The sequence below is a fragment of the Pseudomonas sp. MS01C9 genome (genome assembly GCF_058202755.1).
The window spans coordinates 1,577,125-1,632,517 of the sequence record NZ_CM177073.1 but is presented as its reverse complement, the minus strand read 5'-3'; the positions used below and the strand labels follow the sequence as shown (position 1 = coordinate 1,632,517).

General features: G+C 63.2%; 53 protein-coding genes (2 of these 53 running past the window's edge). 27 read left to right on the top strand and 26 right to left on the bottom strand.

The genetic code is table 11. The features are described from left to right. The 5 genes from lnt to miaB form a co-directional block, all read right to left on the bottom strand. A protein-coding gene (lnt, locus tag AC1M7R_RS07545; RefSeq protein ID WP_072395866.1) for an apolipoprotein N-acyltransferase crosses the window boundary here: on the bottom strand, positions 1 to 961 show its 5' portion. It extends 563 nt beyond the left edge of the window; only the first 961 of its 1,524 coding nucleotides appear in the window; its start codon is at positions 959 to 961; the stop codon falls past the left edge of the window. A 27-nt stretch (positions 962 to 988) separates the two neighbouring features. Further along, entirely contained in the window at positions 989 to 1,828 is an 840-nt protein-coding gene (locus AC1M7R_RS07540; RefSeq protein ID WP_072395868.1) for a CorC family transporter, read from the bottom strand. Positions 1,829 to 1,868: 40 nt separating this feature from the next. Beyond that, positions 1,869 to 2,327 (bottom strand): rRNA maturation RNase YbeY, encoded by a 459-nt coding sequence (gene ybeY / locus AC1M7R_RS07535; RefSeq protein ID WP_072395870.1) that lies wholly within the window; start codon positions 2,325 to 2,327, stop codon positions 1,869 to 1,871. After that, complete coding sequence (locus AC1M7R_RS07530; protein WP_072395872.1) at positions 2,320 to 3,330, bottom strand: PhoH family protein; 1,011 nt, start codon at positions 3,328 to 3,330, stop codon at positions 2,320 to 2,322. The genes ybeY and AC1M7R_RS07530 overlap by 8 nt, the downstream gene beginning before the upstream one ends. 204 nt (positions 3,331 to 3,534) lie before the next feature. After that, positions 3,535 to 4,863, bottom strand: a complete 1,329-nt coding sequence (gene miaB / locus AC1M7R_RS07525; protein WP_165887259.1) for a tRNA (N6-isopentenyl adenosine(37)-C2)-methylthiotransferase MiaB — start codon at positions 4,861 to 4,863, stop codon at positions 3,535 to 3,537. A gap of 133 nt (positions 4,864 to 4,996) precedes the next feature. On the opposite strand from miaB, the gene AC1M7R_RS07520 reads away from it, so the two are divergent. After that, the gene (locus AC1M7R_RS07520; protein WP_024780849.1) at positions 4,997 to 5,326 is read left to right on the top strand and encodes a DUF1820 family protein; all 330 of its coding nucleotides are present in this window, start codon (positions 4,997 to 4,999) and stop codon (positions 5,324 to 5,326) included. 136 nt (positions 5,327 to 5,462) lie between these two features. Here AC1M7R_RS07520 and AC1M7R_RS07515 read toward each other — a convergent pair whose 3' ends face one another. From AC1M7R_RS07515 to AC1M7R_RS07500, 4 genes are all read right to left on the bottom strand, one after another. Continuing rightward, positions 5,463 to 6,017: a tetratricopeptide repeat protein gene (locus tag AC1M7R_RS07515; protein WP_072395876.1), complete on the bottom strand. Its 555-nt coding sequence runs from the start codon at positions 6,015 to 6,017 to the stop codon at positions 5,463 to 5,465. A gap of 218 nt (positions 6,018 to 6,235) precedes the next feature. After that, positions 6,236 to 7,519, bottom strand: a complete 1,284-nt coding sequence (hemL, locus tag AC1M7R_RS07510) for a glutamate-1-semialdehyde 2,1-aminomutase (RefSeq protein ID WP_072395888.1) — start codon at positions 7,517 to 7,519, stop codon at positions 6,236 to 6,238. Positions 7,520 to 7,541: 22 nt separating this feature from the next. Continuing rightward, positions 7,542 to 8,168, bottom strand: a complete 627-nt coding sequence (gene thiE / locus AC1M7R_RS07505; protein ID WP_072395890.1) for a thiamine phosphate synthase — start codon at positions 8,166 to 8,168, stop codon at positions 7,542 to 7,544. A gap of 17 nt (positions 8,169 to 8,185) precedes the next feature. Continuing rightward, positions 8,186 to 8,983, bottom strand: a complete 798-nt coding sequence (locus tag AC1M7R_RS07500) for a bifunctional hydroxymethylpyrimidine kinase/phosphomethylpyrimidine kinase (protein ID WP_072395892.1) — start codon at positions 8,981 to 8,983, stop codon at positions 8,186 to 8,188. 456 nt (positions 8,984 to 9,439) lie between these two features. On the opposite strand from AC1M7R_RS07500, the gene AC1M7R_RS07495 reads away from it, so the two are divergent. The 4 genes from AC1M7R_RS07495 (at position 9,440) to AC1M7R_RS07480 (ending at position 15,876) form a co-directional block, all read left to right on the top strand. Further along, positions 9,440 to 11,824 carry a hybrid sensor histidine kinase/response regulator gene (locus AC1M7R_RS07495; RefSeq protein WP_072395902.1) on the top strand — a complete coding sequence of 795 codons (2,385 nt, stop codon included), beginning with the start codon at positions 9,440 to 9,442 and terminating at the stop codon, positions 11,822 to 11,824. A 74-nt stretch (positions 11,825 to 11,898) separates the two neighbouring features. Beyond that, entirely contained in the window at positions 11,899 to 13,548 is a 1,650-nt protein-coding gene (locus AC1M7R_RS07490) for an acyl-CoA dehydrogenase family protein (RefSeq protein WP_092181317.1), read from the top strand. Between the two features lie 123 nt (positions 13,549 to 13,671). Then, positions 13,672 to 15,171, top strand: coding sequence for an AMP nucleosidase (gene amn / locus AC1M7R_RS07485; RefSeq protein WP_165887859.1), 1,500 nt, complete (start codon positions 13,672 to 13,674; stop codon positions 15,169 to 15,171). A gap of 138 nt (positions 15,172 to 15,309) precedes the next feature. After that, on the top strand, positions 15,310 to 15,876 hold the full coding sequence (locus AC1M7R_RS07480) for a pseudouridine synthase (RefSeq protein WP_165887860.1): 567 nt from the start codon (positions 15,310 to 15,312) through the stop codon (positions 15,874 to 15,876). On the opposite strand, the gene AC1M7R_RS07475 is transcribed toward AC1M7R_RS07480, so the two are convergent. Then, positions 15,871 to 16,080, bottom strand: coding sequence for a DUF2788 domain-containing protein (locus AC1M7R_RS07475; protein ID WP_039594082.1), 210 nt, complete (start codon positions 16,078 to 16,080; stop codon positions 15,871 to 15,873). The genes AC1M7R_RS07480 and AC1M7R_RS07475 overlap by 6 nt on opposite strands. A gap of 277 nt (positions 16,081 to 16,357) precedes the next feature. Then, positions 16,358 to 16,837, bottom strand: coding sequence for an Lrp/AsnC family transcriptional regulator (locus AC1M7R_RS07470; protein WP_072395908.1), 480 nt, complete (start codon positions 16,835 to 16,837; stop codon positions 16,358 to 16,360). A gap of 412 nt (positions 16,838 to 17,249) precedes the next feature. On the opposite strand from AC1M7R_RS07470, the gene AC1M7R_RS07465 reads away from it, so the two are divergent. Next, the gene (locus tag AC1M7R_RS07465; protein ID WP_076406212.1) at positions 17,250 to 18,218 is read left to right on the top strand and encodes a DUF6515 family protein; all 969 of its coding nucleotides are present in this window, start codon (positions 17,250 to 17,252) and stop codon (positions 18,216 to 18,218) included. 45 nt (positions 18,219 to 18,263) lie between these two features. Here the strand turns inward: AC1M7R_RS07465 and AC1M7R_RS07460 are convergent, their stop codons facing one another. Beyond that, positions 18,264 to 19,157: a cation diffusion facilitator family transporter gene (locus AC1M7R_RS07460; protein WP_072395912.1), complete on the bottom strand. Its 894-nt coding sequence runs from the start codon at positions 19,155 to 19,157 to the stop codon at positions 18,264 to 18,266. Positions 19,158 to 19,185: 28 nt separating this feature from the next. Then, positions 19,186 to 19,605 carry a hypothetical protein gene (locus AC1M7R_RS07455; RefSeq protein ID WP_053151726.1) on the bottom strand — a complete coding sequence of 140 codons (420 nt, stop codon included), beginning with the start codon at positions 19,603 to 19,605 and terminating at the stop codon, positions 19,186 to 19,188. A gap of 254 nt (positions 19,606 to 19,859) precedes the next feature. Here AC1M7R_RS07455 and hrpB point away from each other — a divergent pair, with 254 nt between their 5' ends. Next, positions 19,860 to 22,376, top strand: a complete 2,517-nt coding sequence (gene hrpB / locus AC1M7R_RS07450) for an ATP-dependent helicase HrpB (RefSeq protein ID WP_490610324.1) — start codon at positions 19,860 to 19,862, stop codon at positions 22,374 to 22,376. Between the two features lie 45 nt (positions 22,377 to 22,421). Here hrpB and AC1M7R_RS07445 read toward each other — a convergent pair whose 3' ends face one another. Both AC1M7R_RS07445 and AC1M7R_RS07440 read right to left on the bottom strand, forming a co-directional pair. Beyond that, on the bottom strand, positions 22,422 to 23,501 hold the full coding sequence (locus tag AC1M7R_RS07445; protein WP_072395916.1) for an endonuclease/exonuclease/phosphatase family protein: 1,080 nt from the start codon (positions 23,499 to 23,501) through the stop codon (positions 22,422 to 22,424). Positions 23,502 to 23,589: 88 nt separating this feature from the next. Then, positions 23,590 to 24,252: a YciC family protein gene (locus tag AC1M7R_RS07440; protein WP_072431390.1), complete on the bottom strand. Its 663-nt coding sequence runs from the start codon at positions 24,250 to 24,252 to the stop codon at positions 23,590 to 23,592. Positions 24,253 to 24,430: 178 nt separating this feature from the next. Here AC1M7R_RS07440 and AC1M7R_RS07435 point away from each other — a divergent pair, with 178 nt between their 5' ends. From AC1M7R_RS07435 to AC1M7R_RS07425, 3 genes are all read left to right on the top strand, one after another. Next, entirely contained in the window at positions 24,431 to 25,198 is a 768-nt protein-coding gene (locus AC1M7R_RS07435) for a DUF2076 domain-containing protein (protein WP_072395920.1), read from the top strand. Positions 25,199 to 25,337: 139 nt separating this feature from the next. Continuing rightward, a complete protein-coding gene (locus AC1M7R_RS07430) occupies positions 25,338 to 25,817 on the top strand; it encodes a LabA-like NYN domain-containing protein (protein WP_072395923.1) in 480 nt (159 codons plus the stop codon). Positions 25,818 to 25,839: 22 nt separating this feature from the next. Continuing rightward, the gene (locus AC1M7R_RS07425; RefSeq protein ID WP_072395925.1) at positions 25,840 to 26,451 is read left to right on the top strand and encodes a 3'-5' exonuclease; all 612 of its coding nucleotides are present in this window, start codon (positions 25,840 to 25,842) and stop codon (positions 26,449 to 26,451) included. Positions 26,452 to 26,567: 116 nt separating this feature from the next. On the opposite strand, the gene AC1M7R_RS07420 is transcribed toward AC1M7R_RS07425, so the two are convergent. Then, complete coding sequence (locus AC1M7R_RS07420; protein ID WP_072431388.1) at positions 26,568 to 27,020, bottom strand: Lrp/AsnC family transcriptional regulator; 453 nt, start codon at positions 27,018 to 27,020, stop codon at positions 26,568 to 26,570. Between the two features lie 161 nt (positions 27,021 to 27,181). Here AC1M7R_RS07420 and yedA point away from each other — a divergent pair, with 161 nt between their 5' ends. After that, positions 27,182 to 28,075: a drug/metabolite exporter YedA gene (gene yedA / locus AC1M7R_RS07415; protein WP_072395936.1), complete on the top strand. Its 894-nt coding sequence runs from the start codon at positions 27,182 to 27,184 to the stop codon at positions 28,073 to 28,075. Positions 28,076 to 28,133: 58 nt separating this feature from the next. After that, complete coding sequence (gene rhlE1 / locus AC1M7R_RS07410) at positions 28,134 to 29,471, top strand: RNA helicase RhlE1 (protein WP_072395938.1); 1,338 nt, start codon at positions 28,134 to 28,136, stop codon at positions 29,469 to 29,471. A gap of 108 nt (positions 29,472 to 29,579) precedes the next feature. On the opposite strand, the gene AC1M7R_RS07405 is transcribed toward rhlE1, so the two are convergent. Together AC1M7R_RS07405 and AC1M7R_RS07400 are read right to left on the bottom strand one after the other, a co-directional pair. Next, positions 29,580 to 30,821: a TIGR03862 family flavoprotein gene (locus tag AC1M7R_RS07405; RefSeq protein WP_490610323.1), complete on the bottom strand. Its 1,242-nt coding sequence runs from the start codon at positions 30,819 to 30,821 to the stop codon at positions 29,580 to 29,582. Positions 30,822 to 31,024: 203 nt separating this feature from the next. Then, entirely contained in the window at positions 31,025 to 31,945 is a 921-nt protein-coding gene (locus tag AC1M7R_RS07400) for a histone deacetylase family protein (RefSeq protein WP_072395942.1), read from the bottom strand. 73 nt (positions 31,946 to 32,018) lie between these two features. Here AC1M7R_RS07400 and AC1M7R_RS07395 point away from each other — a divergent pair, with 73 nt between their 5' ends. The 3 genes from AC1M7R_RS07395 (at position 32,019) to AC1M7R_RS07385 (ending at position 34,151) form a co-directional block, all read left to right on the top strand. Next, positions 32,019 to 32,588, top strand: a complete 570-nt coding sequence (locus AC1M7R_RS07395) for a GNAT family N-acetyltransferase (RefSeq protein WP_072395944.1) — start codon at positions 32,019 to 32,021, stop codon at positions 32,586 to 32,588. Positions 32,589 to 32,691: 103 nt separating this feature from the next. Further along, positions 32,692 to 33,561 (top strand): acyl-CoA thioesterase II, encoded by an 870-nt coding sequence (tesB, locus tag AC1M7R_RS07390; RefSeq protein ID WP_072395946.1) that lies wholly within the window; start codon positions 32,692 to 32,694, stop codon positions 33,559 to 33,561. Continuing rightward, positions 33,558 to 34,151 (top strand): HAD family hydrolase, encoded by a 594-nt coding sequence (locus AC1M7R_RS07385; RefSeq protein ID WP_072395948.1) that lies wholly within the window; start codon positions 33,558 to 33,560, stop codon positions 34,149 to 34,151. The genes tesB and AC1M7R_RS07385 overlap by 4 nt, the downstream gene beginning before the upstream one ends. A gap of 21 nt (positions 34,152 to 34,172) precedes the next feature. On the opposite strand, the gene AC1M7R_RS07380 is transcribed toward AC1M7R_RS07385, so the two are convergent. Together AC1M7R_RS07380 and ypfJ are read right to left on the bottom strand one after the other, a co-directional pair. Then, positions 34,173 to 35,120, bottom strand: a complete 948-nt coding sequence (locus tag AC1M7R_RS07380; protein ID WP_072431384.1) for an alpha/beta fold hydrolase — start codon at positions 35,118 to 35,120, stop codon at positions 34,173 to 34,175. Then, a complete protein-coding gene (ypfJ, locus tag AC1M7R_RS07375; RefSeq protein WP_072395952.1) occupies positions 35,121 to 36,005 on the bottom strand; it encodes a KPN_02809 family neutral zinc metallopeptidase in 885 nt (294 codons plus the stop codon). It lies immediately after the preceding gene. Positions 36,006 to 36,191: 186 nt separating this feature from the next. Here ypfJ and AC1M7R_RS07370 point away from each other — a divergent pair, with 186 nt between their 5' ends. Both AC1M7R_RS07370 and AC1M7R_RS07365 read left to right on the top strand, forming a co-directional pair. Then, the gene (locus AC1M7R_RS07370) at positions 36,192 to 36,968 is read left to right on the top strand and encodes an IclR family transcriptional regulator (protein ID WP_072431383.1); all 777 of its coding nucleotides are present in this window, start codon (positions 36,192 to 36,194) and stop codon (positions 36,966 to 36,968) included. Between the two features lie 79 nt (positions 36,969 to 37,047). After that, positions 37,048 to 37,926, top strand: a complete 879-nt coding sequence (locus tag AC1M7R_RS07365; RefSeq protein WP_072395974.1) for a DMT family transporter — start codon at positions 37,048 to 37,050, stop codon at positions 37,924 to 37,926. A gap of 90 nt (positions 37,927 to 38,016) precedes the next feature. Here AC1M7R_RS07365 and AC1M7R_RS07360 read toward each other — a convergent pair whose 3' ends face one another. Continuing rightward, the gene (locus AC1M7R_RS07360) at positions 38,017 to 39,354 is read right to left on the bottom strand and encodes an MFS transporter (protein WP_072395995.1); all 1,338 of its coding nucleotides are present in this window, start codon (positions 39,352 to 39,354) and stop codon (positions 38,017 to 38,019) included. A gap of 3 nt (positions 39,355 to 39,357) precedes the next feature. Here AC1M7R_RS07360 and AC1M7R_RS07355 point away from each other — a divergent pair, with 3 nt between their 5' ends. The 3 genes from AC1M7R_RS07355 to AC1M7R_RS07345 all read left to right on the top strand — a co-directional run bounded on the left by AC1M7R_RS07355 (position 39,358) and on the right by AC1M7R_RS07345 (position 42,318). After that, positions 39,358 to 39,504, top strand: coding sequence for a hypothetical protein (locus AC1M7R_RS07355; protein WP_156682195.1), 147 nt, complete (start codon positions 39,358 to 39,360; stop codon positions 39,502 to 39,504). A 132-nt stretch (positions 39,505 to 39,636) separates the two neighbouring features. Then, positions 39,637 to 41,538 (top strand): 3-dehydroshikimate dehydratase QuiC, encoded by a 1,902-nt coding sequence (gene quiC, locus AC1M7R_RS07350; RefSeq protein ID WP_072395997.1) that lies wholly within the window; start codon positions 39,637 to 39,639, stop codon positions 41,536 to 41,538. 102 nt (positions 41,539 to 41,640) lie between these two features. Then, positions 41,641 to 42,318 (top strand): TetR/AcrR family transcriptional regulator, encoded by a 678-nt coding sequence (locus AC1M7R_RS07345; RefSeq protein WP_072395999.1) that lies wholly within the window; start codon positions 41,641 to 41,643, stop codon positions 42,316 to 42,318. A gap of 138 nt (positions 42,319 to 42,456) precedes the next feature. Here the strand turns inward: AC1M7R_RS07345 and AC1M7R_RS07340 are convergent, their stop codons facing one another. The 4 genes from AC1M7R_RS07340 to AC1M7R_RS07325 form a co-directional block, all read right to left on the bottom strand. Then, a complete protein-coding gene (locus AC1M7R_RS07340; protein WP_490610322.1) occupies positions 42,457 to 43,308 on the bottom strand; it encodes a shikimate dehydrogenase in 852 nt (283 codons plus the stop codon). Positions 43,309 to 43,310: 2 nt separating this feature from the next. Next, positions 43,311 to 43,754: a type II 3-dehydroquinate dehydratase gene (gene aroQ / locus AC1M7R_RS07335; protein WP_072396011.1), complete on the bottom strand. Its 444-nt coding sequence runs from the start codon at positions 43,752 to 43,754 to the stop codon at positions 43,311 to 43,313. Between the two features lie 299 nt (positions 43,755 to 44,053). Beyond that, positions 44,054 to 45,133 (bottom strand): tRNA (uridine(54)-C5)-methyltransferase TrmA, encoded by a 1,080-nt coding sequence (gene trmA / locus AC1M7R_RS07330; RefSeq protein WP_490610321.1) that lies wholly within the window; start codon positions 45,131 to 45,133, stop codon positions 44,054 to 44,056. Beyond that, the gene (locus AC1M7R_RS07325) at positions 45,130 to 46,425 is read right to left on the bottom strand and encodes an NCS2 family permease (protein ID WP_072396015.1); all 1,296 of its coding nucleotides are present in this window, start codon (positions 46,423 to 46,425) and stop codon (positions 45,130 to 45,132) included. The genes trmA and AC1M7R_RS07325 overlap by 4 nt, the downstream gene beginning before the upstream one ends. Before the next feature lie 213 nt (positions 46,426 to 46,638). Between AC1M7R_RS07325 and AC1M7R_RS07320 the strand changes: the two genes are divergently transcribed. The 5 genes from AC1M7R_RS07320 (at position 46,639) to AC1M7R_RS07300 (ending at position 51,782) form a co-directional block, all read left to right on the top strand. Further along, positions 46,639 to 47,085 (top strand): DUF4879 domain-containing protein, encoded by a 447-nt coding sequence (locus AC1M7R_RS07320; RefSeq protein WP_072396100.1) that lies wholly within the window; start codon positions 46,639 to 46,641, stop codon positions 47,083 to 47,085. Positions 47,086 to 47,211: 126 nt separating this feature from the next. Then, positions 47,212 to 47,778, top strand: coding sequence for a DJ-1 family glyoxalase III (locus AC1M7R_RS07315; RefSeq protein WP_072396017.1), 567 nt, complete (start codon positions 47,212 to 47,214; stop codon positions 47,776 to 47,778). 286 nt (positions 47,779 to 48,064) lie between these two features. Then, a complete protein-coding gene (locus AC1M7R_RS07310) occupies positions 48,065 to 48,598 on the top strand; it encodes a (2Fe-2S)-binding protein (protein ID WP_072396019.1) in 534 nt (177 codons plus the stop codon). Next, positions 48,595 to 49,584 (top strand): FAD binding domain-containing protein, encoded by a 990-nt coding sequence (locus AC1M7R_RS07305; protein WP_490610320.1) that lies wholly within the window; start codon positions 48,595 to 48,597, stop codon positions 49,582 to 49,584. The genes AC1M7R_RS07310 and AC1M7R_RS07305 overlap by 4 nt, the downstream gene beginning before the upstream one ends. Next, on the top strand, positions 49,581 to 51,782 hold the full coding sequence (locus tag AC1M7R_RS07300; RefSeq protein ID WP_490610319.1) for a xanthine dehydrogenase family protein molybdopterin-binding subunit: 2,202 nt from the start codon (positions 49,581 to 49,583) through the stop codon (positions 51,780 to 51,782). The genes AC1M7R_RS07305 and AC1M7R_RS07300 overlap by 4 nt, the downstream gene beginning before the upstream one ends. A gap of 86 nt (positions 51,783 to 51,868) precedes the next feature. On the opposite strand, the gene AC1M7R_RS07295 is transcribed toward AC1M7R_RS07300, so the two are convergent. Then, the gene (locus tag AC1M7R_RS07295) at positions 51,869 to 53,095 is read right to left on the bottom strand and encodes an MFS transporter (RefSeq protein ID WP_072396025.1); all 1,227 of its coding nucleotides are present in this window, start codon (positions 53,093 to 53,095) and stop codon (positions 51,869 to 51,871) included. Between the two features lie 516 nt (positions 53,096 to 53,611). On the opposite strand from AC1M7R_RS07295, the gene AC1M7R_RS07290 reads away from it, so the two are divergent. Both AC1M7R_RS07290 and cydB read left to right on the top strand, forming a co-directional pair. Next, on the top strand, positions 53,612 to 55,051 hold the full coding sequence (locus AC1M7R_RS07290; protein ID WP_072396036.1) for a cytochrome ubiquinol oxidase subunit I: 1,440 nt from the start codon (positions 53,612 to 53,614) through the stop codon (positions 55,049 to 55,051). Between the two features lie 3 nt (positions 55,052 to 55,054). Beyond that, a protein-coding gene (gene cydB, locus AC1M7R_RS07285; protein ID WP_053151661.1) for a cytochrome d ubiquinol oxidase subunit II crosses the window boundary here: on the top strand, positions 55,055 to 55,393 show its 5' end (the start). Its footprint extends 669 nt past the window's final position; 339 of the gene's 1,008 nt are visible here — the first part of the coding sequence; it begins with the start codon at positions 55,055 to 55,057; its stop codon lies beyond the right edge, outside the window.

Genomic DNA, 55,393 nt, shown 5'->3' with positions numbered 1-55,393 from the left:
CGGTGATGCCATTGAAATAGCGCTTCTCGTGGCGCACCAGTTGGCGAATCGGCACGCCGGTAATCAGCGCCGATTGCCGCTCGGCGGCGAAGTTGCCCATCATGTCCAGATAGCCCTGGGCAGATTCCTTGAGCACCGGGACCGCCGTTTCCGGCCAGATCAGCAGGTCGACGCGTTTGGAGGCGAAGCTCATGTCGCGGTACAGGGCCAGTTGCGCGTTGAGCTGATCGGGGTCCCACTTCATGTTCTGTTCGATGTTGCCCTGGATCGCCGCGACACTCAGCGGGTCGCCCGAAGGGCTGGTCCAGGCATGCCCCTTGAGCGCCATGCCGACGATCCACGGGCCCGCCAGCAATGCCACGCCGGCCGCGATGAATCCCTTGCGCCTGGCGCGGATCAGCCGGGGCGCGTTGTACAGCAGCGCAGCGGTCAGGGCCAGGGTGAAGGAAATCAGCCACATTCCGCCCAGCGGCGCGAGGCCGGCCAGCGGACCGTCGAGCTGGCTGTAGCCGGAATACATCCAGGGAAATCCGGTGAGGAACCAGCCGCGAAAGGCCTCCTGGCCGAGCCAGAGCGCGGCGAAGGCCAGGGCGTCGGCCAATGGGGCTTCGTTGCGCCGCAGCCAGCGGGCCCAGAGCCAGGCGGGCAGGGCGAAGAACCAGGCGATGGCGGCAACGAACAGCAGCATCAGCAGCCCGGCAAGCAATACCGAGGCGCCGCCGAAGTTATGGATGCTGACGTAGATCCAGCTGGTGCCGGCGCCAAACAGGCCGAAGCCGAAGCACCAGCCGCGGCCCAGAGCCTGGCGAGGGGAAAGCTCGCGCAACCCTGCGTAGAACAACCCCACCGCCAGCAGTGCCAGGGGCCAGATGTCGAAAGGCGCCAGGGCCAGGGTGGTGATCGCGCCGGCCGCCACGGCCAGCAGGTTACCGGGCCAGCCGGGGCGGGTTATCCAGCGCATGTATGTCCTTAGCGGGTCTCGAGTGGTTTAACGGGCGATGGGTGACAGGCGCAGCAGGTGGATCCGGCGGCTGTCGGCGTTCAGGATGCGGAAGCGCCAGGAACCGATTTCCGTGGTTTCGTTGCGCTTGGGCAGGTGGCCGAAGGCGCTCATCACCAGGCCGCCGACGGTGTCGAACTCGTCGTCGGAGAACTGGCTGTCGAAGAACTCGTTGAAGTTCTCGATCGGCGTCAGGGCCTTGATCAGGAAGTCGCCGCTGGGCAACGGCTTGATGTAGCTGTCTTCTTCCACGTCATGCTCGTCCTCGATGTCGCCGACGATCTGCTCTAGCACGTCCTCGATGGTGACCAGCCCGGCCACGCCGCCGTACTCGTCGATGACGATGGCCATGTGGTTGTGGTTGGCGCGGAACTCGCGCAGCAGCACATTGAGGCGCTTGGATTCGGGCACGAAGGTGGCCGGACGCAGCAGGTCCTTGATGTTGAAGCTGTCGCCGTTCTCCTGGAGGATCAGCGGCAGCAGGTCCTTGGCCAGCAGCACGCCCATGACATCGTCGTGACTCTCGCCGACCACCGGATAGCGCGAGTGGGCCGAGTCCACCACGGCTGGCAGGAATTCGCGGGGTGTTTGGGTCGCCTTGATGCTGATCATCTGCGAGCGCGGGACCATGATGTCCCGTACCTGCAGGTCAGCGACCTGGATGGCGCCCTCGACGATGGCCAGCGCTTCGCTGTCCAGCAGTTTGTTCTGGTGTGCATCGCGCAGCAGCTCCAGCAGCTCCTGGCGGTTTTTCGGCTCATGGGCAAAAGCCTGGGTGAGCTTGCCCAGCCATGACTTCTGCCCGTTGGTCGATCGATCTTCGCTCATAGCGATTACTCTGAATCCTTTGTCGTTACAGGTTGATGTATCAGTGTTCGTCGTCGGCGTAGGGGTCGGGATGACCCAACTCAGCTAGCAACGTTCGTTCCAGCGCTTCCATTTCCTCGGCTTCTTCATCTTCAATATGGTCGTACCCCAGAAGATGCAAGCAGCCGTGAATCACCAGATGGGCCCAGTGGGCCTCGGGGCTCTTGCCCTGTTCGGCCGCTTCGCGCTCCACCACCGGCACGCAGATCACCAGGTCGCCCAGTAGCGGAATGTCCAGCAGATCGTCGGGCACGTCGGCGGGGAACGACAGCACGTTGGTGGCGTAGTCTTTCTGCCGCCAGGTGTGGTTCAGCTCGCGGCCTTCGGGTTCGTCCACGAGGCGGATCGTCAGCTCCGAGTCGGCGCTGCGCTGGCGCAACGCCAGCTCGCACCACTGGCGGAACTGGGCTTCCTGGGGCGCGGGGTGTTCACTGGCCAGTTGCAGGTCGAGTTCAAGCATCGGGACGATTGCCTTTGCCGTCATGCGTGTCCTCGGCCGCGCGCTGTTCGAAGCGCTCATAGGCCTCGACGATGCGCTGTACCAGTGGATGGCGCACGACGTCCTTGGGCATGAAATGGGTGAAGCTGATACCCGGCACGTCCTTGAGCACCTGGATCACATGGTGCAGCCCGGACTTGGTGCCACGAGGCAGGTCGACCTGGGTGATGTCCCCGGTGATGACGGCGGTTGAGCCGAAGCCGATCCGGGTCAGGAACATTTTCATCTGTTCGACGGTGGTGTTCTGGCTTTCGTCGAGGATGATGAAGCTGTTGTTCAATGTACGACCGCGCATGTAGGCCAGCGGCGCGACCTCGATGACCTGGCGCTCGATCAGCTTGGCGACATGTTCGAAGCCGAGCATTTCGTAGAGCGCGTCATACAGGGGCCGCAGGTACGGGTCGATCTTCTGGGTCAGGTCGCCCGGCAGGAAACCGAGCTTTTCACCCGCTTCGACTGCCGGCCGCACCAAGAGGATGCGCCGGACCTGTTCGCGCTCCAGCGCGTCCACCGCGCAAGCCACGGCCAGGTAGGTCTTGCCGGTACCGGCCGGGCCGATGCCGAAGTTGATGTCGTTGCCCAGGATTTCCTTCACGTAGCGCTGTTGATTCAAGCCGCGCGGGCGAATCATGCCTTTCTTCGTGCGCAGGGCCACGGCAGGTTCCGACGGGGCGTGGTTGTCGAGTTCTTCGACAGCCGATTCCTGCAGGAACAGGTGGACCGTGTCCGGCGACAGCTCGCTCCCTTTGGTTTCCCGATAGAGACGGCGCAGGAGGTTTTCCGCGGAGGTGGTGTGCTTGGGTTCGCCGATCAGCTCGAACTGGTTTCCGCGGTTACGGATCTCGATGGCCAGGCGCTGTTCGATCAAGCGCAGGTGCTCGTCGAATTGCCCGCACAGATTGGCGAAGCGGCGAGCCTCAAAGGGCTCGAGGATAAAGCGATGGGGTTCGATGGGTGCGTTCAAGGTCGTTTTTAGCCGCCCGGGGCAATTGAAGTGAAATCAAGGATAACGCCAGTAGGCTGGGTGTGAAAGGTCTTAAACGATCACAGGGCTCGACACTATCCCTGTGGGAGCGAGCCAGCTCGCGGTGGCTGAGTGTCTGTCGACATTGGCATCAACTGATCCACCGCTATCGCGAGCAGGCTCGCTCCCACAGGCAATGGGGGGTTACTGGACCAGCGAACCCCGCAGGGAGTGCGGTTGCGCGGAGTCGATGTGCACGTCGGCGAACTGGCCGATCAGGGCCGGGGTGTCGCAGCGGAAATTGACGATGCGGTTGTTTTCGGTCCGTCCTTGCAGTTCGCCAGGGTCTTTTTTCGAGTAATCGGTCACCAGGATCCGCTGGATGGTACCGACCATTTGTCGGCTGATCTCGAAACCCTGCTGGTTCAAACGGTGCTGCAAGGCGTTGAGCCGTTCCTTTTTCAATTCCTCGGGGGTGTCGTCCGCCAGGTCGGCCGCCGGAGTGCCGGGGCGCTGGCTATAGACAAAGGAATAGGAAAAGTCGAAACCCACGTCTTCGATCAGCTTCATGGTCTGCTGGAAGTCTTTCTCGGTTTCGCCGGGAAAACCGACGATAAAGTCCGAACTGATGCAGATCCCCGGAACCGCCGCCCGCAGTTTGCGCAGTTTGGACTTGTACTCCAGCGCCGTGTGGTTGCGTTTCATGGCCGCGAGGATCCGGTCGGAACCCGATTGCACCGGTAGATGCAGGTGCTTGACCAGTTCCGGCACCTCGGCATGGGCGCGAATGAGGCTGTCGGAGAACTCCAGGGGGTGCGAAGTGGTGTAGCGAATACGGTCGATGCCGTCCACCGCCGCGACCACGCGGATCAGTTCGGCGAGGTCCGCGAGCCGGCCGTCATGGGTCAGGCCACGATAACCGTTGACGTTCTGCCCCAGCAGCGTGACTTCTCGAACGCCGTTCTCCGCCAGATGGATGATCTCGGCGATCACGTCGTCGAATGGCCGGCTGACTTCTTCGCCCCGGGTGTAGGGCACTACGCAGAAAGTGCAGTACTTGCTGCAACCTTCCATGACCGAGACATAGGCGCTCGGGCCATCGATGCGGGGCTCGGGCAGGTGGTCGAATTTCTCGATCTCGGGGAATGTGACGTCGACCTGCGGCAGCTTGGTGATGCGCGCCGCGTCGATCATTTCCGGCAGGCGGTGCAGGGTCTGCGGGCCGAAAACCACGTCAACGTACGGCGCACGGTCACGAATCGCCGCGCCTTCCTGGCTGGCCACGCAGCCACCCACGGCGATGACCATCTCCGGGTTGGCCAGTTTGAGTTCGCGCCAGCGGCCGAGCTGGGAGTAGACCCGGTCCTGGGCGCGTTCGCGGATCGAGCAGGTATTGAGCAGGATCACGTCCGCGTCTTCAGCGCGCGCGGTGACTTCCAGGGCCTGGTGCTCACCCAGCAGATCCACCATGCGCGAGCTGTCGTACTCGTTCATCTGGCAACCGTGGGTTTCGATGTAAAGCTTCTTGGCCATGGACCTGGGTCTCACGTGATTCAAAGAACCGCGCATTATAGGGAACAAGTCCCCCGGTTCCTACCGCTGTGCGAGCAACGGCTATGCTATAGTTCGCGCCCTCATTTTTACCCGCCGATGTGTTTCGCCTGCCATGACCAAACGTGAAGCTCCAATCTACAAGGTGATTTTCCTCAACCAGGGCCAGGTGTTCGAGATGTACGCCAAGCAGATCTACCAGAGCGATCTGTGGGGCTTCCTGGAGGTAGAAGAGTTCGTCTTCGGCGAGCGCACGCAGGTGGTCGTCGATCCGAGTGAAGAAAAGCTCAAGGCACAGTTCGAAGGCGTGGTGCGCAGTTTTGTGCCGATGCACTCGATCGTGCGTATCGACGAGGTGGAGCGCCTGGGCACCCCGAAAATCAGCGAAGCCCGTGGCACGGTTGGCAACGTGATGCCATTTCCGATGCCGATGCCCGAGAAGTAAGTCAAGACCGAGGTGCTCCCAATCGCGAGCAAGCTCGCTCCCACACTGGATTGTCGATGCTCGCAAACTTGTGCGCACAGAGAGCCCATTTGGGAGCGAGCTTGCTCGCGATGAGGCCATCAAGGCCGAAGAATAGTCAGGGCAGTGGTGAAAAAGGCGTGCGCCCGTCGGCGTTCTGCAATTCCATCAGGTATTTGCGGAAGATCTGTCCCAGCACCTGGGTTGCCACTTCCAGCTCGTCGCGGGGCATCTGCTCGGCGACTTCGTCGGCGGTGTCCAGGGCTTCTTCGGCGCCATTGACCGCTGCCATCTTCAGGACAATGTAGGCCTGGACGTTATTGGCGGGTACGCCTTCGCCATGGAAGAACATGCCGCCCAGCTTGAACTGCGCCTGGGCATGGCCTTGCAGCGAGGCTTTTTCGAAATAGTCGAGGGCCAGCTTGAGGTCGCGTGGCGCGGCCTTGCCGTCGTAGTAGAACTCACCCAGCTCGTATTGCGCTTGAGCATCGCCTGCGTCCGCCGCTTTTCGACAGGCGTCGAGCGCCGGTGCGAGATCTTGTGGCTGGGTGTTGAGCGTGCAACGGCCCATCGCCGGGATCAACAACGAGTTGCCGCCTGCCTGTGCATTCGCCAGCAGGGGCTGAAGGAGCAACAGGCAGCCCAGGGCAAGGGTGCGGCCGGTGCGGTTCATGGGAATCGACTTACCTCTGAGGGGCGCGCGGACCCTCCGGGGGATCCAATAAGCGCGCATTATGAAATAAGCAGGGCCATCCTTACAAAGTCTTTACTCGTTTTTCTGCTGCTGATGGGCATCAATGGCGGCTTCAGGGGTAAAGGCGTAGGAAAAGAGGCCGGGGGCTATCGTCAATCACTGACGCTGGTGTCAGCCAGCGTCAGTTATCCACAGGCTTACTTCAGCGCAGCGAAGGCTCGTTCGGCCGCATCGAGGGTGATCTTCAGCTCGGCCTCGCCATGGGCGATGGAGGTAAAGCCGGCTTCGAATGCGCTCGGTGCCAGGTAGACGCCGCCTTCGAGCATCAGGTGGAAGAAGCGCTTGAAGCGATCTGCATCGCTGGCCATGACATCTTCGAAGGTCACGATGTCGTCTGCGCCGCTGAAGTACAGCCCGAACATGCCGCCGGCCTGGGTGGTCACGAACGGGATGCCTGCGGCGTCCGCACGAATCTGCAGGCCGTCGAGCAGGCGGGTGGTGTAGTCGGTCAGCTCGGCGTGGAAGCCGGGGCGGCTGATCAGGCGCAAGGTGGTCAGGCCGGCGGCCATGGCCAGCGGGTTGCCCGACAGAGTGCCGGCCTGGTAGACCGGGCCCAGCGGCGCGATGCATTCCATGATGGCGCGCTTGCCGCCGAAGCAGCCCACTGGCATGCCACCGCCGATGATCTTGCCGAAGGTGCTCAGGTCCGGAGTCACGCCGTAATGGGCCTGGGCTCCGCCGAGGGACACGCGAAAACCGGTCATCACTTCATCGAAGATCAGCACCACGCCATGTTGGTCACACAGGCTGCGCAAGCCTTCGAGGAAACCGGGGGCCGGCGGAACGCAGTTCATGTTGCCGGCCACCGGCTCGACGATGATGCACGCCACTTCCTGGCCGACTTCGCCGAGCATCTTCTCGACTTCTTCCAGATCGTTGAACGGCAGGGTCAGGGTGTGTTTGGCGAATGCCGCCGGCACGCCGGCCGAGCTGGGCACGCCTTGGGTCAACGCGCCGGAACCGGCCTTGACCAGCAGGCTGTCGGAATGGCCGTGGTAGCAGCCTTCGAACTTGATGATGCTGTCGCGACCGGTGTAGCCGCGGGCCAGGCGGATGGCGCTCATGGTCGCCTCGGTGCCGGAGCTGACCATGCGCACCATCTCCATGGACGGCACGATGGAGCAGACCAAGTCGGCCATCTCGGTTTCCATCGCGGTCGGGGCACCGTAGGACAGGCCGTGCTCCAGTTGCCGGCGTACGGCATCCAGCACGTCCGGATGGCTGTGCCCGAGGATCATCGGGCCCCACGAGCCCACGTAGTCCACGTAGCGCTTGTCGTCTTCGTCGGTGACATATGCGCCTTCGGCGTGCTTGAAGAACAGCGGGGTGCCGCCGACGCTCTTGAATGCACGGACGGGGGAGTTCACGCCGCCGGGGATATGTTTCTGGGCGTTGGCAAACAGGGTTTCGGAACGGGACATGGTCGGTCTCTCGAAATCGGAATCAGTTGATGTGCAACAGGCTGTTGAAGGCGCGGGCGCGGCGCGTCACCTCGGCGGTGCTGTCGGCGCCGAACAGGCCGTGGACCACGGCGAGCAGGTCGACACCGTGGGCCACCAGCGGGGCGGCATTGTCCAGGGTGATGCCGCCAATGGCGCATACCGGGATATGCAGTTTGACGCGGGCCTGTTCGAGCAGTTCAAGGTTTGCGCTGGGCGCGCCGGGCTTGGTGTTGGAGTTGAAGAAGCGTCCGAAGGCGACATAGCTGGCACCCTCGCTGGCCGCCTGTTCGGCCAGCTCCAGGCTGGAATGGCAGGTGGAGCCGATGATCGCCTTGCGCCCGAGCAGCGCCCGCACCGGTGCCAGCGGGCCATCGGTCTGTCCCAGGTGCACGCCGACGCCCAGGCGCGCAGCCAGCTCGGCATCGTCGTTGATGATCAGCTGGGTCTTGTAGCGTTCGCACAGGTTGCGCAGCGCTTCGGCTTCGCGCAGGCGCCGTGCTTCGTCGCTGCTCTTGTCGCGGTATTGCAGCAGGGTGACGCCACCTTCCAGTGCCGCTTCGACATAGGCGAGGAACTTGCCGGCCAGTAACTGGCTATCGGTGATGGCGTAAAGGCCACGTAGTTTCATGCAACAGGCCTCCGGTGCTAGGAGCAGAAATCCAGCGGCAGGCGACGCGGCACGAACTGGCCTTTGCCCAGCTGTTCGGCATCGCGCAAGGTGCGCCAGGTGTAGTCCAGGGCTGTCTTCACGGCGCTGGCAAGCTGTTCGCCCTGGGCCAGTCGGCCGGCCAGGGCGCTGGCCAGGGTGCAGCCGGAGCCATGGTAGCTGCCGGGCAGGCGCTGGCAGGTAAAGGTTTCGCGACGACCGTCCCGGCTATACAGGCGATTGTGAACTTCATGTTCGTCGCCATGACCGCCGGTGATCAACAGGTGCTTGACGAAGGGCAGCAGTTTTTCGGCGCATTCATCCGCGCTGCCCTCGGGCAGTTCGGCGAGGATGCGGGCTTCGGGCAGATTGGGGGTGGCAATGATCGACAAGGGCAACAGGCGTTCGCGCATGGCGTAGCCGACTTCATCCTTGCCCAGGCGACCACCGCCGCCGGCGCGCAGCACCGGGTCGCAGACCGTCGGCAAATGCGGATGCGCCTGGAGCAGCTCGACCACGGTGTCGACCATTTCCAGCGAGCCGAGCATGCCCAGCTTGACTGCCGCCACCGACGAATCGTTGAGCACGGCATTGGCTTGCGCCAGGACCCACTCCCGGTCGAGTACGCGGAAATCGCTCACGTTCACCGTGTCTTGCACGGTCAGCGCGGTAACCGCCGCAGCGGCGTGACAACCCTGGGCGAGCAAGGCTTCGATATCTGCCTGCAGGCCGGCGCCCCCACTGGGGTCGTGGCCGGAGAGACAGAGGACAACGGGGCGAGAGCTGTAGATATTCATGGTGCGCGAGCTTACCACCAAACCCATTCGATCGGCGCACGCCTGTAGCAGGGGAAACAGCTGCAGGCAGGATTTATGTGTGGCGAGGGATCCAAGGCCCTGTACCAAAAGCCTTGATGCCTGTTCATGCTGCGTTGAAAACTGCCCCGCACTGCCTGACCTTCGTCTCAAGACTTTTCGTACAGAGCCTGGCGAAACGCTAAATTCCCCTCGCCACCCTCGAGCCTGGCTGCAGGGGCGCATCGCAATCTGACCAAAGCAACAGCTCTAGCTCAATGCATTGCGCTGAAACGCCCGTTCTAGAGCGTTCTGGTGGAAAAATTTCAATGGTGCAGATTGGCCATCAGCGGCTATGCTAAAGATGGATCCAACACATAACAGGTAATGCCGGTTTTACGTCTACTCAGGGAATGGGGGGCTTCCTGACTCAACCGGACAGGCCACGCTGGGGCTTAAATGCGCTATTTGCTGATGTTGCTGCTGTGCTTGCCCCCCTTGGCGAGCGCCCTCGAATTCAATGAGTTCACCCAACGCCTGTCCCTGGGTCAGGCCATGCAGGTTTTCGAAGACGTCAACGGCACGGCCACCCTCGACGATGTCATGGCCCAGGCCGCAACCGGTGGCTTCAAGCCCCATGGCAAGGACACCCTCAACGCCGGTTATTCACGGTCGGCGTTCTGGCTGAAGATCGACCTGCACTACCGTCCCGAGAATCCCCAGGCCCAGCGCACCTGGCTGCTGGAGCTGGCGTATCCGCCGCTGGACCACCTCGACCTGTACCTGCCGGACGCCACGGGAGCGTATCGCCTGGTTCGCCGGACCGGCGATGCGCTGCCGTTCGCCGCCCGGGAAATTCGCCAGAACAACTATGTCTTCAGCCTGGACTTCAAGCCCGACCAGCGCCAGACCGTGTATCTGCGCCTGCAGAGCGAGGGGTCGATCCAGGCGCCGCTGACGCTGTGGTCCAGCACCGCTTACCTCGAACAGCAACCGGTGCGCCTGTATGTGTTGGGGATCATCTATGGCGTGTTGCTGGGGATGCTGGTCTACAACCTGTTCATCTACCTGAGCGTGCGGGACACCAGCTACCTCTATTACATCGTCTACATCGCTTCGTTCGGCCTCTATCAGTTGTCGGTCAACGGCGCGGCGGTGGAGTTCTTCTGGCCGGACAGCCCCTGGTGGGCCAACGCCGCGACGCCGTTCTTCATCGGTTGCGCAGGACTGTTCGGCAGCCAGTTCGCCCGCAGCTTCCTGCAGACCACCCAGTACTGCCGCTGGATGGACCGGCTGTTGCTGGCCTTGATCGCCTACAGCGCCGTGGTGATCGGCCTGTCTTTGATGACCAGCTACGCCCTGGCACTGCGTCTGGCGACACTACTGGCGCTGGTCTTCACCGTGGTGATCTTTGCCGCCGGGTTGTTCGCCTGGTGGCGCGGGTTGCGGGTGGCTCGTTACTTCATCATCGCCTGGTCGGCGTTCTTGGTGGGGGGCATCGTCAACACGATGATGGTGCTCGGCTACCTGCCGAACGTCTTCCTGACCATGTACGCCAGCCAGATCGGCTCGGCCATCGAGGTGGCGCTGTTGTCCCTGGCCCTGGCCGACCGCATCAACGCCATGCGTGAACAGCAGGCCCAGACGCTGTTCGACGCCGGGCAGAAACTGGAAATGCTCAACCAGCAGTTGGCCCAGGGCAACAAGCTCAAGGACGAATTCCTCGCCACCCTGACCCACGAGCTGCGTACCCCCATGAATGGTGTGATCGGTTCCCTGGAGCTGATGGAAACCGTCGAAATGGGGGAGGAGCTGATCCAGTACCAGCAGACCGCCGCCGGTTCGGCGCGGGACATGATGCGTATGGTCAACGGTATGCTCACCCTCACCGAGTTGCAGGCGGGCAAGCTCAAGGTTTCGCCGGCACCGTTCAGCCTTCGCGGGATGATCGATGCCCTGCAGGTGCAGTTCGGCAGCAATGCCGGGGCCAAGGGGCTGGATTTCAAGGTTGACGTGGCATCCGGCGTGGCGGATCGCCTGCTGGGGGACAGCGGCAAGCTGGCGCAATGCCTGGAGTGCCTGTTGGACAATGCCATCAAGTTCACCCGGGTGGGGGGGCTTGCGCTGCGAGTCAGTGGCAGGCCAACGGCGCTCGATCGATGGGCGCTGTCCTTCGCCGTGATCGATACCGGCATCGGCTTCACCGACCTGGGCGAGGCGACGTTGTACCAGCGGTTCTTCCAGCTCGACGGCTCGATGACCCGTGAGTTCGGTGGTCTCGGCGTCGGCCTGGCGATTTGCCGGCAACTGGTGGAGTTGCTCGGTGGCCGTTTGACCCATACCTCCGAGCCCGGCCGTGGCAGCCGTTTCCAGCTGGACGTCGAATTCGAGACGGCACTGCCCGTGTCCGTGCCCACGCCGTTTTCGTTCGGCGCTCGGCAGGGCGCTCGCCGGCCCCAGGACTGCACGGTGCTGTTGGCCGATGACAATAGCGTCGATCAGTTGGTCATGCGCGGCATGTTGCTCAAGCTTGGCTATCGGGTGCGTACGGTCGACAACGGGCATGCGGCACTGGAACTGTTGCAGCAAGACAGTTTCGATGCGGTGTTGCTCGACTGCCAGTCGACCCCGCTGGACGGGGCGGCGGTCTGCTGCCAGATCCGTACCCTGGCCGGGTGTGAAGATGTGCCGGTGCTGGTGGTCAGTCCCTCCCTGGAGCAGCCTTTCTGTCCCTCGGGTTCTTTGATCGATTACCTGAGCAAACCGGTGAAATTCGAGGTGTTGCAGACGATCCTGCAACGGCGGGTGCTTTGTCCGAAGCAGGGTGAAAGCGCCGATATTTAGGCAGGTATGACACTTTGTTCGGCCTGGAGGCGGTGCTTAACTGAAGGTCTGCTGGCCGACCGAGGAGCCCCGTCATGAACCTGCACCAGTTCGCCGAAACCCACGACGTCACCAATCAGCCCCCCTCCCTGGACGGTGCCAACCTGTATCGCATCGACCTGCCGCTGCAACAGTGGTCGCAGCGTTTTGGTGCTGGCTGGGCACAGGCGCGGATCGATGAGTACGGCGCGCTGGCCGGTGGGCCGTTGATGGAGGCGGGCTTCCTGGCCAACCAGAACAAGCCGGTGTTTTCCAGCCATGACCGTTATGGCCACCGCATCGACCTGGTGGAATTCCATCCCGCCTACCATCAGTTGATGCGCACCGCCATCGAGCATGGCCTGCCCAGTCTGCCTTGGGCCCATCCGCAACCCGGTGCCCACGTCGCCCGGGCTTCGATGACCTACCTGCATAGCCAGGCCGAAGCGGGCACCGGTTGCCCGTTGACCATGACCTTCGCCAGCGTGCCGGCGTTGCGCCTGCAACCGGACCTGGCCGAGCGCTGGCTGCCGAAAGTGCTCGCCACCGAATACGACCCGCGCAATGTCGGCATGGCGCACAAGGCCGGGGTCACCCTTGGCATGGCGATGACCGAGAAACAGGGCGGCACCGATGTGCGCGCCAACACCACCAAGGCCTATCCGGTGGGCGCCAGCGGTCCGGGGCAGGCCTATGAGCTGGTGGGTCACAAATGGTTCTGTTCGGCACCGATGTGCGATGCCTTCCTGACCCTGGCCCAGACCGACAAGGGGTTGAGCTGTTTCCTGCTGCCGCGCCACCGCCCGGACGACACCCGCAATCAGTTCTACATTCAGCGGTTGAAGAACAAGCTGGGCAATTGTTCCAATGCCTCCAGCGAAGTCGAGTTCCGTGGGGCCCTGGCCTGGATGATGGGCGAAGAGGGGCGGGGGGTACCGACCATCATCGAGATGGTTGCCATGACACGCTTCGATTGCATGGTCGGTTCCAGCGCCCTGATGCGCCAGGCCCTGACCCAGGCCAGCCATCATTGCGCGCACCGCCAGGTCGGCGGCCGGTTGCTGAGCGAGCAGCCGCTGATGCAGAACGTCCTGGCCGACCTCGCCCTGGAAAGCGAGGCCGCCCTGGCCCTGAGCCTGCGCATGGGCCGGGCGCTGGATCACTTGAGTGACGAGCACGAGGCCAGGTTCGCCCGGCTGGTGACGGCGGTGGGCAAATACTGGATCTGCAAGCGCGCCCCCGGAATGATCAACGAGGCCGCCGAATGCATGGGCGGTGCCGGTTACGTGGAAGACAGCATCCTGCCGCGCCTGTACCGGGAAGCGCCGGTCAACTCGACATGGGAAGGCTCCGGCAACGTGCAATGCCTGGATGTATTGCGGGCCCTGTCCAAGGAACCGGGGGTGCTGGAAGTGCTGTTCAGCGAACTGGGCGACGGCCACGGCGACAAACGCCTGGCCGCCCATATCGAGGGACTGCACACGGCGTTCAAGGACACCGACGACATCCAGTACCGCGCCCGGCAGTTTACCGAAGACATCGCCGTGGGCCTGCAAGCCAGGCTGTTGCTGGAGGCGGGGAACAGCGAGGTCAGCGATGCCTTCATCGCAAGTCGCCTGGGTTCGACCGGCCGGGCGTATGGAGCCCTGCCTCGGGGGTTGAATGTCGAGGCGATCGTGGCGCGCTCGACTCCGCATGGCTTTTAGAAACACCACCTCTCCCTGTGGGAGCGATCAAGCTGGCCTCCACAGGGGCTGAAGATCAATTGTGGGTGAATGATCGAGCGCGCCAATACGCCACTGTTCCCGTCGGGCGGCGATGCAGGCAAGATGAAGGCCTGCAAGTCAGAACACAGGAAGCTGATCGTGACCGAAGCGTTTATTGTCGTTCAAACCGCCGAGCAAGCCGTAGACCGGCTCGCGGCACTGCACGAGCGTGCGACCACCGCGCTGAACCAGGCGCTCATGCGTTACCTCAAGGATCGAATCGAACCGGATGCCGAGCAGCGGGCCTTGTTTCGCTATCCCGCCCTGCGCCTGACCTACCATTGCCACGGCGAAGTCCCACAAACCACCCGGGCCTACGCCAAGGTCCAGCTGCCGGGCACTTATTGCGTCACCGTTACCCACCCTGCCGCGTTCCGTAAATACCTGCTGGAACAGCTCGTCCCGCTGATGCATGACTTTACCGTCACCGTGGAAGTGGGTGTCAGCGAACAGAACATCCCGTACCCGTACGTGGTCGAGCAGGGTGACGAACTGGCCGGCTCCGGCGTGACGGCAGCGGTGCTGGCGCGGGTTTTCCCCAGCACAGACCTGTCGGCCGCCACCGACGGCATCGCCGACGGGCTCTATGACTGGGAAAATACCGACCCGTTGCCCCTGGCGCTGTTCGATGCCGCCCGCGTGGACTTCTCCCTGCGTCGACTGGTGCACTACACCGGTAGCGACTGGCGCCATGTGCAACCGTGGATCCTGCTGACCAACTATCACCGCTATGTCGACCAGTTCATCGTCCACGGCCTGGAGCAGTTGCGCAGCGATCCGCGTTTCGTGCGCATGGTCCTGCCGGGCAACGTGATCATCGACAAGAACATGGACCACGGCGAAGCCTCGGCCATCGCCGCCGGCGTGGTCTGGCACCGCTACCAGATGCCGGCCTATCACCTGCAGGCCAGCGACGGCCATGGCGTGACCCTGGTGAACATCGGGGTGGGTCCGTCCAACGCCAAGAACATTACCGACCACCTGGCGGTACTGCGACCGCATTGCTGGCTGATGATCGGTCACTGCGGCGGCCTGCGGCAGTCCCAGACCATCGGCGACTATGTCCTGGCCCACGCCTACATGCGCCGCGATGGCATCCTCGACCGGGTGGTACCGCCGAACATTCCGATTCCGGCCCTGGCGGAAGTGCAACTGGCGCTCCAGCAGGCCGCGGCGAATATCACCGGCGAGAAGGGCGACGAGCTTAAGAAGCGCCTGCGTACCGGCACGGTACTGACCTACGATGACCGCAACTGGGAACTGCGCTGGGCCCAGGAACGTCCGTTGATCAACCTGTCTCGTGCCGTGGCGGTGGATATGGAGAGCGGCACCATCGCGGCCCAGGGTTATCGCCTGCGGGTGCCGTATGGCACGTTGCTGTGCGTTTCGGACAAGCCGCTGCACAGCGAGATCAAGCTGCCCGGTTCGGCCAACGCGTTCTATGAACGGGCGGTCAACCAGCACCTGAAGATCGGCATCGCCGCGCTGGACCTGCTGCGCACCGAGCTGAACTCCTTGCACTCCCGCAAGCTGCGCAGCTTCGACGAGCCTCCGTTCCGCTGATGTGACGGTGGTTATTTAGCGGTCGGGCCACTAGCATTGGCGGCCCTGATCGCTAGATGCCGTGCCACTATGCCCCGTTCTCCTCGTCCCGCTTCCCGTCGTCCCGGCGCGAAGCCACAGGCAACCGCGCCGCGCCGCGTGGCCAAGGCCCCGCCGGCGGAGCCGAAGCTGATCCTGTTCAACAAACCCTTCGATGTGCTGACCCAGTTCAGCGATGGCCAGGGGCGGGCGACGCTCAAGGATTTCATCGACATACCGGGCATTTATCCGGCCGGGCGGCTGGATCGCGACAGTGAAGGGTTGCTGCTGCTCACCAACGATGGGCAATTGCAGGCGCGCATTGCCGACCCTAGGCATAAGCTGGCCAAGACCTATTGGGTGCAGGTGGAAGGCGAGCCGAGTGCCGGGCAGTTGCAGCGTCTGCGCGATGGCGTGGAGTTGAACGACGGCATGACCTTGCCGGCCGAGGCGCGGCAGTTGGATGAGCCGCAGCTGTGGCCACGCAACCCACCCGTGCGCTTTCGCAAGAGCGTGCCTACGAGCTGGCTGGAATTGGTGATTCGCGAGGGGCGCAACCGCCAGGTCCGGCGCATGACTGCTGCGGTGGGCTTGCCGACGTTGCGCCTGGTGCGGGTCAGGATCGGCGACTGGACGATCGAAGGGCTCGGCCAGGGGCAGTGGAGGGAAGTGCCGGCGCGCTTATAGCGTCCCGGATTCGATCAGGCCGATCACCACGCTCTTGATGATGAACGCTGCCACGCCAAGGCCCAGCACGAAGAACAGGATGAACGAGCCGAAGCGTCCGGCCTTGGATTTCTTGGCCAGGTCCCAGACGATGAAACCCATGAAAATGATCAGGATGCTGACCAGGCCAGTCATCATCCACTCTTCGAAAACGGCAGGATCCATCGAAACACTCCGGCGTGGGCGGGGTTGAAAAGGCGCGGCGAGTATACGGCATGGTGCAAGCGCGGGGGATTGGCCTGCGGCGGTGTGTCGCAGCTATTCATCGCCTGGGCTGACGCGATCACGAGCAAGCTCGCTCCCACGTTGGATTTATGACAAGCGCAATATCCATGCGCCCGGCCCCCCTGTGGGAGCGAGCTTGCTCGCGATGGCGGCATTACCGCTGTCAGTGATTTGGCCGGTCCACCGCCATCGCTTGCTCAGGATTTCATGGGGATATTCAGTTACGCAGGTGAGTCAACGGCAACTCGGTGCTGTTGAGCACCTGGTTCAGTACGAAGCTCGAACGCACGCTGGTTACGCCGTCGATCCGGGTCAGATGTCCCAGCAGCAGCTTTTGGTAATGGTCCATGTCCGGTACCACCACCTTGAGCTGGTAGTCCGCGTCCATGCCGGTCACCAGGCTGCATTCCAGGACCTGCGGCAGGTTGCGGATGGCCGCCTCGAAATTCTCGAAACGCTCGGGCGTGTGGCGATCCATGCCGATCAGCACATAGGCCGTCAGGCTCAGGCCGAGCATCTTGCGATCGAGCAGGGCGACCTGGCGTGAAATATAACCGTCGTCTTCCAGCTGCTTGACTCGTCGCGAGCAAGGGGAGGGCGACAGACCGATGCGCTCGGCCAGTTCCTGGTTGGAGATCCGCGCATCGCGCTGCAATTCCGCCAATATGCTCAGGTCGTAACGGTCGAGTTTGCTCATCGGTCGGGCCTTTATCTTGATAATTGCGGCAGATTATCTCTCTGGGGTTAAAAATTGCGCAAGTGATGTTTAAAGCAGCAATCTTCGCAATCATCTGTCGGCCCGTGAAGCCTATCCTTATCACCAAGATCACTGCTCGGACAAACAGTCCAGTGCAGCCCGCCGAATCAGGCCGGCTGCGGTCGCGGCACCCACCGGTGCCGGCAGGCCCCCGAGCTGCACACTGTCCAGAAGACGGCGTGAGGTGAGCCGACGTCAAAAGCGTCGAGCACGGACAAAATTCACAAGGGGAGGCCGACGGGCCTCCCTTTTTTATGCCTGCGAAATAAGCCCCGGGGCTGATAATCTGTGCAGAACCGGCCTGGGCTTTTCCAGTCTCATGTTCAGGCCCTGAACCCGTGTGAGGAATTTCATGAAGTCGCGCATCTGGCGTTTGGCAGGTGTTGGTCTGTTGTGGGCAAGTGTCAGTGCGCAGGGAATGGCCGACGATCAGCAGAATCGTGGCGGCCCGCAGGGTTACCCAGGCCAGCCCCGGCCCCAAGGCAACGAGATCATTCGTGGCGATAACAGTCGGCAGTTCGAGGTCCAGCCGCAGTACCCCAGTGGGCAGCAGGACGTTCGTCCACCTTACGATCCCAACGCCTACGGTCGCCCGCCGCAGCAGCAACCCGGCAACAACCTGCCGATCCAGGGCCGTCCCGACAGCGTGACCCAGACCCGGGAGCCGCAGCCGGGTTACTACCGCGATATTCCGCGCCGCAGCGAGGGTTACCCGGCCAATGGGTCGCGACCTGGCCATGACAGCCGTCCCGATCCGCACTGGGCCGGTAGACCGGACGGGCATGGCAACGGCTGGGGCCCAGGGCCGCAGTATCGTCCCGGGTATGTGATCGACCGTTTTCCGGACCGTCACTATCGCGTGCCCTATCGCGGCGAGGATTATTTCTATTCGGGTGGCTACTGGTATCGACCCCAGGGGCCGCGCTACGTCGTGGTGCAGCCGCCACGAGGCATTCGTACCCGTTATCTGCCCGATTACGCCCGGGAAGTGTGGATCGGCAGTTCGCTGTTTTTCCTCGCTGCCGGGGCCTATTACATCTATGAAGCCAACACCCGGGATTATGTGGTGGTCGACGCGCCGGTGGCCAACCCGCAGCCGCAGCCCCAAGGTAACGGTTTCGACGTGTTGGCTTATCCGGCCAACGGCCAGTCCCCCGAACAGGTCAACCAGGATGGCTACGAGTGCTATCGCTGGGCAGTGCAGCAGAGCGGCTTCGACCCGCGCAACTACACCTACCCGCCGGCACCGGAAGTGGTACAGACCTATCGCCAGGCCCAGGGTGGTTGCTTGAGCAGCCGTGGGTATCAGGTGACCTACTGATACCCACAACCGAATCAGCGTCGACACCTGCTTCTGTGTCCGGCATCAAGCGCTGGTGTGCTTCACCACTTCCGACGGATCGGCATGGACCAACACTTCTGCCTTCGGATAGGCCTGGTGGATGGCGTCGGCGGCCTGGTCGCTGAGGCCATGGGCCACGGACAGGGTCAGGTCCCCTGGTAACTCCAGGTGCAACTGCACGAACCAGTGGTTGCCGGAGATTCGCGTACGCAGGTCATGGGCACCGAGCACGCCCGGCACGGCGCAAGCCAGTTCCAGCATATGCTGGCTGACATCGGGCGGCAGTTCCTCGTCCATCAGCACCGCGAAGCTTTCCCGGGCGATCTGCACGGCGCTCCACAGAATGTACGCGGCGATGCCCAGGCCGAACCACGCATCGACCTGGAACCAGCCGAGCCCGGCCAGCACCAGTGCTACCAGGATGCTGCCATTGAGCAACAGGTCGGAGCGGTAATGCAGCGAGTCGGCACGCACCGCGTTGGAGCCAGTGGCACGGATGACTCGATGCTGCAACGCCAGCAGCGCCAGGGTCAGCACCAACGAAAACACGATCACACCGACACTCAGCCAGGGCGCATCCACCGGGACCGGCGCTTTCATGCGTTCGAACGCCTGCAGCGCGATGAGCACGGCACTGCCCCCGATGAACAGCGCCTGGGCCATGCCGGCCAGGGACTCGGCCTTGCCGTGCCCGTAGCGGTGGTCGTCGTCGGCGGGGCGCAGGGCGTAATGCACCGCCAACAGGTTGAGCAGTGAGGTGACACCGTCCAGCGCCGAGTCGGTCAGGCCGGCGAGCATGCTCACCGACCCGCTCAACCACCAGGCCAGGGCCTTGGCGACGATCAGGATCAACGCCACGGCCACCGAGGCGCGGGTGGCCAGGCGCAGCAAACGGGCATGCTCGGTGCTGGTAGTCATGACGCGCTCGTTCCTTCGGCGGCGCCCTTCATGCGGCAGGCTTGAGGCCGAAGGCAGCCAGTTGCTGGGCGCTGCCCTTGTGCTGGATCAGCCGTGGATCGTCCAGCGGGAAGCTGCGGCCCAGTTCGCTTTCCAGGATCGCTTGCAGCTTATGGTTGTCGACACTGCCGTCGGCGTTGATGGCCGGCTTGAGTTTCTCCGGGGCGATCTGGGCGCTCTTGCCCGGTTCGAAGTAGATGGCGCCGGTGGCAAAGTCCACGGCGAACGCGATCAGGCCGGGAATAATGTAGAACAGCAGGCCGACGGCATCGAGGGCGGCGATGGCCGGGTCGATCTTGCCATCGATCTGTCCACGGCGATCGGGATAGAAGATCGAGCCGCAGGCACTGAGCTGGGTCAGCAGGGTGGCGACCAGGACGCCGCCGATCACGCGAAATGGCATACGCATAACAATCTCCCGAGCAGGTAAAGGCGTTGCTGGTTGGAGTCCAGACCACGCGAAACAGTTCGCCGTTATACTCGGCCCTCCGTTCTGGAGCTAGTGGCCTGTGTGGCTAATTTGTGCACTCAACTTCGGCGCCAGAACTTGCCAGGCTGCGTTGCCAATCCTCGCCGTAGCGGGCTACGAGTCGTCATGCGCCTTGCCTGACAAGCCTTGGCACTCGAAGTTGAGCACTTGAATTAACCGTACAGGCCACCCGCATGATTTTTTTGCCGATTGATGAAGTTTTACCCGCCCTGCGCCAAGCCTTGGCATCGCGCCACGAAGCCGTGCTCGAAGCACCGCCCGGTGCCGGTAAAACCACCCGCGTTCCCCTGGCCTTGCTGAACGAGCCCTGGCTGGCCGGACAGACCATCCTGATGCTCGAACCCCGGCGCCTGGCGGCCCGGGCGGCGGCCGAGCGGCTGGCCAGCGAACTGGGGGAAAAGGTCGGTGAAACGGTGGGCTACCGGATTCGCCTGGACAGCAAGGTAGGCCCGAAAACCCGTATCGAAGTGGTCACCGAAGGCATCCTCACCCGCCGCCTGCAGGACGATCCGGCGCTGGAAGGCGTGGGCTTGCTGATTTTCGATGAGTTTCATGAACGCAGCCTCGATGCCGACCTGGCCCTGGCCTTGAGCCTCAACGGCCGGGAGCTGTTTCGCGAAGAGCAGCCGCTGAAGATCCTGCTGATGTCCGCCACCCTCGAAGGCGAGCGCCTGGCCGGGCTGCTGGATAGCGCGCCGATCCTGCGCAGCCAGGGGCGGATGTTTCCCGTGACGGTGCGTTGGGGCCGTCCGTTCCAGCCCGGCGAATTCATCGAGCCGCGGCTGGTGCAGACAGTGCTGCAAGCCCTGCACGATGAAACGGGCAGCGTGCTGGTGTTTTTGCCTGGGCAAGCGGAGATCCGCCGCGTCCATCAGCAATTGGCCGATGCCTTGGGCGAGAGCGGCGATGTGCTGCTGTGCCCGCTGCATGGCGAATTGGACCTGGCGGCCCAGCGCGCCGCCATCGACCCCGCGCCAGCGGGCCGACGCAAAGTGGTGCTGGCCACCAATATCGCGGAAACCAGCCTGACCATCGACGGCGTGCGGGTGGTGATCGATGCCGGACTGGCCCGAGTGCCACGTTTCGACCCGGGCAGCGGCATGACCCGCCTCGACACCCAGCGTATCTCCCGGGCCAGCGCCACCCAGCGGGCCGGTCGCGCCGGGCGGCTGGAGCCGGGGGTGTGCTACCGCTTGTGGTCCGAGGACCAGCACGAACAACTGGCGGCCTACGGCAGCGCCGAGATTCTTTCGGCGGATCTGGCCGGGCTGGCCTTGCAATTGGGACGCTGGGGCGTGGCGCCGCAACAGCTGGTCTGGCTCGACGTCCCGCCTGCCGCCGCATACGCCCAGGCCCAGGACCTGCTGCAACGCCTGGGCGCCCTGGAAGGCGAGCAACTGACGCGCCATGGCCAGGCCATGGCCGAGTTGCCGGCCCATCCACGCATTGCCCATCTGCTGCTGCGCGGCCAGGCCTTGGGGCTGGCGGAGATGGCGTGCAACGTCGCGGCGCTGTTGGGTGAGCGAGACATTCTCCGGGGCGCCGGCGCCGACCTGCACAGTCGCCTGGCCCTGTTGTCCGGCGAAGAGCGTGCGGCACGCGGCGCCCAGGGCGGGGTGCAACGGGCGCGGCAACTGGCCCGGCAATATCGCGGCTATCTGCGGGGCAAGGCCGAAGAGGCCGTAGCCGACCCCGATCATCCGCGCTGGCTCGGTGCGCTGCTGGCGTTGGCCTATCCGGATCGCGTCGCCCAGCAGCGGCGGCCCGGTGGTGCGGAATATCGCCTGGCCAACGGCCGTGCCGCGCTGTTTGCCGAGGCTGACAGCCTGATGAAGCAACCGTGGCTGGTGATCGCCGACCTCGGCAGCCGCCAGGGCCAGCGGGAGGAGCGCATCTATCTGGCGACGGATTTCGACCCGACGCTGTTCGATTCGGTGCTGGCCGAGCAGGTTCGCACGGTGGATCAACTGGACTGGGATGAACGCGAAGGCGTGTTGCGGGCCGAGCGCCAGCGCAAGGTCGGTGAGCTGGTCCTCAGCCGCGAACCGCTGACCGGCCTGGACGAATCGGCGCGCAGCCAGGCGCTGGTGAACCTGGTTCGGCGCAAGGGCCTGGAGCTGCTGCCCTGGACCCCGGAGCTGCGACAATGGCAGGCGCGGGTTGCGCTGCTGCGTCGGCTCGACCTGGACGCCAAGGGCGAAAGCGAATGGCCCGATGTCAGCGACGGGGCGTTGCTGGACAGCCTCGAACACTGGTTGATGCCCTATCTGGGGCGAGTCTCGCGCCTCAGTCATTTCGCCAACCTGGATTTGTCCAGCATCGTTCACAACCTGCTGCCCTGGCCATTGCCGCAGCGCCTGGACGAGCTGGCTCCCCATCACTTGAGCGTGCCCTCGGGCTCGTCGATTCGCCTGGACTACAGTGAGCATCCACCCATCCTGGCGGTGCGCTTGCAGGAGCTCTTCGGCCTGGCCGATACCCCGCGCATCGCCGGCGGACGCCAGGTGGTCAAGCTGCACCTGCTGTCGCCGGCACGCCGGCCGGTGCAGGTGACCCAGGACCTGGCCAACTTCTGGCGCAGCACCTATGTCGAAGTGAAGAAGGACTTGAAGGGGCGCTACCCCAAGCATTACTGGCCGGATGATCCGTTGGTGGCCGAAGCGACGGCACGGGTCAAGCCGCGCAAGTGAGCTGACCCCGGCGCAGGTCCAGTTGTGGCGGCGATGCGGCCTGGGTCAAGGCGATGCCGGCAGCAGGAACCGTGCAATCACCGGCAGATGGTCGGAAATGCGCAAGGTATCGTCCTGCCGCACCCTGGCTGCGACCCGCTTGATCTGCGGGCTGTAGAACAGGTAGTCGACGGTGCGGTCGGGGCCGTTGAGGCCGGGGTCGTTCGGATAGTGGGTCAGCCAGTGCTTGCGGTCGATGCCGCTGGCCTCGTTGTTGGTGGGAATCATCGGGTATTTGTCCCATAGCAGATGCAGCGGGCTGTCTGCGGAATAGGGCGTGCGTTGTTCGACCGGCAGGCGCAGGTACTGGCCCAGGGGCAGGAGGTTGAAGTCGCCGCCGATCATCCAGGGCGTGCCTGCCGATTCGAGCCTGTCCAGGGCCCTGGCCACGGCCGCGACCTGCTTGGGCAGGGTTTCATCCGACTCGTCAGCCCGTTCCAGATGGGTGTTGAGCACTGCCAACTGACCGCCACCGTTGAGTGGCAGGTAGCTCATGAGCAAGGCATTTTTGGGTTGGAACTGGCGGCTGACGACATTGGCGTTGGCAACGGGCAGTTGCACCCGTTCGGCGTGGTCGATGCGGTAGCGACTGAGCGTCGCCAGTTGCCGGCCGACGCTGCCGAAGATCCGCGGGTTGGGGATGAAGTCGGCTTTCCAGTCGAAGGCGCTGGTGCTGCATGGATAGAGATCGGCGAGCCGCTCTTGCAGCAACTTGAACTGGTTCTGGTAGTCGCTGGCCTTGGCGCCGTTGTCCAGCTCCTGGAGCAGGACAATGTCCGGCTGCTCGTCGCGGATGACACGTGCCACTTCATCGAGGCTGAAGGCCATGTCTTCCAGGGTCGGGCTTTCATCGTCGCCCCGGGCCAGGTCGTTCCAGAACACATAGCGTTTGCCCGCCAGGAACTGGACGTTCCAGGTCATCACCTTCAAGGCCTGGCCGGGCATCAGCGGCGCCGCATTGGCAGTGCAGCTGACCGGCAGGGTTTCCCGGTCCTGCGGACGCCAGGTCAGGCTGTAGATCGACAGGGCGGCCAGGCAGAGGATCGACAGCAGGCCCAGCAGGGTGTAGCGCAGTAAACGGGTCATGGCTCGGCTTTGGGCGGTACGCAAAAGTGATCCCGAGCATAACCGAGAGCGCTTCCCAGGCCCAACCCCGATACCTGCATGGCACCTGTCACGAGTTGTCGGTTTTTTCTTCGATCAGCATGAACATCCGGAACAGCACCACACTGGTGAACAGCTGCAGGAAGCTATGGACGCTGTCGATCAGCAAGGTGACCCAGGGGTTCTGCGGTGGCGGATACACCGAGACGCTGGCCCCCTTGAGCAGCCACAGCGGGCCCATCACGCCAAGAATGCACAACAGGATCCGCCAGAAGCGACCGCGGCTCATGCGCAGGCTTTGCTTCATCGCCGCCAGGGGCGCCAGGCCCCTGAGCACCAGCAGGTATTCGCTGAATGCCAGCGTCACCATCAGCCACAGGCCCGGCAGCAGGTACAGCGAGATACCCAGCAGGATCAGCAGCGTGTTGAGGGCTGTCAGCACGGCGAAGCGTGGCCACAGGGTGAGGGCGGCGGCCAGGAGGTCACGGGCGCGGGGCGATTCGCCGCGGCTGCGTGCATCGAGAAACAGGATCAGTGCAGCGGTGTACAGCGGATATACCAGCAGCCCGACGATCAGGCTGTAGCCAGGAAATCCGTCGGGACCGACGGCGCTGTCCACGCCTTGCTGCAGCACGGCTTCGAGTATCACCAGGGGCAGGCACAAGCCGGCAATCCGGCCCAGATGGCGCTTGAAGAAATACAGGGAGTCGCGCAGCACGTCTAACGGATTCATGGGTCGGTATCGCAGTTCAACAAAGCGGTCTGACACTTTAACCGATCAAGCCAGCGCACAAGCAAACGTAAACATCTGGTAAAGAGCATTGAAACCTTCCCGGCGAGCCCCATTACTGGCTGGCAGCGGTCCTGCGGGACCGGCATGGTTTTTTACCCGGCAATCTGATGAGGTCGCCATGAACAGCGAAGAACAAACCCTGATCGATGGACTGTTTTCACGGCTGCAACAGGCCGAAAAGGACTCAGCCCCGCGCGATGCCCAGGCCGAGGCGCGGATCAAGGAGCATATGGTCAACCAGCCGGCGGCGGGCTATTTCATGGCCCAGGCGATCCTGGTGCAGGAGGCGGCGATCAAGCGCCTCGACGAACAGAATCGGCAGCTCGCCCAGCAGGTGGAACAATTGCAGGCCGACCTGCAGAATGCCCGCAACCAGGGCGCGGCGCCCAGCGGCGGTGGTGGCTTTCTCTCGAGCATTTTCGGCGGCAACCGCGATTCCCGGCCGGCTCCGGCTCCGGTCGCTCCGGTCGCTCCGGCTTCCGGCGGCTGGCGCGAACCTGCGCGCCCGTCCTTCAATAGCGCCCCGGCCCAACAGGGCTTCGGCACGCCTGCGGCTGGCTACGGCGCGCCGCAGCAGCAGGCCCCGGCGACGAGCAGCTTCCTGGGCGGCGCCCTGAAAACCGCGGCGGGCGTGGCCGGTGGCGTGATGTTGGCACAGGGCATCAGCAGCCTTTTCCATAACAGCCAGCAGCCTCAGGAAATCGTCGAGATTCTCCAGCAAGAGCCGGCCCAGCCGGTCAATGACACCGGTGGCGGCGACAGCGGCTGGGGCGACGAGCAGCGCGTCGCCGACAACCAGAGCTGGGGCAGTGACCAGGACGGTTTCAGCGACGCGGACTACAGCGACGATTCGTCTTTCTTCGGCGACGACGATTCCTTCGTCTGAGCCCGCCATTCGTCCGGGGTGCCAGGCACCTCGGACCGATTATTCGCGGAACGATCCCCGGGGCTGGCATACTGGGCGCCTTTCGGGCCTGGTGGCCTGACCCAGAGCCTGCGCGCTTGTGCATTCAAGAGGATCCGCGGTGAAAAAAATCGCTGTGTTCGCCGATGTCCAGAACCTCTATTACACCGTCCGCCAGGCCTATGGCTGCCATTTCAACTATGCGGCCTTGTGGGCCGATGTCAGCAGGCAAGGTCAGATCGTCGAGGCCTATGCCTATGCCATCGACCGCGGTGACAGCAAGCAGCAGCAATTCCAGCAGATCCTGCGCAACCTGGGGTTCACCGTGAAACTCAAGCCCTACATCCAGCGCAGCGATGGTTCGGCCAAGGGCGACTGGGACGTGGGCATCACGCTCGACATCATGGACGCCGCCGACCACGTCGACGAAGTGGTGCTGGCTTCCGGTGACGGCGATTTCGACATGCTGCTCGAACGCATCATCCGCAAGCACGGCGTCCAGGCCGTGGCCTATGGCGTACCGGGGTTGACGGCCAACTCGTTGATCCGCGCCGCCAGTCGCTACGTGCCCATCGAAGGCGCGTTGCTGCTCAAGAATTGATCGTTACGGAGTTCACACGGGTTTGGAACGCATCGCAGTCATCGACTTTGAAACCACCGGTATCACCCCCAGCAGCAGTTGCCGGGCCACCGAGATCGCCGTGGTGATTCTCGAACAGGGCCGCATCGTCGACCGCTACCAGAGCCTGATGAATGCCGGTGTGCGGGTGCCCGCGTTCATCGAACAACTGACCGGCATCAGCAATGCCATGCTGCGCAGCGCGCCGCCGGCCGAGCGGGTGATGAACGAGGTCAACGAGTTCGTCGGCATCACGCCGCTGCTGGCCCATAACGCCGCGTTCGACCAGAAATTCTGGGATTTCGAATTGGGGCGGATCAAACGCACCCGCCTGCAGAACTTCGCCTGTTCGCTGTTGCTGGCCCGGCGCCTGATGCCGACGGCGCCGAACCACAAGCTGGGTACGCTCAACGCTTTCGCCGGCCTGCCCCATACCGGCCAGGCCCACCGGGCCATGGCCGACGCCGAAATGGCCGCCAACCTCACCGCGCACCTGGCCTCGGAGTTGCGACAAAAGCATGGGTTGCGGGAGTTGTCCCATGATTTGCTGTGCAGCTTGCAGAAAGTGCCGGCGGCGAAGATCAACGAGCATCTCAAGCGCCATCGCGGCTTTTAGGCACACCGCCGGACAACTATGGGAGCGAGCTTGCTCGCGATAGCGTCGGATCAGTCAGCTTCTCTGTAACTGACACTCCGCCATCGCGAGCAAGCTCGCTCCACAGTTGATCAGTGTCATTTCCCATTGCCTTCCAGGTGCCCCAACGGCACGCGCTTTTCAATGGCACTGGACAGCACGATCGAAGTCTTGCTGAAGCCGAACTTGGCGATACGGTTGATCAGCTCTTCCAGTTCCGGCATGGAGCCGACCGCCGCTTGCATGATGACGCATGGATCGCCGGTCACCCGGTGGCATTCGGTCAGTTGTGGGATCTTGCACAGCTCGTCGTAGGTCGATTGCTTGCCGTGCTGGTTCATGCGCAGTTCGATGACGCATTGCACCGGCAGGCCGATCTTGGCCATGTCCACCTTGGCCTGGTAGCCGGTGATCACGCCGCTGGCCTCCAGTTTGCTGACCCGTTCGGCCACGGCCGGGGCTGACAGGTTCACTTTGCGGGCCAGTTCGGCGTAGGACGCACGACCGTTTTCCAACAAGGCGCCAAGGAGCATGCGGTCGTATTTATCCACGGTTCGGCTTCCAGTTCGGGTGGCTTTCGAAAGCCTGGTTTATAGCGCCGATCTCCTTGCTTTGAAAAGTGTATGGCCTGGATAAACAGGTTTTGTAGCTTATTTTCCGTCCATCGCCTTTTTAGAATAGCGGCTCTCATTGTCCTGACTTCGAGCTCTCCATGCCTGGCACACGCCGTTTTTCCCTGCCGTTGATCGCAGCCTTCTTCGCCTTGTACGTCATCTGGGGTTCTACCTACCTGGTGATTCGCATCGGCGTCGAGCACTGGCCGCCATTGCTGCTGGCCGGGATTCGCTTCGTGCTTGCCGGGTCAATGATGTACGGCTTCTTGCGTTGGCGCGGTGCGCCGGCGCCGACCTGGGCGCAATGGAAGGCGGGGGCCATCATCGGTGTGCTGTTGCTGAGCTTCGGCAACGGCGCGGTGAGCGTCGCGGAACATACCGGCGTGGCCTCTGGTGTAGCGGCGTTGGCCGTGGCGACGGTGCCGCTGTTTACCTTGCTCTGCGGCTATTTCTGGGGCGCTCGTAATACGCGTCTGGAGTGGGCGGGGATTGTGCTGGGGCTGATCGGCATCGCGATGCTCAACCTGGGGTCCAACCTGCAATCGAGTCCCCTGGGCGCGACGTTACTGGTATTCGCGGCAGCATCCTGGGCTTTCGGCTCGGTGCTGAGCAAGCACTTGCCACTGCCGGCGGGGGCAATGGCCAGTGCCGTGGAGATGCTGGTGGGCGGCGTGGTGCTGTTGATCGGCAGTGTCGCCAGTGGCGAACACCTGGACCGCATGCCTCCCCTGGAAGGCTGGTTCGCCCTGGCGTACCTGACCTGTTTCGGCTCGATCATCGCCTTCAATGCCTACATGTATCTGCTCAAGCACGTGCGTCCGGCGGCGGCCACCAGTTATGCCTACGTCAACCCGGCGGTGGCGGTGCTGCTGGGAATCGTGTTTGCCGGTGAAAGCATCGGCATCGAAGAGACCGTGGCGATGCTGGTGATCATCAGTGCCGTGGTGTTGATCGGGCTTCCCCAGTGGCGCAAGCCCAAGCCAGCAGCCTGATTTGAGGTAAACTGCCGCGCATTGCACACCTTGCGCTGATTTTTCCTACGGTACTTCCATGACTTTCGCCACCCTTGGCCTGATCGAACCCTTGCTGCGCGCCCTCGAGACGCTCGGTTACCAGACCCCGACCCCGGTGCAGGCCCAGGCCATGCCGGCCGTGCTGGCCGGACGCGACCTGATGGCCGCGGCCCAGACCGGCACCGGCAAGACTGCCGGGTTCGCAGTGCCCTTGTTGCAGTTGCTGACCACTGAGGGGCCGAAAGTCGCTTCCAATTCCGTGCGCGCACTGATCCTGGTGCCGACCCGTGAACTGGCCGAGCAGGTTCACGAAAGCGTTCGCCAGTACGCCCAGCACCTGCCGCTGAGCACCTACGCGGTGTACGGCGGCGTGAGCATCAATCCGCAGATGATGAAGCTGCGCCGGGGCGTCGACCTGCTGGTCGCCACGCCGGGTCGCCTGCTCGACCTGTTCCGGCAGAACGCGCTGAAGTTCAACCAGTTGCAGACCCTGGTGCTGGACGAGGCCGATCGCATGCTGGACCTGGGGTTTTCCGAGGAACTGGCAAATATCTACAAGGCATTGCCGAAAAAGCGCCAGACGCTGCTGTTCTCGGCCACGTTCTCCGATGCGATCCGCCTGCTGGCCGGGCAGATGCTCAACGATCCGCTGAGCATCGAAGTCAGTCCGCGCAACGTGGCCGCCAATACCGTCAAGCAATGGGTGGTGACGGTGGACAAGAAGCGCAAGCCGGAACTGTTCGTGCACCTGATGCGCAAGAACAAGTGGAAACAGGTGCTGGTGTTCGCCAAGACCCGCAACGGGGTCGATGCGTTGGTGGAGAAACTCCAGGGCCTGGGCGTCAACGCCGATGGCATCCACGGCGACAAGCCCCAGGCTACCCGGCAACGGGCGCTGGACCGTTTCAAGCTGGGCGAGATCCAGATCCTGGTGGCCACGGACGTGGCGGCCCGTGGACTGGATATCGAAGACCTGCCGCTGGTGGTGAACTTCGACCTGCCCATCGTTGCCGAGGACTACATCCACCGTATCGGCCGTACCGGCCGGGCGGGCTCCACCGGGGAAGCGATTTCCCTGGTATGCGCCGATGAGGTGAATCTGTTGTCGGCCATCGAGATGCTGACACGCCAGACCTTGTCGCGCCGGATGGAGCCGGATTTCGAGCCTGAGCACCGGGTGCCGGATACCGATGCCAGTGGCCAGGTCATCAAGAAGCCGAAAAAGCCGAAGAAACCGAAGGTCTCGGGCGGCGGTGGCAAGCGCAACCTGGGCAAGTGGGTCGACAGCGGCGACTCGGCGCCTGTGGAGCCGTCGATCAAGCCAGTGCGAAAAGTGCCGGTGTTCAATACCGGGCCGCGTAAGCGCAAGCCTTGATGTGCCTTGTCTGGTAGATCGCTATCGCGAGCAGGCTCGCTCCCACAGGGATCGCATACGCCGTCGAACTGTGGGAGCGAGCCTGTTCGCGACGGGCGCGTCGCGGTATCAATTCTTGCGCTGTAGCCACTCCAATATCCCCAACCCCGCTGCCCGGCCGCTGGCAAAACAGGCCGTCAGCAAGTAGCCGCCGGTCGGCGCTTCCCAGTCGAGCATTTCCCCGGCGCAGAACACACCGGGTATCCGCTTGAGCATCAGGCGTTCGTCCAGGGCTTCGAATGCCACGCCACCGGCACTGCTGATGGCCTCGTCCAGTGGACGGGGTTTTACCAGAGTGACGGGCATAGCCTTGATGGCCTGGGCCAGGCGTGCCGGGTCAGCGAAGCATTCGGCGGGCGTAAGTTCGCGCAACAGCGCGGCCTTGAGCCCGTCGATCCCCAACTGACTGTGCAAGTGCTTGGCCATCGAGCGTGAACCGCGAGGTTTGCTCAGGGCCTGCTGGATCTTATCCACAGATCGGCCCGGCAACAGGTCCAGATGAAGGGTCGCGCTGCCGTGTTGGTTGATCGCTTCGCGAATCGGTGCCGACAGGGCGTAGATCAGGCTGCCTTCGATGCCGGTGGCGGTGATCACGCATTCGCCGAGGCGCGGTAGATCGTCGTTCAAACCGATGGCGATGTTTTTCAGCGGAGCGCCGGCGAATTTGCTGATCATCAGATCGCTCCAGGCCTGCACGTCGAATCCGCAATTGCTCGGTTGCAGTGGCGCAAGGGTGACACCGCGCTGTTCCAGGGGCAGCATCCAGGCGCCATCGGAGCCCAGGCGCGACCAACTGCCACCGCCCAACGCCAGCAGTGTCGCATCGGGCAAGAGGGTCTTTTCGCCGTCCGGGGCGGTTACGCGCAGGCTGCCGTCGGGGTTCCAGCCCAGCCAGCGATGGCGGGTATGAATCATCACCCCGGCATCGCGCAGGCGCTTGAGCCAGGCGCGCAACAGGGGGGCAGCCTTCATGTCGGTGGGAAACACACGGCCCGAGCTGCCGACGAAGGTGTCGATGCCCAGGCCGTGGATCCACCTGCACAGCTCATCGGCCCCGAAGGCCCGCAGCAAGGGGGCAAGGTTCGGCGCGCGTTCGGCGTAGCGGGACAGAAAGGCCGGGAAAGCTTCCGAGTGGGTGATGTTCATACCGCCGACACCGGCTAGCAGGAACTTCCTGCCCACCGAGGGCATGCCGTCGTACAGGTCGACCCGGACGCCGGCCTGGCTCAACACCTCGGCCGCCATCAGGCCGGCGGGGCCACCGCCGATGATGGCAATGTTGGGTGTGTCGGATTGGGGGGCTTGGGTCATGGCGATTGGTGAGGCTGGGGGATAAGCCGCGCATTCTATCAGCACAGATCCTTGTGGGAGCGGGCTTGTACTGGGTGTTCTCGGGAGGCGTGATCAAAAAGTAGCCAGGCGTGCGCAAGCTACAGGCGACATAGCCTGTAGATCATTTCACTCAGGTTATCCACAGGCCGCTCCACAGGCATTGTGGGTAACGCGCCCAGCATTCAATGACAGCCTGATGACACCCAGACCTTTTGTGCGCTGTGGTGCAGGATGCCATGGCGTCGGGCGAGGGCCTTGCGGTCCTTGCTGTAGCCGCCACCGATCACGCCGACCACCGGGATGTCGCGTCCCAGGCAGTGGCGCATCACGCTTTCGTCACGGGCGGCGAGGCCTTCGTCGGTCAGCTTCAGGTAGCCGAGGGCATCGTCCTTGTGCACATCGACGCCGGCGTCGTAGAGCACCAGGTCCGGCTGGTAGAGCGGCAGCAGATAATTGAGGGCGTCGTCCACCACGCTCAGGTACGCGGCATCTCCCATTCCCATCGGCAGCGGGATGTCCCAGTCGCTGTGGGCCTTGCGGGCCGGAAAATTCTTTTCGCAGTGCAAGGAAACTGTTACCGCGTCCGGCGTGTCATGGAGTATTCGAGCCGTTCCGTCACCCTGGTGCACATCGCAGTCGAAGATCAGCACCCGCGAGACGCGACCGCTGGCCAGGAAATAACGACTGATGACCGCCAGGTCGTTGAAAATGCAGAAGCCGGCCGGGTGATCGTAATGGGCGTGGTGGGTGCCGCCGGCCAGATGACAGGCCAGTCCGTGTTCCAGAGCCTGTTCGGCCGCCAGCAGCGAACCGCCCACGGCGCGTACCGTGCGGCGGGCCAGGGCTTCGCTCCAGGGCAGGCCGAGCCGCCGTTGGTCTTCCCGAGACAACTCGCCCCCCATGTAGCGTTCGATATAGGCGCGGTCATGGGCCAGGGCCAGGATCTGCGGCGGACACAGGGACGGGCGCAACAGGTCCGCGTCGCGGGTCAGGCCGCTGTCCACCAGGTGATCGCGCAACAGGCGAAATTTGTCCATGGGAAAACGGTGTTCCGCCGGAAATTCGGGGCTGTAGTCTTCGTGATAGATCAGTGGCAGTGACATGGGTGTTTTCGGCGGCAATTGAGCAATGAATCCTACCAGCGATGTAGACTCTGAGCATGGAAAGGGAGTGAAGATGGAGCTGATACTGGAACTGGAAAGCCCGCGACTGTTGTTGCGGCAATGGCGCGACGAGGACCTGCCGGAATTCGCCGCCATGTCCGCCGACCCGCAAGTGATGCGCTATTTTCCGGCGCCCCTGAGTCGGCTGGAAAGCGCCGCGCTGATCGGCCGGGTGCGGGGCCATTTCGCCGAGCACGGCTTTGGCTTGTGGGCCCTGGAGCGCAAGGACACCGGCGCCTTCATCGGGTTTACCGGCCTGGGCGTGGTCGGGTTCGACGCCCATTTCACGCCCGCCATCGAGATCGGCTGGCGCCTGGCCCGGGAGCATTGGGGCCTGGGCTATGCCAGTGAGGCGGCCTGGACGGCGCTGCGATGTGGGTTCGACCAGTTACAGCTGGAGGAGGTGGTGGCATTCACCGCCGTGGATAACCTGCCGTCGCAGAAAGTCATGCAGGCCATCGGCATGCACCATGACCCGGCCGATGATTTCGAGCATCCAAAACTCGCCGTCGGTCATCCATTGCGTCACCATGTGCTTTATCGCATCAATCGCGAGCAGTGGCTGGAAACCCTGCACGGTTAGCCGACACGGACGTTTACAATGCCCGCCAGAGTGGCCCGGGCCAACAATCGATCCACCGCCGCAGCACAGACTGCGCGGTATGTGCTGTGTGAGGAAAGTCTGAATGAGCCACGTGTTGGAAGATCTGGTCGACCTGCTGACCCTGGAACCGATCGAAGAAAACCTGTTTCGCGGTCGTAGCCAGGACCTGGGGTTCCGTCAGTTGTTCGGCGGCCAGGTGCTGGGCCAGTCGCTTTCGGCCGCCAGCCAGACCGTGGAAGAAGCGCGCCATGTGCATTCGATGCATGGCTATTTCCTGCGCCCCGGCGACGCGGCGTTGCCTGTGGTCTACCAGGTGGACCGGGTGCGTGACGGCGGCAGTTTCAGTACCCGTCGGGTCACGGCGATCCAGAAGGGCAATCCCATATTCACCTGCAGCGCCTCGTTCCAGTACGACGAGCAGGGCTTCGAACACCAGAGCACCATGCCCCAGGTGGTGGGGCCGGAAAACCTGCCGTCCGAACTGGAACTGACCCAGCAGCGCGCGCACCTGCTGCCCGAGCACATGCGCGAAAAACTGCTGTGCCCCAAGCCGATCGAAGTGCGCCCGGTCACCGAGAAAGACCCCTACAACCCGCAACCGGCCGATCCGATCAAATACGTGTGGTTCCGGGCCGATGGCGCCCTGGCGGACTCGCCGGCCCTGCACAAGTACCTGCTGGCCTATGCCTCGGATTTCGGTTTGCTGACCACCTCGATGCTGCCCCATGGCCGGTCGGTGTGGCAGAAGGATATGCAGGTCGCCAGCCTCGATCACGCTCTCTGGTTCCATGCCGATCTGCGCGCCGACGACTGGCTGCTCTATGCCATGGATAGCCCCTGGGCCGGTAATTCCCGCGGGTTCTCCCGCGGCAGCGTGTTCAACCGCGCCGGGCAGCTGGTGGCCTCGGTGACCCAGGAAGGCCTGATCCGTCATCGCAAGGACTGGGCATGAGCCTGGCCGATGTGCGCCACTGGGTATTCGACATGGACGGCACGCTGACCGTCGCGGTGCATGATTTCGCGGCGATTCGCGTGGCCCTGGCGATTCCTCCCGAGGACGACATCCTGACGCACCTGGCGGCGTTGCCGGCGGACGAAGCCGCGGCCAAGCATGCCTGGCTGCTGGAGCACGAGCGAGACCTGGCGCTGGGCTCGCGGCCCGCCCCCGGCGCGGTCGAGCTGGTGCGCGAACTGGCCGGGCGTGGCTATCGCCTGGGAATCCTGACTCGCAATGCCCGGGAGTTGGCCCATGTGACCCTCGAAGCCATCGGCCTGGCCGACTGTTTCGCCGTGGAGGACGTGCTGGGGCGTGACGAGGCACCGCCCAAGCCGCATCCCGGTGGCCTGTTGAAGCTGGCCGAGGCCTGGCGCGTCGCGCCCGAGGCGATGGTGATGGTGGGCGATTACCGCTTCGACCTGGACTGCGGCCGCGCTGCGGGCGCACGGACGGTGCTGGTGAACCTGCCGGACAATCCTTGGCCGGAGTTGGCTGACTGGCATGCGCGCGATTGTTTCGAGTTGCAGCGCCTGCTTTTGGCTTGAGGAGGGCGGTCTCCTCGAGACTCACTGCCCGAACAACACCTTCAGTCCCTCAGGCGAGGTCAGCATCCCATCGCCGTCATGCCCCACCCCGGGTACTTCGATCAGCCGCTGGTTCAGGCCAACGGGATGACGTCGGGTCAGATAGTCGAAGAAGAAGTGCCCGCGCAGCAGGCGATACGGGCCCTGGGTCTGGGCCTCGCAGCCTTTGTCCAGCGCCGGATGCTCCGGGTCGGTGTCCTGCTGTCCCAACAGATAGACGATGTCGCGTTTGATGTAGTGCTCTTCCAGCTGGGCGGGCGTCTGCCCGGCGGCATAGGCGGGCAAGTTCTGCAGGCCATATTTCCACTGGTCGAAGCCGGGGCAGCTGGCGGGGGCGAAGGCCATGGGCCGTTGCGCATCGAAATAGGCATAGGAAGACGGGTTGGCGACGACGAAGCGCGGGGAAATCCGGAACGGCCCCCGGGCGAGCAGGGCGTAGCGCTGGACCACCTGGGCCCCGCCGGAATGACCTGCGATGACGATCTCCTTCACGTCGGGAAACTGCTGCCGGTCACTGACCCGGGCCACGATGTCGTCGAGCACCTGGAAGGAGCTCAGCGGATGCGGCCCCGTGGACAAGCCGCCGGCCATCCATTCATTGCCTTGCCAGCGCAGGAGTTCGGCGGGCAGTTGGTGGCGCAGCACATCCTGTTCGTTGAGAAACTGCGGGGCGATGATCAAGGTCGTGGCCAGTTGCCCGGCCTGCCCGGCGGCTTTTTCGGCGCTGTGCAGATAGGTCTCGGCATTGCGCAGCCGGCCGTGGACGATGATCAGCACCCGTTGGATGGAGGCCGGAGGCGGGCCCACGGCCACGACCATGGCGCCCCCCTTGAGTTGCAGTCGCCCTTGAGCGACTGCGTGCACGGCGTGTTCGTCTGCCTGGGCGAGGGTGCCGCTCAGCACCAGCGCGATCAATGCGATCCACTTCATCTACAGGTTTTTCGCCGCGAAGGTGTCGCACTGGCTGACCTGGCCCTGGGCGAACCCGGCCTTGAACCAGCGCACCCGTTGCGCCGATGTGCCGTGGGTGAAGGAATCCGGTACCACGCGGCCCTGGCCTTGCTGCTGCAATCGGTCATCGCCGATGGCATTGGCGGCGTTCAAGGCTTCCTCGACGTCTCCCGGCTCAAGCCAGTTCAGGCGCTTTTGCGCATGGTTGGCCCAGACGCCTGCCAGGCAATCGGCTTGCAATTCCTGACGCACCAGCAGACCGCCGTCCCCTTCCATCTGCCGACCTTGCTGGCGGGCTTCCTGGATTTTCGCCGACACCCCCAGCAGCGTCTGTACGTGGTGTCCGACTTCATGGGCGATGACATAGGCCTGGGCGAAGTCGCCGGCGGCCGCAAAGCGCTGGGACATTTCCTTGAAGAAACTCATGTCCAGGTAGACCTGCCGGTCCGCCGGGCAATAGAACGGGCCGGTGGCCGAGGACGCCAGGCCGCAGGCCGAATTGACCCGACCGCTGAATAGCACCAGCTTGGGTTGCTGGTATTGCCGCCCGGCCTGCTGGAACACCTGGCCCCAGGTGTCTTCGGTGTCGCCGAGGATCGAGCGTACGAACTCCGCTTCTTCATCGTTCGCCGGTGGCGCCTGGCGGGTCTGGGAGGAGGGTGGTGCCGTCTGGTCCATCTGTCCGGCCAGTTGTCCGAGGATCTGCATGGGGTCCTGGCCGGTGATCCAGCCGATGCCGACGATCAGCAGGACGGCCGTCAGGCTCAGTCCCTTGCCACCGCCGAAACGCATTCCGCCTGAGCTGCCCCCATCACCACGGGCGTCCACCACGTTGTCACTGCGGCGACCTTTTTTCCATAGCATGTGGGAATCCTCTGATTGACCGTGTGCAGAGTGTTGTCGCTGGGCAGGTTTACCGCCAGTGCTCTCTGAAGCTTTCAGGCAACCATTGCCGGTTTTGGTTCATCGACACGAACCTCTACCCGGTTCCAGAATTTGAATTAAACTCAGCATATTTTAGAATCGACCAATCTTTCATCTGGAACCCCCATGGCCGGAAGTCAAATCGAACGGGTCTTCAATGTGCTGGAAAGCCTGGCCAGTGAACCTAGAGGCTGGCCGCTCCAGGGCCTGGCCGAAGAACTGCAGATACCGAAAAGCGCCACCCACCGCCTGCTCGCCGAGCTGATGCGCCTGGGTTATGTGCGGCAGAATCCCGAGAACCTGCGTTATCACGTGTCGACCCGGCTGGTCGCCCTGGGGTTTCGCTACCTCTCCCGTAGCGGTGCCGACATCGTGCAGCCAGTGCTCGATCGTCTGGCCCGGGAAAGTGGCGAACTGGTGCGCCTGGGCGTGATCGAAGGGGATCGCCAGACCTGGATCGCCAAGTCCCAGGGCGCACGGTCCGGCTTGCGCTACGACCCGGACATGGGCCGTGAGGCTCCGCTGTCCTATACCGCGTCGGGACATGCCTGGCTGGCGAGCATGAGCGACGTCGAGGCCCTTGGGCTGGTGGAACGCCAGGCGGCGCCGGTACCGGCACAGGTGGGGCCGAACGCTCCGCGCAGCCCGGCTGAGCTGCTCGAATACCTGCGCAACGCCCGAGAGCAGGGGTACGCCTGTGTCGAGGAAAGCTCGGCGGTCGGTACGTCGGCCATTGCCGCCGTGGTGCGACATCCGTTGGACGGTCGGGTCGTCGGCGTGCTCAGCGTTGCAGGGCCCAGCGCGAGGATGACGCGGGCGCGGCTGCATGAACTGGCCCCGACCTTGCTGGCATTTGCCGAAGAGTTGTCGCAAGCGAGCCAGGCATCGGAGTTGTTCAGCTGAGTGCGTACTCGCAGGCGGGGCTCCGCATCGGCGTACCGACACGCCGTGTTTTCCATTTCACGCAACGCAGGGTATCCACATGACCGTCAGCACCCCGCTTTCCGGCGTCAACCAGGCCTTCAAGGGCATCCTGCTGATTGTCTGTGCCACCTTTCTGTTTTCCAGCCACGACGCCTTGTCGAAATACCTCTCGGGCTTCTATCCGATCGTCATGGTGGTGTGGGCGCGCTATGTGGTGCATACCCTGCTGATGGCGGGAATCTTCCTGCCGCGTTCCGGGCTGCGTGTCCTGCGCACCAGGCGTCCGCTGTGGCAGTTGGCTCGGGCCCTGTGCCTGCTGGGGACCAGCCTGTTTTTCACCACGGGGCTGCAGTACATCCCGTTGGCCGAAGCGACCGCGGTCAACTTCCTGGCCCCGGTGCTGGTCACCGCATTGTCGGTGCCGTTACTGGGCGAGCGGGTGACGCGAGGCCAATGGATCGCGGTGATCTTCGGCTTCATCGGCGTGCTGATCATTGTCCATCCCGGCGGCGACCTGTTCACCCCTGCGGTACTGCTGCCGTTCTGCTCGGCGCTGTTTTTCTGCTTCTACCAGCTGCTCACTCGCAAGCTCAGTGAGATCGACAGTCCGACCACCAGCAATTTCTTCGCGGGGTTGTGCAATACCATCGTGATGAGTGCGCTGGTGCCGTTCTTCTGGCAAGTGCCGAGCCTGCTCCATGGCGCGATGATGCTGGCGCTGGGCGCCTGCGGGATGACGGCGCACCTGATGCTGACCCAGGCCTTCCGTTTTGCCGCCCCGGCACTGCTGGCGCCTTTCGGATACTGCCAGATCGTGTTCGCCGGTCTGCTGGGCTGGCTTTTGTTCAGCCATACGCCGACCCTGACCACCGTGGCGGGGATCGTGCTGATCTGCTTGAGTGGGTTGGCGGCGGCGTGGCAGCAGCGGAGCAAGTAGATGCACCTGCCCGGAACGGGGAACGATGGGCTCTGTGGTGACGGGATAAATCCCCTCGCCACAGAGTGGGGTTCCAGTCTCGATGGCTAATCAGTTTTCCAGGGTTGGCACCTTGCGCGGCGCCATGAAGTACATCCAGATCAGCGCAATGAAGTACATGGCGGGGATCAGGGTGAACAGCACGGTGTAGTTGTTATGGGTCACCGTAAGGATGTGACCCACCAGCTGGGTCATGAACATCCCGCCGATGGCGGCGCACATGCCGCCGAAGCCGAACACGGTACTCATCATGTGCTTGGGGGTGTAGTCCATCACCAGGCTCCAGATGTTGGCGGTCCAGGCCTGGTGGGCGCCAATGGCCAGGGAGATGGCGAACACCGCCATCCACAGGTTGCTCGCACCGGCGGCCATGATCACGCCGACGATGCAGCAGGCGAACAGCAGCATGGAAACCAGCCGCGCCTTGATCGGGTCGAGGCCGCGGCCGATCAGGAACGAGGAGAGGATGCCGCCGCCCACGCTGCCGAAGTCGGCGGTGAGGTAGATGATGATCAGCGGGATGCCCATCTGGGTCACGTTGATGCCCAGGTTGTATTGCTGGTTCAGGAACGGTGGCAGCCAGTAGAGGTAGAACCAGAACACCGGAGCCGTGATCGAGTAGGCCAGGGCGAAGGCCCAGGTGCCGCGCATGCGCAGGATCCGGGAAAACGGTACGCGGACCTGGGGCGGTTCGACTTCGCGCTGGATGTAATCCAGTTCCGACTGTCTGACCGTGGGGTGGTCTTCAGGATTGAAGTATTTCAGGCCCCAGAACAGCAGCCAGATGCCGCCCAGCGCGGCCATGCACAGGAATGCGGCCTGCCAGCCCCATACGTGCAGCACCAGCGGTAGCAACATCGGGGTGAACATGGCGCCGACGTTGGTACCGGCGTTGAAAATACCGGTGGCCACCGCCCGTTCGCCCGCCGGGAACCACAGCCGCGTGGTTTTTACACAGGCCGGGTAGTTGGCGGCCTCCGTAAGGCCCAGGATGAACCGGCAGATCATGAAGCCCACTGCCGAAGTGGCCAGGCCATGAGCGCCGGTGGCCAGGCTCCAGAGCAGCACGGCGCAGAAGAACACGCGCTTGACGCCGATCCGGTCGATCAACCGTCCCTGCAGCACGAACCCTACGGCATAGCCCACCTGGAACCAGAAGTTGATGTTGGCGTAGTCCATCGCCGTCCAGCTCATTTCCTTGGCGAGGATCGGCTGCATGACGCCCAGGGCGGCGCGGTCGATGTAGTTGAGGGTGGTGGCGAAAAATACCAGCGCGAGCATGCCCCAACGGGTCTTGCCCACGGCCATGGCGCCGCGGATCTTGGCGCCGATGCCGCTGGTCGTGTCCCTCAGGCCGGCAGTCAGGAGGGAGCTTTGGGAAGGATTCATAGCATGTACCCGTTTTTGAAATTCTTATGGGTGAACGTATTGACCGTTGATTCCGACGGTCTGGCCGGCATCGACGTGGGGCCGATGGTGCGCAGTGGACAAAAAATCGTCAATTCGGTGATCGGCATTTCGTTCGATAATCGCACATAAAACTAACTGAATGGTACGTATTGAATTGCCGAATGAAGGGGGGCGTCCAATAATCGGCACACTAAAAAGGCGCCACGAGCGCTGTTCCAAGCGGCGCATTCTGTCGCCCATGCCTGTCCGGGAGCCCAAGCCATGCAGCGTTCCATTGCCACCGTTTCCCTGAGCGGTACCCTGCCGGAAAAACTCGAGGCCATCGCCGCCGCCGGTTTCGACGGGGTGGAAATCTTCGAGAACGACCTTCTCTATTACGATGGCAGTCCTCGGGAAATCCGGCAGATGTGCGCCGACCTCGGCATCGCCATTACCTTGTTCCAGCCGTTCCGTGATTTCGAAGGCTGCCGTCGCGATCGCCTGGCGCGCAACCTGGAACGAGCCGAGCGCAAGTTCGACCTGATGCAGGAATTGGGCACCGATCTGGTGCTGGTGTGCAGCAACGCCTCGGCCGACAGTGTCGGCGATGAGCGGATTCTGATCGATGACCTGCGCTTGCTGGCCGAACGGGCCGGCGCACGGGGTTTGCGCATCGGCTACGAAGCGCTGGCCTGGGGCCGGCACGTGAATACTTATCAACAGGTCTGGAACATCGTGCGCCAGGCCGATCACCCCAGCCTTGGCGTGCTGCTGGACAGTTTCCACACGCTGTCTCTCAAGGGCGATCCGCGGGCGATCGCCGAGATTCCTGGCGACAGGATTTTCTTCGTACAGATGGCCGACGCGCCGATCCTGGCGATGGATGTCCTGGAATGGAGTCGGCATTTCCGCTGCTTCCCGGGGCAGGGCGAGTTCGACTTGCCGGGCTTCCTGGCGCCGATCATCAAGAGTGGCTACACCGGACCGCTGTCCCTGGAGATCTTCAACGACGGCTTTCGCGCCGCGCCGCCACGGGCCAATGCCGCCGATGGCTTGCGCTCATTGTTGTACCTGGAAGAGAAGACCCGCCAGCGCCTGGCTGAAGAAGCCGCGCCCGCGAGCAATACCGATATTCTCTTCGCCACGCCGCCGGCCAGTGACTACAACGGCATCGAATTCCTCGAGTTCGCCGTGGACGACGCCCTTGGGGCCAAGCTGGCTCACTGGTTGGAACGGCTGGGCTTCGTCAAGGCCGGCCAGCATCGCTCCAAGAACGTCAGCCTGTTGCGCCAGGGCGATATCAACCTGATCCTCAACTGCGAACCCTATTCCTTTGCCCACAGCTTTTTCGAAGCCCACGGCCCCTCGCTGTGCGCCACCGCCCTGCGGGTCGACAGCAGCGCCAGCGCCCTGGCCCGGGCGGTGGCCTACAAAGGCCAGCCCTATCGCGGGTTGGTGGGGCCCAACGAGCTGGAACTGGCGGCGGTGCGGGCGCCGGATGGCAGCCTGATCTACCTGGTGGATCGGGGAACGGATGTCTATGCCACCGATTTCAACCTGCAACCCGGCGCGGTCATCGGGGCCGGGCTCAAGCGTATCGACCACATGGCCATGGCGTTGCCGGCGGACAGCCTTGACAGTTGGGTGCTGTTCTACAAGAGCCTGCTGGATTTCGAGGCGGACGACGAAGTGGTGCTGCCTGACCCCTATGGCCTGGTGAAGAGCCGGGCCCTGCGCAGTCGCTGCAGTTCGATTCGCTTGCCGCTGAACATTTCCGAGAACCGCAACACGGCGATCTCACATGCGCTGTCGAGTTATCGCGGTTCCGGGGTGCATCACATCGCCTTCGACTGCGACGACATCTTTGCCCAGGTCAGTCGTGCCAAGGAAGCTGGCGTGCCGCTGCTGGATATTCCCCTCAACTATTACGACGACCTGGCGGCACGGTTCGATTTCGATGACGAGTTTCTCAGCGAGCTGGCGTATTTCAACGTGTTGTATGACCGTGATGCCCAGGGAGGCGAGTTGTTCCACGTCTACACCGAGCCGTTCGAGGGACGCTTCTTCTTTGAGATCATCCAGCGCAAGAACGGCTATACCGGCTACGGTGCGGCCAATGTCGCGGTGCGGCTGGCGGCCATGGCCAAGTCCCGCAGCGGCGGTTTGCGGCACGCCAAGTTGTAGGTAAATCGTAACCGCGACGGTAAACGGCGACCCCGTGGCTTCCTTCACTGCACGGAGCGGCCCATAATCGCCAGCCTGTGCAGTGATGGCCGTGAGCCCGCAATGACTATGAATTCAGAACTTCCCGCTGGACTCGACGAGCCTGTCGTCGTGCCGCGCAAGAGTCGCAAGAACAACCCGGAGAAAACCCGGGAGAACATTCTCCAGGAAGCCATCGTCGAGTTCGTCCAGCAAGGCCTGGCTGGTGCCCGGGTCGACGCCATCGCCGAGCGCATCCACACTTCCAAGCGCATGATCTACTACTACTTCGGCAGCAAGGAGCAGTTGTATGTCGAGGTGCTGGAAAAACTCTACGGCGACATCCGTAATACCGAGAGCCGCCTGCACCTGGCGGAGCTGGCACCGGTCGACGCGATCCGGCGCCTGGTGGAGTTCACCTTCGACCACCATGATCGCAATGTGGATTTCGTGCGCATCGTCTGCATCGAGAACATCCATAACGCCGAATACGTGAAACAGTCAGGCGCGATCAAGGCGATGACCAGCACGATCCTCGACTCCCTGGGTGTGATCCTGCGCCGGGGCGCGGAAGAGGGTGTGTTCCGCGCCGGTCTCCAGCCGCTGGATGTGCACCTGCTGATCAGTTCGTTCTGCTTTTACCGGGTGTCCAACCGCCAGACCTTTGGCGAGATCTTCCAGATCGATCTGTCGGACGAGAGGATCAAGCAGCGGCATCGCGAGATGGTCTGCGAGTCGGTGTTGCGCTACCTGCAACCCTGACCTCTTCTGGAAGCGAGCTTGTGTGGGAGCGAGCTTGCTCGCGATAGCGGTCGATCTAGCCACACTGATTGCGGCCAGCACACCCTCATCGCGAGCTCGCTTCCACAACTAATTTCCACAAGCAATTATCACCAGGCTTTAGTGATTCATGCTTTGGAAGTGCTCCAGCATCCGCTGCGCATCCGGGGCCACGCCACTGAACAGTTCGAATGCCTTGACCGCCTGGAACACCGCCATGCTGCCACCATCCAGGGTGCGGCAGCCCAGGGCGCGGGCGTTGCGCAGCAGTTCGGTTTCCAGCGGGAAGTAGACGATTTCCGCGACCCACAGATCGCCCCTCAGCAAACCGGCCGGCACCGGCGTGCCGGGCAGCTTCGCCATGCCCATGGGGGTGGTATTCACCAGGCCATCCGCCTCGGCCATGGCGCTGGCCAGATCGTGGCCGACCCGGGCTCGATCAGCGCCGAAGTGCTGGTTCAGGTTGTTCGCCAGGGCTTCGGCACGGCTGGCGTCCACATCGAAGAGGCTCAATGTCTGTACGCCTTCGGCCAACAACGCATGGGCGACAGCCGCACCGGCGCCACCGGCGCCCATCTGTACCACGCGTCGACGCGAAACATCGTTCAAGCCGCGGCGAAATCCTTCGGCGAACCCGAGGCAATCAGTGTTGTGCCCGATGCGCTTGCCATCCTTGAGCACCACCGTATTCACGGCGCCGATACCCCGGGCCTCGCAAGACAGCTCATCCAGCAGCGGGATAATGGCCTGTTTGCAGGGAAAGGTGATGTTCAAACCGGTAAAGCTCATGCGTTCGGCCGCCGTCAGCAGGTCAGGCAGGGCGCCGCTGTCGAGTTTCAACGCATCGAGGTCGATCAGGCGATACAGGTAGCGCATGCCCTGTGCGTCGCCTTCGCGCTCATGAAGGGCCGGCGTGCGGGAAGCCTGGATGCCCGCACCGATCAGGCCGGCCAGTACGGTGGTGTTCGACATGCTCATTGCCCCTTCAACCGCTGACTGAAATGTTCCAGGGCCATCCGATAGCCCTGGCTGCCGAAACCACACAGCACGCCGATGGCCACCGATGAGACGAAGGAGTGATGCCGGAAGGCTTCCCGGGCATGGACGTTGGACAGGTGCACTTCGATCACCGGGACTTCACTGGCGACCAAGGCGTCGCGGATGGCGACCGAGGTGTGGGTCCAGGCCGCCGGGTTGATGACGATACCGGCGCAGCGGCCGCGGGCGCCGTGGATCCAGTCCAGCAGTTCGCTCTCCTGGTTGGTCTGGCGAAACTCCACCGCCAGGCCGAGTTCGTCAGCGGTGCGCCCACACAACGCCGAGATATCCGCCAGGGTCTCGTGTCCGTAGGTAGCCGGCTCACGGGTGCCGAGCAGGTTCAGGTTCGGGCCGTTGAGCACCAGAACGATCGGAGGCATCGCAATTTCTCCACATTTTTATTGTTGGCGTCGGCCGGGTTTCAGCCGCTGGAGATAAATTGTACTAGATGGTTAATTTGGTCAAACAAAGCCGACGTCATCGGCCATTAAGTGTTCGATGATCGAACAAAGGCCATTACCGGTTTGGCGGGGGGCAAATTGTGGCGAGGGGATTTATCCCCGCTCGAGCGCGCAGCGCTCGCAAGCTTTTGCAGGACTCAAGAGCTTGGGGCTGCTTCGCAGCCCAGCGGGGATAATCCCTTCGCCACAGGGTGGTCCTTCACCACAAGAGGAAGGACTTACCGTCGGGTCAACAACACCCCGGATTCCATATGATGGGTCCAAGGAAATTGATCGAACAACGCACAACGCACGATGCGATGGGTGTCGTGCAGTTGCGCGATATTGGCGGCGAGGGTTTCCGGATTGCAGGAGATGTACAGGATGTTCTCGAACCGCCGGGTCAGTTCGCAGGTGTCCGGGTCCATGCCGGCGCGGGGCGGGTCGACGAAGACGCTGCCGAATTCGTAGTTTTTCAGGTCGATGCCTTGCAAGCGGCGGAACGGGCGGACTTCGTTCAGGGCTTCGGTCAGTTCCTCGGCCGAGAGGCGCACCAGGGTGACGTTATCCACCGCGTTTTCGCTGAGGTTGCTCAATGCCGCGTTCACGGAAGTCTTGCTGATCTCGGTGGCCAGCACCTTGCGCACGCGGGTCGCCAGGGGCAGGGTGAAGTTGCCGTTGCCGCAGTACAACTCCAGCAGATCGTCGGTGCGATCTCCCAGTGCATCGTAAGCCCAGTTGAGCATTTTCTGGTTCACCGTGCCGTTGGGCTGGGTGAAGGCACCTTCTGGCTGGCGATAGCTGAACGTACGGCCGGCCACGTCGAGTTTTTCCACCACATAGTCATGGCCGATCACTTCCCGCTTGCCCTTGGACCGACCGATGATGCTCACGCTCAGGTCGCTGGCCAGTTTCGAGGCGGCTGCGTGCCAGTGTTCATCCAGGGGACGGTGATAGCACAGGGTGATCATCGCGTCGCCGGCCAGGGTCGTCAGGAACTCCACCTGGAACAGCTTATGGCTCAGCGGTGCGCTGGCTTGCCAGGCGGCCTTGAGTTGCGGCATCAACTGGTTGATGCGCAGGCTGGCGATGGGGAATTGCTCGATGAGGATCGGCGTGCGCTTGTCGTCCTGGGAGAACATCGCGTAATGCCGTTCGCCGGCTTCGCGCCACAGGCGGAACTCGGCCCGCAGGCGGAAATGCTGCAAGGGGGAGTCGAACACCTCGGGCTGCGGTGCATCGAACGGAGCCAGCAGGTCGCGCAAGCGAGCGACCTTGTCCTGGAGCTGGCCGGCGTAGGCCTGGGAATCGAAAGTCATGCGTTGAACCAACCCAACTTGATCACGAACAGAATCGACAGGATGACCAGCGCCGGGTTCAACTCACGGCCACGACCGGACACCAGCTTGATGGCGGTCCAGGCGATGAAACCGAAGGCGATGCCATTGGCGATGGAATAGGTGAACGGCATCGCCAGTGCGGTGATCACCACCGGTGCGGCAACGGTGATGTCGTCCCAGTCGATTTCCGCCAGGCCGGAGGTCATCAGCACGGCCACGAACAGCAGGGCCGGCGCGGTGGCGAAGGCCGGGACGCTGGCGGCCAGCGGCGAGAAGAACAGTGCCAGCAGAAACAGGACCGCCACGACGATGGCGGTCAGGCCGGTGCGGCCGCCGGCGCTGACGCCTGCCGCCGATTCGATGTAGCTGGTGGTGGTGGAGGTGCCCAGCAGCGAACCGGCCATGGCGGCGGTGCTGTCGGCGATCAGCGCACGGCCCATCTTCGGCATGTGCCCGTCCTTGCCCATCAGCCCGGCGCGCTTGGCGACGCCGATCAGGGTACCGGAGTTGTCGAACAGGTCGACGAAGAGGAAGGCGAAGATCACGCTGACCAGGCCGATGTCCAGGGCGCCCTTGATGTCCAGTTGCAGGAAGGTCGGGGCCAGGGACGGCGGAGCGGAAACGATGCCGCCGAACGGGGTGAAACCCATCAGGATCGAGACGATGGTCACCGCCAGGATGCCGATCAGCACCGCGCCGCGCACTTTCAGTGCCTCAAGGCCCACGATCAGGATGAAACCGAGGGTGGCAAGGATCGGCGCGGGCTGTTTCAAGTCGCCGAGGCCGACCATGGTCGCCGGGTTCTTGACCACGATGCCGGCGTTGTTCAGGGCGATCAGCGCCAGGAACAGGCCGATACCAGCGGCGATGGCCGAGCGCAGCGGCAGCGGGATGCTGTTGATGATCCATTCGCGGATGCGAAAGATCGACAGCAGGAAGAACAGCACGGCGGAAACGAAGACCGCGCCCAGCGCCACCTGCCAGGTATGGCCCATGTGCAGGACCACTGTATAGGTAAAAAAGGCGTTCAACCCCATGCCCGGCGCCAGGGCGATCGGGTAGTTGGCGATCAGGCCCATGACCGTCGAGCCGATGGCCGCCGCCAGGCAGGTGGCGACGAACACCGCGCCCTTGTCCATGCCGGTCTCGCCGAGGATGCTCGGGTTGACGAACAAGATGTAGGCCATGGCCAGGAAGGTCGTGACGCCCGCCAGGATCTCGGTCCGCACGTTGGTGTTGTGTGCCTTGAGTTGAAACAGCCTTTCCAGCATGTCTGCTCCCCGTGGCGCGCCGGGCGCCGTGAATGTATCGACCCCAACAGCAAAGCACAGGTCGCCGATGGCGCCCGTGAATTTGCTGCGGGTCGGAAAAAGCCGCGCATCATACCAGCAGGATGGCGTTATGGCTGCGATCGTCGCCGATGTTTTGCCAAGGCAATAAGTGGGCCATACTGCCCGCGGTTCCGGGAGATCTCTATGCATCGCATGAAAACAAACCTGGCGATTGCCATGGCTTGCACACTGGGCCTGTGGTGGCCCGCACAGGCGGCCAATGCCGCGTCGGCCGCGCCCTTGAGCGAGGTCAAGGTGCTCAAGGTCGAATCGCCGGCCTGTGGCTTCGAGGATATTTCGCAAGGACAGGCCCAGACCCGTTGCGACCATCGCGCGCCGAACATCAAGGTCTACGTGCTGGAGGTCGGCTATGGCCATCAGCCCCATGTCACGCTGGACGGCTTCGAGGTCGACGGCACTCGCTCGCCGGTATGCGCGTACAGCAACGGCAATCTCAACGATTGCACCGCCAGCACCAAGGTGGTCGGCTATCTGTACGTCTTCGACCTCAAGGACAAGCAGGAGGGCACCTTCAGTTTCAGCAACACCTCGATCAACGCACCGGGCAACCGCCTGTCGACCCAGTTGTACATCAAGTAATCTCGCCTGGCCGCGCAGGGCTGCCGAGGCTGCGATTTCCTTGCAAGGGCCCTGGGCCCGATCAAAAGATCGCCACCTTTGGCAGTGCCTACTAGGCTTTCAAGAGTCACCCAGCGGAGAGTCACCATGATGCCTGGAACCAGGATTCCCAGAGCCTTGATTGCCGTCGCCGAAGGCGTCGACGACCTGCAGGCGGTCACCCTGATCGATGTGTTGCGTCGGGCCCAGGTCGAAGTGGTCGTGGCGAGTATCGAAGGGCGGCGAATGCTCACCTGCGCCCGCGGTACCCGACTGACTGCCGATGGCATGCTGGTGGATATGCTGGTGCAGGATTTCGACCTGATCGTGCTGCCTGGCGGCATCATCGGCGCCCAGCACCTGGCGGCCCACCAGCCTTTGCAGCAGTTGGTCAAGGACCAGGCCGCCGCCGGGCGTTTCTTCGCCGCCGTCGCCGAAGCCCCGGCGCTGGCGCTGCAAGCGTTCGGTGTGCTGCGCCAGCGCCGCATGACCTGTCTGCCCGCCGTGAGTCAGCAATTGTCCGGATGCACCTTTGTCGACCAACCAGTGGTGGTGGACGGCAACTGCATCACCGCCCAGGGCTCGGCGGCCACCCTGGCGTTTGCCCTGACGCTGGTGGAACAGCTTTGCGGCAAGGGTGTACGGGCAGTAGTGGCGGCGGAGTTGCTGGCCTGAAGAATTTTCCTGGCGAGGGGTTTTATCCGCTGGGCTGCGAAGCGGTCCCGGGGTCGCTGGCAACAACATCGGCGAGCGCTGCGCACTCGATCGGGGCGCGATGTTTCGCTCAATCCCCTCGCCGCAAAAAACCATGGACAGCGACGTTCACTCTGACTGGCCGGCATCGGGCAAGTCCTGCAGGTCTTCGCAATCGCCTTGAACGCTCTGCCTCTCGCTGAAGTCGTACCCCTTATGACGGCGGTTTCCCAAAACGCCGCGTGTACGACCAACCGTGAGGTGTCCCATGAGCGCGACCCTGTCCGAAGCGACGCAGGCGTCCTTCGTCCATCATCCGATTCGCCTGGTACTCAACGGCCAGGCGCGTGAACTGCAAGTCTTGCCCTGGACCACGCTGCTGGACCTGCTGCGCGAGCAGCTGGACCTGGTAGGCAGCAAGAAAGGCTGCGACCACGGCCAGTGTGGAGCCTGCACCGTGCTGCGCGACGGTAAGCGGATCAACGCCTGCCTGACCCTGGCGGTGATGTGCGATGGCGCCGAGCTGACCACCATCGAAGGCTTGGCCGGCAATGGCCTGCTGCACCCCATGCAGCAAGCGTTTATCGAACATGACGCCTTTCAGTGCGGCTATTGCACCCCGGGGCAGATCTGTTCGGCGGTGGGACTGGCCAACGAAGGCCGGGCGCGCAATCGTGGGCAGATCAGCGAACTGATGAGCGGCAACCTTTGCCGCTGCGGCGCCTACAACAACATCCGCGACGCCATCGAAGAAGCCTTGCCGCTCTGTCCCCGCCCGGAAAACCAGAGGGACGATCAATGAATCCTTTCCAGTACAGCAAGCCCGACACCGTGCAGGCGGCCATCGACCTGGCGAGCCCGACCTCACGCTTCATCGCCGGCGGCACCAACCTGCTGGACCTGATGAAGGAAAACCTCACCCGCCCCGCACACCTGATCGACATCACTGGCCTGCCACTGGCAGACCTCAGCGAAACCGCTTCCGGCGGGGTGATGATCGGTGCCTTGGTCAGCAATGCCGACCTGGCCTGGCACCCTTGGATCAAGCGCCGTTATCCACTGCTCTCCCAGGCGATTCTGGCAGGCGCATCGCCCCAGTTGCGTAATATGGCGAGCACCGGCGGCAACCTGTTGCAACGCACCCGTTGCTACTACTTCTATGACGCCGGCGCACCCTGCAACAAGCGCCAGCCCGGCAGCGGCTGTCCGGCACGGAACGGCTTGAACCGGATCCACGCGATTTTCGGCGCCAGTGACCAATGTGTCGCGACGCATCCCTCCGACATGTGTGTCGCCCTTGCCGCGCTGGAAGCGGTGGTGCATGTCCTGGGCCGGGGCGGGGCGCGGACCATCGAGTTCGCCGATTTCCATCGCCTGCCCGGCGAGGCACCGGAGCGGGATAACCAGTTGGCCGACGATGAGCTGATCACCGGGATCGAATTGCCCGCCGCCGGTTTCGCCGGGCATAGCCATTATCTGAAGATCCGGGACCGTGCTTCCTACGCCTTCGCCCTGGTCTCGGTAGCGGTGGCGCTGGAGTTGGACGGACCGATGATCCGCGAGGCGCGCCTGGTGCTGGGAGGCGTGGCCCACAAGCCCTGGCGCGACCGTGCCGTGGAGAATTGGCTGCGGGGCCAGGCCGTGAGTCGCGAGACCTTCACGGCCGCCGCCGATGCGCTGCTGCAAAACGCCGAGCCGCTGGAACATAACGGCTTCAAGGTCAGACTGGCGCGTCGGGCGGTTGTCCGGGCCCTGAGCGACGCCGCATTGGGAGGGCAAAGCCGATGAACACTTCGAGCAGATCCATGGGGCAACCGCTGGACCGGGTCGACGGCTTGCTCAAGGTCACGGGGCAGGCCCGCTATGCTGGCGAATACCCCGAGGACGGCCTGCTGCATGGCAGCGTCGTCTCTGGTACGATCGCCCGCGGCCGGGTGGTGCGCATCGATGCGTCCCGGGCCTTGGCGCTGCCCGGCGTGGTGGCGGTGATCGACCATACCAACCGCCCGAAGATCGCCAGCTACGACGAGCCCTACCAGGACGCCGATGCGGCGGACGGTTCGCCGTTCCGGCCCCTGTTCAACGATCAGGTCCTGTACAGCGGGCAACCCTTGGCCCTGGTGGTCGCGCAAAACCTGGAACTGGCCCGCTACGCCGGTTCGCTCGTTGAAATCGAATACGAGGCCCAGGAGCATCAGACCGACCTGGCCATCCTGCAAAACGAAGCCCATCCGGCGCCAGCCGAACTGCCCAAGCCCCGTGGGAATTTTCAGGGCGAATATGCGAGTGCAGCCATCAGTGTGGATGTCTCCTACAGCACCCCGGTGGAGCATCACAATCCGATGGAGCCCCATGCTTCCACGGTGCTGTATCAGCCTGACGGCAGCCTGCATATCCACGACAAGACCCAGGGCACGCAGAACTGCCAGGCTTATGTGCAGAAAGTCTTCGGCCTGGAGAAAGAACAGGTGCGGGTGTTCGCCGCCTTTGTCGGTGGCGCTTTCGGCTCCGGATTGCGACCCCAGTATCAATTGCCCCTGGCGGTGATGGCCGCGCTGGCGCTCAAGCGATCGGTGCGGGTCAGCCTGACGCGCCAGCAGATGTTCACCTTTGGCTACCGGCCACGGACCTTCCAGCGCCTGCAGTTGGGCGCAGCGGCCAACGGGCGTTTGCTGGCAGTGGCCCACACCGCCATCGGCCAGACGTCGCGTTTCGAAGACTTCACCGAACACGTGGTGGAATGGAGCGGCATGCTCTACCACTGCGACAACGTGCAGTTGACCTACAAGCTGGCGCCACTGGATGTCTACACGCCACTGGACATGCGCGCTCCCGGTGCGGCCCTGGGTTTGATCGGCCTGGAGTGCGCCATGGATGAACTGGCTTGTGCACTGGCGATCGATCCGGTCCAGTTGCGCTTGATCAATTATGCCGAGCGTAACGAGAACGAAGGCAAGCCGTATTCCAGCAAGCAATTGCGTGAGTGCTACGCCGAAGGCGCTCGCCGGTTCGGCTGGGGCCAACGCAATCCGGAGCCGCGCAGCATGCGCGAAGGCCGGCAACTGGTGGGCTGGGGCATGGCCAGTGGTGTCTGGGAAGCGATGCAACAGAAAGCCAGTGCCCGTGCATCCCTGGACGCCGAGGGCAAATTGACGGTCAGCAGCGCCACCACGGATATCGGTACGGGCACCTATACGGTCATGACCCAGATTGCCGCAGAGACGTCAGGCGTTTCCCTTGAAGATGTCACCTTTGTCCTCGGTGACTCCTCACTGCCGACCGCGCCGTTGCAGGGTGGCTCGTTCACCGTTTCGTCGGTGGGCACCGCGGTGCAACAGGCGTGCGCAGCCTTGAAGGAAAAGCTGCTGGCGGTGGCCCGACAAACCTGTCCGGACTTCAGCGGCGCGACAATCGAGCAAGTGACGTTCGCCGACGGCCAGCTTCGCCTGGGCGAAGCCAGCGTGTCCTTGGCGCAGTTGGCGCGCGACAGTGGCGAGACGCCGCTGCAGGCACAGGTCAGCGCCGAGCCGGATGAAAAACGCCAGGCTTATGCCACCGCGACGCATTCGGCGGTGTTCGTCGAGGTGCTGGTGGATGAAGACCTGGGCACGGTCAAGGTCAACCGGGTGGTGAGTGCCATCGCCGCCGGGCGGGTGATCAACCCGAAGACCGCCCGCAGCCAGATCCTGGGTGGCGTGGTGTGGGGCGTCGGCATGGCCATGCATGAAGAAACCCTGACCGATCATGCCCTGGGCCGGCACATGAACCACAACCTGGCCGAGTACCACGTGCCGGTCAATGCCGACATCGGCGACATCGACGTGGTGTTCGTCGATGAGCACGACGAAATCGTCAACGCACTGGGTTCCAAAGGCGTTGGCGAAATCGGCATCGTCGGTGTGGCGGCGGCCGTGGCGAATGCGATCTATCACGCCACCGGCAAGCGGGTGAGGGATTTTCCCATCACGCTGGACAAACTGCTCTAGGCTCAATACGCAAAAGGCCTGCGCGACGATCATGCAGCGTTTAAAACCGGCTCGCCTGATCGCCGCCCGGCGACTTTTCGCAGGGCCTAGTCCTTCGGCTCGTGCATCCGGTCGCGGTTGGCCAGGGTCGGGAACAGCTTGATCCACACGCCAGTCACCAGCAGCGTGCCGACCCCGCCCATGACCACTGCCGGCACGGTGCCGAACCAGTGGGCGGTGAGACCGGACTCGAATTCGCCCAACTGGTTCGAGGCGCCGATGAACAGGCCATTCACCGCACTGACCCGGCCGCGCATTTCATCCGGGGTTTCCAGTTGTACGAAGGAGGCGCGGATCACCATGCTGATCATGTCCGCCGCGCCCAGGACCACCAGCACCGCCAGGGAAAACCAGAAGGAAGTGGAGAGGCCGAATGCGATGGTGGCCACGCCGAACACGCCTACGGCGGTGAACATCACACGGCCGACCTTGCGTTCCACGGCGAACCGCGCCAGCCACAGCGACATCAGCAAGGCGCCCACCGCCGGCGCCGAGCGCAGCAGGCCCAGGCCCCAGGGGCCGGTCAGCAGAATGTCCTTGGCAAACACCGGCAACAAGGCCGTCGCGCCTCCCAGCAGCACCGCGAACAGGTCCAGGGAGATGGCCCCGAGGATGTCCGGGCGGCTGCGAATGAAGCGAATCCCGGCCAACAATGAATCCAGGGTGGCCTTGCCTTTGTTCAATGGCGTCTGGCGGGCGGGCAGGTTGAGCATCAGGCAGCAGGCGATCAGGTAAAGCACCACGGTCGGCCCATAGACCCAGACACTGCCAAAGGCGTAGAGCAAGCCTCCCAGCGCCGGAGCGACGATGGTGGCCGATTGCTGGGCCGATTGTGCGGCGGCCACGGCACGGGGGAACAGCTCGGCAGGCACGATGCTGGGCAGCAACGCCTGGGTGGTCGGCATTTCGAAAGAGCGGGCGGCCCCCAGCAGGAACGCGAGGATGAAGATCATTTCCCGGGTGACCTGGTCGGTGGCGCTGCCGATGACCAGTGCCAGGGCGATCATCGCCTGCACTGTCTGACAGATCGCCGCGACCTTGCGTCGGTCATAACGGTCCGCCACATGACCGGTGTGAAGCATGAACAGCACCCGTGGCGCGAATTCCACCAAGCCCACAAGCCCAAGGTCCAGGACGTTGCCGGTCAGTTGGTAAAGGTTCCAGCCAATGGCGACGGTGAGCATCTGGAAGCCGCTGGCAGTGAAGATCCGGGCCAGCCAGAAGGCGATGAAGGGGCGATGGTGACGGAGCAGCAAGGGCGCTTGGCTGGGCATCTATGACGGGTCCGGTGATGAGGGCATCGAGATTATCACCAAGCTGTAACCGGAAGTTGCGGTTGCCGGAAAAAATAGTTAGCCAAGCATCAATCTTCCACACGCCACCGCTTTCTGTGGGCGAGGGGATTTATCGTGGCGAGGGGATTTATCCCCGTTCGAGTGCTTAGCACTCGCCAACTGGCTGAAATGGATGGGGGCTTTCTCGCAACCCAGCGGGGATAAATCCTCTCGCCACAAGGGACTTCACCATGCCCACAGCTCTGATCGGGCACTGAGACAACCTGTCACGCGACAAAAGACCACGCCGTTCATCGGCAATAATGCGACTACTCTTTGAGCATTGCTTGATCCAGATCAACACCGCTCCGAGGCGTTGGCCTGGAGGCCATCTGGCCAGATACCTGCGTCGTGACGGTTTTAAAAAGAACGATTTGAAAGGCATCGCACTCCATATCCGAGGGGCCGTGATGCAGGCCCCACCCGCAGCCGGTTTTACCTGACAGAGGAAGACTTATGTTCGGTTTGGAGGCGCTCGATCTCGCCCGGATCCAGTTTGCATTCACGATCTCGTTCCACATCCTGTTCCCGGCCATCACGATCGGCCTGGCGAGTTACCTGGCGGTGCTCGAAGGGCTGTGGCTCAAGACCCGCGACGACACCTATCGTGACTTGTACCACTTCTGGTCGAAGATCTTCGCCGTCAACTTCGGCATGGGCGTGGTGTCCGGATTGGTCATGGCGTATCAGTTCGGGACCAACTGGAGCCGGTTCTCGGACTTCGCCGGTGCGGTCACCGGGCCGCTGCTGACCTACGAGGTGCTCACGGCATTCTTCCTCGAAGCGGGCTTCCTCGGCGTGATGCTGTTCGGCTGGAATCGCGTCGGCCGTGGCCTGCATTTCTTTTCCACGGTGATGGTGGCGATCGGCACGCTGATCTCCACCTTCTGGATCCTGTCCTCCAACAGTTGGATGCAGACGCCGCAGGGGTACGAAATCGTCGATGGCCGGGTGATTCCGGTGGACTGGCTGGCGGTGGTGTTCAACCCGTCATTCCCTTACCGCTTGCTGCACATGTCTACGGCGGCGTTTGTCGCCACGGCATTCTTCGTCGGCTCCTCGGCTGCCTGGCACCTGCTGCGCGGTCGCGACAACCCGGCCATCCGCCGCATGCTGTCGATGGCGATGTGGATGGCGTTGCTGGTGGCGCCAATCCAGGCGGTCATCGGTGACTTCCACGGGCTCAACACCCTCAAGCATCAACCGGCGAAGATCGCGGCCATCGAAGGCCACTGGGAGAACGTCGGCAATGAGCCAACCCCGCTGATCCTGTTCGGCTGGCCGGACATGAAGGAAGAACGGACCAGGTTCGCGGTAGAGATTCCCTACCTGGGCAGCTTGATCCTGACCCACAGCCTGGACAAGCAGGTGCCGGCCCTCAAGGAATTCCCGCCCGAGGATCGCCCGAATTCGACCATTGTGTTCTGGTCGTTCCGGATCATGGTGGGCCTGGGGCTGCTGATGATCTTCACCGGTCTGTGCAGCCTCTGGCTGCGTCGTGGCGGCCGGCTCTATCAGTCGCGACCGTTCCTGCACATGGTGCTGTGGATGGGCCCGTCCGGGTTGATCGCGATCCTGGCGGGCTGGTTCACCACCGAAATCGGTCGCCAGCCCTGGGTGGTCTACGGCCTGATGCGCACGGCCGATGCTTCGTCCGGTCACAGCTTCGCCCAGATGAGCATCACCCTGGTGCTGTTCGTGGTGGTGTACTTCGCGCTGTTCGGTGCCGGCCTGAGCTACATGATGCGTCTGGTACGCAAGGGCCCGGTGGCCCACGAAGCCGAGCCGACCGATGGCGGCCCGGGCCAGAAACGCACCCCGGCCCGGCCACTGTCAGCCGCCAACGAAGGTGGCGACGATGTGGACCACAACGACCGCTCGAACAAGGGGAATTGAGTCATGGGTATTGATCTTCCGCTGATCTGGGCCGTGGTCATCATCTTCGGCATCATGATGTACGTGATCATGGACGGCTTCGACCTGGGGATCGGCATTCTCTTCCCCTTCATCAAGGGCGAGCGCGACCGCGATGTGATGATGAACACCGTGGCGCCGGTCTGGGACGGTAACGAAACCTGGCTGGTGCTGGGCGGCGCCGGTCTGTTCGGGGCGTTCCCGCTGGCTTATTCGGTGGTGCTCTCGGCGTTGTACCTGCCGTTGATCCTGATGCTCATCGGCCTGATCTTCCGGGGCGTTGCCTTCGAGTTCCGCTTCAAGGCCAAGGCCGACAAGCGCCAC

Coding starts and splice junctions, on each gene's coding strand:
- AC1M7R_RS07290 (WP_072396036.1), top strand. CDS start 53,612: ATGTTCGGTTTGGAGGCGCTCGATCTCGCCCGGATCCAGTTTGCATTC.
- aroQ (WP_072396011.1), bottom strand. CDS start 43,754: ATGCCTCCGATCGTTCTGGTGCTCAACGGCCCGAACCTGAACCTGCTC.
- AC1M7R_RS07515 (WP_072395876.1), bottom strand. CDS start 6,017: ATGAACCGCACCGGCCGCACCCTTGCCCTGGGCTGCCTGTTGCTCCTT.
- AC1M7R_RS07440 (WP_072431390.1), bottom strand. CDS start 24,252: ATGAATCCGTTAGACGTGCTGCGCGACTCCCTGTATTTCTTCAAGCGC.
- rhlE1 (WP_072395938.1), top strand. CDS start 28,134: ATGACTTTCGCCACCCTTGGCCTGATCGAACCCTTGCTGCGCGCCCTC.
- tesB (WP_072395946.1), top strand. CDS start 32,692: ATGAGCCACGTGTTGGAAGATCTGGTCGACCTGCTGACCCTGGAACCG.
- AC1M7R_RS07295 (WP_072396025.1), bottom strand. CDS start 53,095: ATGCCCAGCCAAGCGCCCTTGCTGCTCCGTCACCATCGCCCCTTCATC.
- ypfJ (WP_072395952.1), bottom strand. CDS start 36,005: ATGCTATGGAAAAAAGGTCGCCGCAGTGACAACGTGGTGGACGCCCGT.
- AC1M7R_RS07475 (WP_039594082.1), bottom strand. CDS start 16,080: ATGGATCCTGCCGTTTTCGAAGAGTGGATGATGACTGGCCTGGTCAGC.
- AC1M7R_RS07490 (WP_092181317.1), top strand. CDS start 11,899: ATGAACCTGCACCAGTTCGCCGAAACCCACGACGTCACCAATCAGCCC.
- AC1M7R_RS07435 (WP_072395920.1), top strand. CDS start 24,431: ATGAACAGCGAAGAACAAACCCTGATCGATGGACTGTTTTCACGGCTG.
- AC1M7R_RS07455 (WP_053151726.1), bottom strand. CDS start 19,605: ATGCGTATGCCATTTCGCGTGATCGGCGGCGTCCTGGTCGCCACCCTG.
- AC1M7R_RS07405 (WP_490610323.1), bottom strand. CDS start 30,821: ATGACCCAAGCCCCCCAATCCGACACACCCAACATTGCCATCATCGGC.
- hemL (WP_072395888.1), bottom strand. CDS start 7,519: ATGTCCCGTTCCGAAACCCTGTTTGCCAACGCCCAGAAACATATCCCC.
- AC1M7R_RS07310 (WP_072396019.1), top strand. CDS start 48,065: ATGAGCGCGACCCTGTCCGAAGCGACGCAGGCGTCCTTCGTCCATCAT.
- AC1M7R_RS07365 (WP_072395974.1), top strand. CDS start 37,048: ATGACCGTCAGCACCCCGCTTTCCGGCGTCAACCAGGCCTTCAAGGGC.
- hrpB (WP_490610324.1), top strand. CDS start 19,860: ATGATTTTTTTGCCGATTGATGAAGTTTTACCCGCCCTGCGCCAAGCC.
- AC1M7R_RS07355 (WP_156682195.1), top strand. CDS start 39,358: ATGTACCCGTTTTTGAAATTCTTATGGGTGAACGTATTGACCGTTGAT.
- ybeY (WP_072395870.1), bottom strand. CDS start 2,327: ATGCTTGAACTCGACCTGCAACTGGCCAGTGAACACCCCGCGCCCCAG.
- AC1M7R_RS07305 (WP_490610320.1), top strand. CDS start 48,595: ATGAATCCTTTCCAGTACAGCAAGCCCGACACCGTGCAGGCGGCCATC.
- AC1M7R_RS07300 (WP_490610319.1), top strand. CDS start 49,581: ATGAACACTTCGAGCAGATCCATGGGGCAACCGCTGGACCGGGTCGAC.
- AC1M7R_RS07465 (WP_076406212.1), top strand. CDS start 17,250: ATGAAGTCGCGCATCTGGCGTTTGGCAGGTGTTGGTCTGTTGTGGGCA.
- amn (WP_165887859.1), top strand. CDS start 13,672: ATGAAGGCCTGCAAGTCAGAACACAGGAAGCTGATCGTGACCGAAGCG.
- AC1M7R_RS07325 (WP_072396015.1), bottom strand. CDS start 46,425: ATGCTGGAAAGGCTGTTTCAACTCAAGGCACACAACACCAACGTGCGG.
- AC1M7R_RS07520 (WP_024780849.1), top strand. CDS start 4,997: ATGACCAAACGTGAAGCTCCAATCTACAAGGTGATTTTCCTCAACCAG.
- trmA (WP_490610321.1), bottom strand. CDS start 45,133: ATGACTTTCGATTCCCAGGCCTACGCCGGCCAGCTCCAGGACAAGGTC.
- AC1M7R_RS07385 (WP_072395948.1), top strand. CDS start 33,558: ATGAGCCTGGCCGATGTGCGCCACTGGGTATTCGACATGGACGGCACG.
- AC1M7R_RS07460 (WP_072395912.1), bottom strand. CDS start 19,157: ATGACTACCAGCACCGAGCATGCCCGTTTGCTGCGCCTGGCCACCCGC.
- AC1M7R_RS07540 (WP_072395868.1), bottom strand. CDS start 1,828: ATGAGCGAAGATCGATCGACCAACGGGCAGAAGTCATGGCTGGGCAAG.
- AC1M7R_RS07315 (WP_072396017.1), top strand. CDS start 47,212: ATGATGCCTGGAACCAGGATTCCCAGAGCCTTGATTGCCGTCGCCGAA.
- quiC (WP_072395997.1), top strand. CDS start 39,637: ATGCAGCGTTCCATTGCCACCGTTTCCCTGAGCGGTACCCTGCCGGAA.
- AC1M7R_RS07470 (WP_072395908.1), bottom strand. CDS start 16,837: ATGAGCAAACTCGACCGTTACGACCTGAGCATATTGGCGGAATTGCAG.
- AC1M7R_RS07320 (WP_072396100.1), top strand. CDS start 46,639: ATGAAAACAAACCTGGCGATTGCCATGGCTTGCACACTGGGCCTGTGG.
- AC1M7R_RS07495 (WP_072395902.1), top strand. CDS start 9,440: ATGCGCTATTTGCTGATGTTGCTGCTGTGCTTGCCCCCCTTGGCGAGC.
- miaB (WP_165887259.1), bottom strand. CDS start 4,863: ATGGCCAAGAAGCTTTACATCGAAACCCACGGTTGCCAGATGAACGAG.
- AC1M7R_RS07370 (WP_072431383.1), top strand. CDS start 36,192: ATGGCCGGAAGTCAAATCGAACGGGTCTTCAATGTGCTGGAAAGCCTG.
- AC1M7R_RS07395 (WP_072395944.1), top strand. CDS start 32,019: ATGGAGCTGATACTGGAACTGGAAAGCCCGCGACTGTTGTTGCGGCAA.
- yedA (WP_072395936.1), top strand. CDS start 27,182: ATGCCTGGCACACGCCGTTTTTCCCTGCCGTTGATCGCAGCCTTCTTC.
- thiE (WP_072395890.1), bottom strand. CDS start 8,168: ATGAAACTACGTGGCCTTTACGCCATCACCGATAGCCAGTTACTGGCC.
- AC1M7R_RS07360 (WP_072395995.1), bottom strand. CDS start 39,354: ATGAATCCTTCCCAAAGCTCCCTCCTGACTGCCGGCCTGAGGGACACG.
- AC1M7R_RS07500 (WP_072395892.1), bottom strand. CDS start 8,983: ATGAATATCTACAGCTCTCGCCCCGTTGTCCTCTGTCTCTCCGGCCAC.
- AC1M7R_RS07345 (WP_072395999.1), top strand. CDS start 41,641: ATGACTATGAATTCAGAACTTCCCGCTGGACTCGACGAGCCTGTCGTC.
- AC1M7R_RS07445 (WP_072395916.1), bottom strand. CDS start 23,501: ATGACCCGTTTACTGCGCTACACCCTGCTGGGCCTGCTGTCGATCCTC.
- AC1M7R_RS07380 (WP_072431384.1), bottom strand. CDS start 35,120: ATGAAGTGGATCGCATTGATCGCGCTGGTGCTGAGCGGCACCCTCGCC.
- AC1M7R_RS07400 (WP_072395942.1), bottom strand. CDS start 31,945: ATGTCACTGCCACTGATCTATCACGAAGACTACAGCCCCGAATTTCCG.
- AC1M7R_RS07340 (WP_490610322.1), bottom strand. CDS start 43,308: ATGTCGAACACCACCGTACTGGCCGGCCTGATCGGTGCGGGCATCCAG.